Annotated in this window: 68 protein-coding genes (1 of these 68 only partly in view); 55 read left to right on the plus strand and 13 right to left on the minus strand. The window is 39.8% G+C overall.

Features of this window, described 5'->3' with window-relative positions:
- The 36 genes from FNH22_RS20515 to FNH22_RS20690 all read left to right on the plus strand — a co-directional run.
- On the plus strand, positions 1–1,957 hold the 3' portion of the coding sequence (locus FNH22_RS20515) for a two-component regulator propeller domain-containing protein (protein ID WP_143400311.1). 284 nt of this gene lie to the left of the window's left edge; only the last 1,957 of its 2,241 coding nucleotides appear in the window; its start codon lies off the left edge, out of view; its stop codon occupies positions 1,955–1,957.
- 64 nt (positions 1,958–2,021) lie between these two features.
- On the plus strand, positions 2,022–2,672 hold the full coding sequence (recO, locus tag FNH22_RS20520) for a DNA repair protein RecO (protein WP_143400312.1): 651 nt from the start codon (positions 2,022–2,024) through the stop codon (positions 2,670–2,672).
- 171 nt (positions 2,673–2,843) lie between these two features.
- Positions 2,844–3,476 (plus strand): 50S ribosomal protein L3, encoded by a 633-nt coding sequence (gene rplC, locus FNH22_RS20525; protein ID WP_143400313.1) that lies wholly within the window; start codon positions 2,844–2,846, stop codon positions 3,474–3,476.
- Complete coding sequence (gene rplD, locus FNH22_RS20530) at positions 3,476–4,108, plus strand: 50S ribosomal protein L4 (protein ID WP_143400314.1); 633 nt, start codon at positions 3,476–3,478, stop codon at positions 4,106–4,108. Before rplC ends, rplD begins: the two co-directional genes overlap by 1 nt.
- On the plus strand, positions 4,108–4,395 hold the full coding sequence (gene rplW / locus FNH22_RS20535; protein ID WP_143400315.1) for a 50S ribosomal protein L23: 288 nt from the start codon (positions 4,108–4,110) through the stop codon (positions 4,393–4,395). The genes rplD and rplW overlap by 1 nt, the downstream gene beginning before the upstream one ends.
- Positions 4,396–4,406: 11 nt before the next feature.
- A complete protein-coding gene (gene rplB, locus FNH22_RS20540) occupies positions 4,407–5,231 on the plus strand; it encodes a 50S ribosomal protein L2 (RefSeq protein WP_143400316.1) in 825 nt (274 codons plus the stop codon).
- A complete protein-coding gene (gene rpsS, locus FNH22_RS20545; RefSeq protein ID WP_143400317.1) occupies positions 5,231–5,509 on the plus strand; it encodes a 30S ribosomal protein S19 in 279 nt (92 codons plus the stop codon). Before rplB ends, rpsS begins: the two co-directional genes overlap by 1 nt.
- Before the next feature lie 2 nt (positions 5,510–5,511).
- Entirely contained in the window at positions 5,512–5,895 is a 384-nt protein-coding gene (rplV, locus tag FNH22_RS20550; RefSeq protein WP_143400318.1) for a 50S ribosomal protein L22, read from the plus strand.
- On the plus strand, positions 5,895–6,629 hold the full coding sequence (gene rpsC, locus FNH22_RS20555) for a 30S ribosomal protein S3 (protein WP_143400319.1): 735 nt from the start codon (positions 5,895–5,897) through the stop codon (positions 6,627–6,629). The genes rplV and rpsC overlap by 1 nt, the downstream gene beginning before the upstream one ends.
- Before the next feature lie 42 nt (positions 6,630–6,671).
- Positions 6,672–7,091 (plus strand): 50S ribosomal protein L16, encoded by a 420-nt coding sequence (gene rplP / locus FNH22_RS20560; RefSeq protein ID WP_143400320.1) that lies wholly within the window; start codon positions 6,672–6,674, stop codon positions 7,089–7,091.
- A 7-nt stretch (positions 7,092–7,098) separates the two neighbouring features.
- A complete protein-coding gene (gene rpmC, locus FNH22_RS20565) occupies positions 7,099–7,293 on the plus strand; it encodes a 50S ribosomal protein L29 (protein WP_143400321.1) in 195 nt (64 codons plus the stop codon).
- An 8-nt stretch (positions 7,294–7,301) separates the two neighbouring features.
- Complete coding sequence (gene rpsQ / locus FNH22_RS20570; RefSeq protein ID WP_143400322.1) at positions 7,302–7,559, plus strand: 30S ribosomal protein S17; 258 nt, start codon at positions 7,302–7,304, stop codon at positions 7,557–7,559.
- Between the two features lies 1 nt (position 7,560).
- The gene (gene rplN, locus FNH22_RS20575; RefSeq protein WP_143400323.1) at positions 7,561–7,929 is read left to right on the plus strand and encodes a 50S ribosomal protein L14; all 369 of its coding nucleotides are present in this window, start codon (positions 7,561–7,563) and stop codon (positions 7,927–7,929) included.
- Positions 7,930–7,932: 3 nt separating this feature from the next.
- Complete coding sequence (gene rplX, locus FNH22_RS20580) at positions 7,933–8,271, plus strand: 50S ribosomal protein L24 (protein WP_143400324.1); 339 nt, start codon at positions 7,933–7,935, stop codon at positions 8,269–8,271.
- Position 8,272: 1 nt separating this feature from the next.
- Positions 8,273–8,824, plus strand: a complete 552-nt coding sequence (gene rplE, locus FNH22_RS20585) for a 50S ribosomal protein L5 (protein WP_143400325.1) — start codon at positions 8,273–8,275, stop codon at positions 8,822–8,824.
- Positions 8,825–8,830: 6 nt separating this feature from the next.
- Complete coding sequence (gene rpsN / locus FNH22_RS20590; protein WP_143400326.1) at positions 8,831–9,100, plus strand: 30S ribosomal protein S14; 270 nt, start codon at positions 8,831–8,833, stop codon at positions 9,098–9,100.
- A gap of 94 nt (positions 9,101–9,194) precedes the next feature.
- Positions 9,195–9,593, plus strand: coding sequence for a 30S ribosomal protein S8 (gene rpsH / locus FNH22_RS20595; protein WP_143400327.1), 399 nt, complete (start codon positions 9,195–9,197; stop codon positions 9,591–9,593).
- A 12-nt stretch (positions 9,594–9,605) separates the two neighbouring features.
- Positions 9,606–10,163, plus strand: coding sequence for a 50S ribosomal protein L6 (gene rplF / locus FNH22_RS20600; RefSeq protein ID WP_143400328.1), 558 nt, complete (start codon positions 9,606–9,608; stop codon positions 10,161–10,163).
- Between the two features lie 7 nt (positions 10,164–10,170).
- A complete protein-coding gene (gene rplR, locus FNH22_RS20605; protein WP_143400329.1) occupies positions 10,171–10,518 on the plus strand; it encodes a 50S ribosomal protein L18 in 348 nt (115 codons plus the stop codon).
- A 7-nt stretch (positions 10,519–10,525) separates the two neighbouring features.
- A complete protein-coding gene (gene rpsE, locus FNH22_RS20610) occupies positions 10,526–11,044 on the plus strand; it encodes a 30S ribosomal protein S5 (protein WP_143400330.1) in 519 nt (172 codons plus the stop codon).
- A gap of 4 nt (positions 11,045–11,048) precedes the next feature.
- Entirely contained in the window at positions 11,049–11,228 is a 180-nt protein-coding gene (rpmD, locus tag FNH22_RS20615; protein ID WP_143400331.1) for a 50S ribosomal protein L30, read from the plus strand.
- 2 nt (positions 11,229–11,230) lie between these two features.
- Positions 11,231–11,677: a 50S ribosomal protein L15 gene (gene rplO, locus FNH22_RS20620; RefSeq protein WP_143400332.1), complete on the plus strand. Its 447-nt coding sequence runs from the start codon at positions 11,231–11,233 to the stop codon at positions 11,675–11,677.
- 2 nt (positions 11,678–11,679) lie between these two features.
- Positions 11,680–12,990, plus strand: a complete 1,311-nt coding sequence (gene secY, locus FNH22_RS20625) for a preprotein translocase subunit SecY (protein WP_143400333.1) — start codon at positions 11,680–11,682, stop codon at positions 12,988–12,990.
- 10 nt (positions 12,991–13,000) lie between these two features.
- On the plus strand, positions 13,001–13,774 hold the full coding sequence (map, locus tag FNH22_RS20630) for a type I methionyl aminopeptidase (RefSeq protein WP_143400334.1): 774 nt from the start codon (positions 13,001–13,003) through the stop codon (positions 13,772–13,774).
- A 1-nt stretch (position 13,775) separates the two neighbouring features.
- Complete coding sequence (gene infA / locus FNH22_RS20635) at positions 13,776–13,994, plus strand: translation initiation factor IF-1 (protein WP_143400335.1); 219 nt, start codon at positions 13,776–13,778, stop codon at positions 13,992–13,994.
- A gap of 5 nt (positions 13,995–13,999) precedes the next feature.
- Positions 14,000–14,116, plus strand: a complete 117-nt coding sequence (ykgO, locus tag FNH22_RS20640; RefSeq protein WP_002695078.1) for a type B 50S ribosomal protein L36 — start codon at positions 14,000–14,002, stop codon at positions 14,114–14,116.
- Positions 14,117–14,119: 3 nt separating this feature from the next.
- The gene (gene rpsM, locus FNH22_RS20645; RefSeq protein WP_143400336.1) at positions 14,120–14,497 is read left to right on the plus strand and encodes a 30S ribosomal protein S13; all 378 of its coding nucleotides are present in this window, start codon (positions 14,120–14,122) and stop codon (positions 14,495–14,497) included.
- A gap of 71 nt (positions 14,498–14,568) precedes the next feature.
- Positions 14,569–14,961: a 30S ribosomal protein S11 gene (rpsK, locus tag FNH22_RS20650; protein WP_143400337.1), complete on the plus strand. Its 393-nt coding sequence runs from the start codon at positions 14,569–14,571 to the stop codon at positions 14,959–14,961.
- Positions 14,962–14,981: 20 nt separating this feature from the next.
- A complete protein-coding gene (rpsD, locus tag FNH22_RS20655; RefSeq protein ID WP_143400338.1) occupies positions 14,982–15,587 on the plus strand; it encodes a 30S ribosomal protein S4 in 606 nt (201 codons plus the stop codon).
- 70 nt (positions 15,588–15,657) lie between these two features.
- The gene (locus FNH22_RS20660) at positions 15,658–16,647 is read left to right on the plus strand and encodes a DNA-directed RNA polymerase subunit alpha (protein WP_143400339.1); all 990 of its coding nucleotides are present in this window, start codon (positions 15,658–15,660) and stop codon (positions 16,645–16,647) included.
- A 5-nt stretch (positions 16,648–16,652) separates the two neighbouring features.
- Positions 16,653–17,324 (plus strand): 50S ribosomal protein L17, encoded by a 672-nt coding sequence (gene rplQ, locus FNH22_RS20665; protein WP_143400340.1) that lies wholly within the window; start codon positions 16,653–16,655, stop codon positions 17,322–17,324.
- 307 nt (positions 17,325–17,631) lie between these two features.
- Complete coding sequence (gene carA / locus FNH22_RS20670; protein WP_143400341.1) at positions 17,632–18,735, plus strand: glutamine-hydrolyzing carbamoyl-phosphate synthase small subunit; 1,104 nt, start codon at positions 17,632–17,634, stop codon at positions 18,733–18,735.
- A 9-nt stretch (positions 18,736–18,744) separates the two neighbouring features.
- A complete protein-coding gene (gene eno / locus FNH22_RS20675; RefSeq protein WP_143400342.1) occupies positions 18,745–20,019 on the plus strand; it encodes a phosphopyruvate hydratase in 1,275 nt (424 codons plus the stop codon).
- An 81-nt stretch (positions 20,020–20,100) separates the two neighbouring features.
- Positions 20,101–20,589: an MOSC domain-containing protein gene (locus FNH22_RS20680; protein ID WP_143400343.1), complete on the plus strand. Its 489-nt coding sequence runs from the start codon at positions 20,101–20,103 to the stop codon at positions 20,587–20,589.
- A 44-nt stretch (positions 20,590–20,633) separates the two neighbouring features.
- Positions 20,634–20,921: a septum formation initiator family protein gene (locus FNH22_RS20685; protein ID WP_143400344.1), complete on the plus strand. Its 288-nt coding sequence runs from the start codon at positions 20,634–20,636 to the stop codon at positions 20,919–20,921.
- Positions 20,918–21,466 (plus strand): hypothetical protein, encoded by a 549-nt coding sequence (locus tag FNH22_RS20690; RefSeq protein ID WP_143400345.1) that lies wholly within the window; start codon positions 20,918–20,920, stop codon positions 21,464–21,466. Before FNH22_RS20685 ends, FNH22_RS20690 begins: the two co-directional genes overlap by 4 nt.
- A gap of 13 nt (positions 21,467–21,479) precedes the next feature.
- Here the strand turns inward: FNH22_RS20690 and FNH22_RS32710 are convergent, their stop codons facing one another.
- From FNH22_RS32710 to FNH22_RS20700, 3 genes are all read right to left on the minus strand, one after another.
- Positions 21,480–21,608: a hypothetical protein gene (locus tag FNH22_RS32710; RefSeq protein WP_255518117.1), complete on the minus strand. Its 129-nt coding sequence runs from the start codon at positions 21,606–21,608 to the stop codon at positions 21,480–21,482.
- A 193-nt stretch (positions 21,609–21,801) separates the two neighbouring features.
- On the minus strand, positions 21,802–22,881 hold the full coding sequence (locus FNH22_RS20695; protein WP_143400346.1) for an Ldh family oxidoreductase: 1,080 nt from the start codon (positions 22,879–22,881) through the stop codon (positions 21,802–21,804).
- Positions 22,882–22,895: 14 nt separating this feature from the next.
- A complete protein-coding gene (locus FNH22_RS20700) occupies positions 22,896–23,834 on the minus strand; it encodes an exopolyphosphatase (protein WP_143400347.1) in 939 nt (312 codons plus the stop codon).
- A gap of 154 nt (positions 23,835–23,988) precedes the next feature.
- On the opposite strand from FNH22_RS20700, the gene FNH22_RS20705 reads away from it, so the two are divergent.
- The 6 genes from FNH22_RS20705 to FNH22_RS20730 all read left to right on the plus strand — a co-directional run bounded on the left by FNH22_RS20705 (position 23,989) and on the right by FNH22_RS20730 (position 30,792).
- Positions 23,989–25,575, plus strand: coding sequence for an acyl-CoA carboxylase subunit beta (locus FNH22_RS20705; protein WP_143400348.1), 1,587 nt, complete (start codon positions 23,989–23,991; stop codon positions 25,573–25,575).
- Positions 25,576–25,673: 98 nt separating this feature from the next.
- The gene (locus tag FNH22_RS20710; protein WP_143400349.1) at positions 25,674–26,744 is read left to right on the plus strand and encodes a M42 family metallopeptidase; all 1,071 of its coding nucleotides are present in this window, start codon (positions 25,674–25,676) and stop codon (positions 26,742–26,744) included.
- Positions 26,745–26,758: 14 nt separating this feature from the next.
- Complete coding sequence (locus tag FNH22_RS20715) at positions 26,759–27,355, plus strand: YfiR family protein (RefSeq protein ID WP_255518118.1); 597 nt, start codon at positions 26,759–26,761, stop codon at positions 27,353–27,355.
- A gap of 134 nt (positions 27,356–27,489) precedes the next feature.
- Positions 27,490–28,014 carry a YfiR family protein gene (locus FNH22_RS20720; protein WP_143400350.1) on the plus strand — a complete coding sequence of 175 codons (525 nt, stop codon included), beginning with the start codon at positions 27,490–27,492 and terminating at the stop codon, positions 28,012–28,014.
- A gap of 854 nt (positions 28,015–28,868) precedes the next feature.
- A complete protein-coding gene (locus tag FNH22_RS20725; protein WP_143400351.1) occupies positions 28,869–29,966 on the plus strand; it encodes a PAS domain-containing sensor histidine kinase in 1,098 nt (365 codons plus the stop codon).
- Between the two features lie 40 nt (positions 29,967–30,006).
- Complete coding sequence (locus tag FNH22_RS20730; protein ID WP_143400352.1) at positions 30,007–30,792, plus strand: ABC transporter substrate-binding protein; 786 nt, start codon at positions 30,007–30,009, stop codon at positions 30,790–30,792.
- Here the strand turns inward: FNH22_RS20730 and FNH22_RS20735 are convergent.
- On the minus strand, positions 30,781–32,010 hold the full coding sequence (locus FNH22_RS20735; RefSeq protein ID WP_143400353.1) for a 3-phosphoshikimate 1-carboxyvinyltransferase: 1,230 nt from the start codon (positions 32,008–32,010) through the stop codon (positions 30,781–30,783). The genes FNH22_RS20730 and FNH22_RS20735 overlap by 12 nt on opposite strands.
- 114 nt (positions 32,011–32,124) lie before the next feature.
- On the opposite strand from FNH22_RS20735, the gene FNH22_RS20740 reads away from it, so the two are divergent.
- The gene (locus FNH22_RS20740) at positions 32,125–32,310 is read left to right on the plus strand and encodes a hypothetical protein (protein ID WP_143400354.1); all 186 of its coding nucleotides are present in this window, start codon (positions 32,125–32,127) and stop codon (positions 32,308–32,310) included.
- On the opposite strand, the gene aroB is transcribed toward FNH22_RS20740, so the two are convergent.
- Genes aroB through pheA form a run of 3 tightly spaced genes read right to left on the minus strand, consistent with a single transcriptional unit; the run spans position 32,301 to position 35,501 of the window.
- On the minus strand, positions 32,301–33,347 hold the full coding sequence (gene aroB, locus FNH22_RS20745) for a 3-dehydroquinate synthase (protein WP_370513191.1): 1,047 nt from the start codon (positions 33,345–33,347) through the stop codon (positions 32,301–32,303). The two genes, FNH22_RS20740 and aroB, sit on opposite strands and share 10 nt — an antisense overlap.
- A gap of 10 nt (positions 33,348–33,357) precedes the next feature.
- Complete coding sequence (locus tag FNH22_RS20750; RefSeq protein WP_221420317.1) at positions 33,358–34,425, minus strand: bifunctional 3-deoxy-7-phosphoheptulonate synthase/chorismate mutase type II; 1,068 nt, start codon at positions 34,423–34,425, stop codon at positions 33,358–33,360.
- The gene (gene pheA / locus FNH22_RS20755; protein WP_143400356.1) at positions 34,425–35,501 is read right to left on the minus strand and encodes a chorismate mutase; all 1,077 of its coding nucleotides are present in this window, start codon (positions 35,499–35,501) and stop codon (positions 34,425–34,427) included. Before pheA ends, FNH22_RS20750 begins: the two co-directional genes overlap by 1 nt.
- Before the next feature lie 81 nt (positions 35,502–35,582).
- On the opposite strand from pheA, the gene FNH22_RS20760 reads away from it, so the two are divergent.
- Positions 35,583–36,764, plus strand: coding sequence for a proline dehydrogenase family protein (locus FNH22_RS20760; RefSeq protein WP_143400357.1), 1,182 nt, complete (start codon positions 35,583–35,585; stop codon positions 36,762–36,764).
- A gap of 102 nt (positions 36,765–36,866) precedes the next feature.
- On the plus strand, positions 36,867–38,597 hold the full coding sequence (lysS, locus tag FNH22_RS20765) for a lysine--tRNA ligase (protein ID WP_143400358.1): 1,731 nt from the start codon (positions 36,867–36,869) through the stop codon (positions 38,595–38,597).
- On the opposite strand, the gene FNH22_RS20770 is transcribed toward lysS, so the two are convergent.
- A complete protein-coding gene (locus FNH22_RS20770; RefSeq protein WP_185154330.1) occupies positions 38,594–41,341 on the minus strand; it encodes a putative LPS assembly protein LptD in 2,748 nt (915 codons plus the stop codon). The genes lysS and FNH22_RS20770 overlap by 4 nt on opposite strands.
- Positions 41,342–41,387: 46 nt before the next feature.
- On the opposite strand from FNH22_RS20770, the gene FNH22_RS20775 reads away from it, so the two are divergent.
- The 3 genes from FNH22_RS20775 to FNH22_RS20785 all read left to right on the plus strand — a co-directional run bounded on the left by FNH22_RS20775 (position 41,388) and on the right by FNH22_RS20785 (position 44,847).
- Complete coding sequence (locus FNH22_RS20775) at positions 41,388–42,182, plus strand: N-acetylmuramoyl-L-alanine amidase (RefSeq protein ID WP_255518119.1); 795 nt, start codon at positions 41,388–41,390, stop codon at positions 42,180–42,182.
- Between the two features lie 9 nt (positions 42,183–42,191).
- Positions 42,192–43,148, plus strand: coding sequence for an MlaD family protein (locus FNH22_RS20780; protein ID WP_143400361.1), 957 nt, complete (start codon positions 42,192–42,194; stop codon positions 43,146–43,148).
- A gap of 73 nt (positions 43,149–43,221) precedes the next feature.
- On the plus strand, positions 43,222–44,847 hold the full coding sequence (locus FNH22_RS20785) for an acyl-CoA carboxylase subunit beta (protein WP_143400362.1): 1,626 nt from the start codon (positions 43,222–43,224) through the stop codon (positions 44,845–44,847).
- Positions 44,848–44,930: 83 nt separating this feature from the next.
- Here the strand turns inward: FNH22_RS20785 and FNH22_RS20790 are convergent, their stop codons facing one another.
- Genes FNH22_RS20790 through FNH22_RS32095 form a run of 3 tightly spaced genes read right to left on the minus strand, consistent with a single transcriptional unit; the run spans position 44,931 to position 45,762 of the window.
- The gene (locus tag FNH22_RS20790; RefSeq protein WP_143400363.1) at positions 44,931–45,281 is read right to left on the minus strand and encodes an amidohydrolase family protein; all 351 of its coding nucleotides are present in this window, start codon (positions 45,279–45,281) and stop codon (positions 44,931–44,933) included.
- Positions 45,282–45,316: 35 nt separating this feature from the next.
- On the minus strand, positions 45,317–45,601 hold the full coding sequence (locus FNH22_RS20795; protein WP_143400364.1) for a hypothetical protein: 285 nt from the start codon (positions 45,599–45,601) through the stop codon (positions 45,317–45,319).
- The gene (locus tag FNH22_RS32095; RefSeq protein WP_185154328.1) at positions 45,598–45,762 is read right to left on the minus strand and encodes a hypothetical protein; all 165 of its coding nucleotides are present in this window, start codon (positions 45,760–45,762) and stop codon (positions 45,598–45,600) included. Before FNH22_RS32095 ends, FNH22_RS20795 begins: the two co-directional genes overlap by 4 nt.
- Positions 45,763–46,012: 250 nt before the next feature.
- On the opposite strand from FNH22_RS32095, the gene FNH22_RS20800 reads away from it, so the two are divergent.
- Positions 46,013–46,867 (plus strand): transglutaminase-like domain-containing protein, encoded by an 855-nt coding sequence (locus tag FNH22_RS20800; protein ID WP_143400365.1) that lies wholly within the window; start codon positions 46,013–46,015, stop codon positions 46,865–46,867.
- On the opposite strand, the gene FNH22_RS20805 is transcribed toward FNH22_RS20800, so the two are convergent.
- Both FNH22_RS20805 and FNH22_RS20810 read right to left on the minus strand, forming a co-directional pair.
- Positions 46,864–47,424, minus strand: coding sequence for a redoxin family protein (locus FNH22_RS20805; protein WP_255518120.1), 561 nt, complete (start codon positions 47,422–47,424; stop codon positions 46,864–46,866). The two genes, FNH22_RS20800 and FNH22_RS20805, sit on opposite strands and share 4 nt — an antisense overlap.
- 17 nt (positions 47,425–47,441) lie before the next feature.
- Entirely contained in the window at positions 47,442–48,080 is a 639-nt protein-coding gene (locus FNH22_RS20810; protein WP_143400366.1) for a 4'-phosphopantetheinyl transferase superfamily protein, read from the minus strand.
- A gap of 68 nt (positions 48,081–48,148) precedes the next feature.
- Between FNH22_RS20810 and FNH22_RS20815 the strand changes: the two genes are divergently transcribed.
- From FNH22_RS20815 to FNH22_RS20840, 6 genes are all read left to right on the plus strand, one after another.
- Positions 48,149–49,066 carry a WD40 repeat domain-containing protein gene (locus tag FNH22_RS20815; protein WP_143400367.1) on the plus strand — a complete coding sequence of 306 codons (918 nt, stop codon included), beginning with the start codon at positions 48,149–48,151 and terminating at the stop codon, positions 49,064–49,066.
- Between the two features lie 68 nt (positions 49,067–49,134).
- Positions 49,135–49,866: a DivIVA domain-containing protein gene (locus FNH22_RS20820; RefSeq protein WP_143400368.1), complete on the plus strand. Its 732-nt coding sequence runs from the start codon at positions 49,135–49,137 to the stop codon at positions 49,864–49,866.
- Positions 49,867–50,223: a dihydroneopterin aldolase gene (gene folB, locus FNH22_RS20825; protein ID WP_143400369.1), complete on the plus strand. Its 357-nt coding sequence runs from the start codon at positions 49,867–49,869 to the stop codon at positions 50,221–50,223.
- A 186-nt stretch (positions 50,224–50,409) separates the two neighbouring features.
- On the plus strand, positions 50,410–51,594 hold the full coding sequence (locus FNH22_RS20830) for a DUF6377 domain-containing protein (protein WP_143400370.1): 1,185 nt from the start codon (positions 50,410–50,412) through the stop codon (positions 51,592–51,594).
- Positions 51,591–52,031 carry a DUF6377 domain-containing protein gene (locus tag FNH22_RS20835; RefSeq protein ID WP_143400371.1) on the plus strand — a complete coding sequence of 147 codons (441 nt, stop codon included), beginning with the start codon at positions 51,591–51,593 and terminating at the stop codon, positions 52,029–52,031. The genes FNH22_RS20830 and FNH22_RS20835 overlap by 4 nt, the downstream gene beginning before the upstream one ends.
- Before the next feature lie 311 nt (positions 52,032–52,342).
- On the plus strand, positions 52,343–52,549 hold a 207-nt coding region (locus FNH22_RS20840; protein ID WP_221420318.1), incomplete at its 3' end, for a hypothetical protein.

Raw genomic sequence — 52,549 nt, forward strand, 5'->3', positions numbered from 1 at the left:
AAGTGGTAACCTGGATGTGATAACGGATACAGAAATTATTAACCTTGATTTGACCACAGACTCACAGGTCAATGGTTCCAAATCCGTTAACCAGATCTTTACATTTGGTAATTCAATTTTTTTGATCACAGATTTTGGTTTACTCAGGGTAAGCGCTGATGGGTTTGAAGTACGTGAGACCATACGGGAAATTGGATCCGGACGAGAAGCTGTAAAAGTATATCAGGGAGTGACATTGGGAGATTCATTGTTTCTGGCGACTGAGGATGGAGTATTAGCAACCAACATTACCAATAATGTCAACTTAGCAGATCCAAATGGTTGGAAACTTTTTGATAGTGAAGATGGACTACCCGGTATATCTTTTGAAGTCATTTTCAGATTAGATAATCAGGTGGTAGCAGGTGCATCCGGAAATGGTCTATATATCTACGGTGGTCAATGGACTAAAATCACTACATTGGAAAATGCAGTATTCAAAAAAGCCAGAACTTTATCCACCGGTGCTTTGATCATTGCGAATGAACAACTATTTGAACTTGACAACACTCTCCGGTTAACATCCCTCGCCAATGAGCTTGTTTCTAATCCTATGGATGCATTCAAAAAGAGTACCGGTGAATTGTTTGTGGGGGATCAATTAAATGGTTTGGTAACTGATTTTCAGGGTAGCTTCCAATCTCTTCGGCCTGCAGGGCCTTTTTCCAATGATGTATTTGAGCTGAACTATCAGAGCGGACAGCTATTTGCTGTTCCTGGTGGCTTCTCATCCGTTATCACCCCCTTAAGAAGAGACGGAGGATATAACCTTTTTAGCCAGGGTGATTGGGAAAGCAATACAAGTGGCAATCAGCTACCGGAATTTGATGACGTAACTGATGTAGTGGATCAACGTCGGCTGAACAGAATTGTTTTAGCCTCTGCCGGTTTTGGGCTAATGGTAATAAATGATGACGGCAATGTTCAAATAATCGATGAAAACACTGCTGGTAGCCCACTGATCAATACAAATACCTCAGGCAAGAACCTGATTGTTCCGGCAATATCCGGTGCACAAAATGGTTTATGGGTATTGAATTATGGAGCAAATACCCCATTACACTTTTGGCAGGATAATGACCAGTGGACTTCTTACACGCTTCCATCTCGTTTCTGTATTGATATGGTTGAAAGTGAAACTCAGCTTTGGATGATTGTTGATCCTAACAGAGGAGGGGGTATAATTGTATTAGATAAAAATTCCGGGGAGAGCAGAATATTGACTTCAACGGCAGGTGAGGGTAGCCTGGCTAGTAATACGGTAAATGCGCTTGCGGTAGATCGTCAAGGGTTCATTTGGATCGGGACTAATAGAGGGGTTTCTGTTGTTACCGATACCTTTTCAGCCATATCAGGACAGGTAGATGCCGTTGAACCTATCTTTGAAAACAGACCCTTACTCCGGGACGAAGAAATCACGGCCATAGCTGTTGACGGTGGAGATCGTAAGTGGATTGGCACTACAAGCGGTATTTGGCTTTTCGACCCACAGGCTGATAAGCAGCTGCTCAATTTTACAGAAGACAATAGTCCATTACTTTCCGATGAGATTCTTGACATAGCTATTGATCCTATTTCCGGCGAAGTGTTTTTAGCCACACCCTTAGGAATATTATCCTACCGTGAAGGCGCTACAAGAGGTGATAATACACACAGGAATGTAAAAGTATTTCCTAATCCGGTAACACAAGATTTTCAAGGTACGGTAGGTATTTCGGGTTTGGTCCGGGATGCACAGATCAGGATCACAGATGCCAGTGGTAAACTTATCTGGAAAACCAGGGCAGCAGGGGGAACTGCTACCTGGCAGGTACGGGATTATAATGGAAATAGAGCTGAAAGCGGCATTTATCTCATATTTAGTGCTGATGACAATGGAGAGGAAACCTATATTGGCAAGATAGCAGTAGTCAATTAATTTGTAGAAAAATGAGCCCTCTTAATTACATGTCGAAAGGAAGTATTAATTAAGGGATAGAAGAATGCTTCACAAAACCAGGGGAATCGTTTTTAAGTATTTCAAATATCGGGATACTTCTATCATAGCTAAGATATTAACAGAAAAACTGGGATTGCAGACCTATATTGTTAACGGTATTCGTAGCAAGAATGCAAGGGGTAAGATTGCACTTTTTCAGCCACTCAGCCTGTTAGATCTGATTGTCTACTATAAACCAAATGCAGAAATAAACCGGATATCAGAGGTAAAATCTGCTGAACTCTATCAAAATATGCCTTATAAAGTAATTAAATCTTCCATAGGTGTATTTCTTGCCGAGGTGCTTTATAAATCTGTGAAGGAAGAAGGTGAGATAACAGAAATGTTCCGATTTATATATGATTCAATGATCATTTTGGACCAACTGGAAACAGGTTTTGAAAACTTCCACCTTCAGTTCATGTTAAAATTTACCAAATACCTGGGGTTTGGTATTGATAGCGCTTTTATGCAGGAAGTTCCTCTATTGGAGTCTAATGTTCGCAAGCTCCTGTTTGCACGTTATGATGAGCACATCAATATCTCAAACGAGGATCGTCGAAGTCTTTTGAACCTCATCATAGGGTTTTACAAGACCCACATAGATTCATTTGGTGAACTAAAGTCTGTGAATGTACTTCAAGAAGTATTATGAACAAAAGCCTACAGTAATTTAGCCTGTTCCTGACTTTACATTAGAAGTGTGTTATCATCTTAAAATTTTAACACTACTATTTGCTTCCTCAACTATAGTTTCTATCTTTGCAGTCCTTTTGCGTAAAATCCGCAGAGGTCAAGGCATTCATTTGCTTTAATACATAACAAAATGTCTGGTATAATAGGAAGAAAAATCGGTATGACTAGTGTCTTTGGTGCCAATGGTAAGAACATACCATGCACGGTTGTAGAGGCTGGTCCTTGTGTTATCACACAAGTGAAGAACGAGGAAACGGACGGGTACACCGCCGTACAGTTAGGTTTTGGGGAACGAAAGTTGAAAAATACACCCAAAGCTTTGTTAGGACATTTCGAGAAAGCCAATACTACTCCTAAAAAGGAAGTGGCGGAGTTCAGAGATTTCCGAATTGAATTTGAAGGAGGAGTGCAGTTGGGACAAGAAATTAAGGTTGAAGATGTATTCCAGGAAGGTGATTTTGTTGATGCCATTGGCACTTCAAAAGGTAAGGGCTTTCAAGGGGTAGTCAAAAGGCATAATTTCGGTGGTGTTGGACAAAGAACTCACGGTCAGCACAACAGAGAGAGGGCGCCAGGTTCCATTGGAGGAGCTTCTTATCCTGCACGCGTTTTTAAAGGAATGCGAATGGCGGGTAGAACAGGTGGCAATCGCGTGAAAGTAATTAACCTTCAGGTTGTTAAAATTGTACCTGAGAAGAATCTGATTTTGATCAATGGTTCTATTCCCGGTGCTAATAATTCAACTGTAATTCTGGAGAAATAATGAACGTAGCAGTAGTAACATATAACGGGGAAGATACGGGAAGAAAAGTAACTCTTTCCAAAGATATCTTTGGCATCGAACCTAATGATCATGCTATATATCTGGATGTCAAGCAATACTTGGCCAATCAGAGGCAAGGCACGCACAAATCGAAAGAAAGAGCGGAAATAACAGGTTCTACCAAGAAGCTGAAAAGACAAAAAGGAACAGGTACAGCTCGTGCGGGTAGTATTAAGTCTCCATTGTTTAAAGGAGGAGGCCGGGTATTCGGTCCCAGACCAAGGGATTATTCCTTTAAGTTGAATAAAAAGTTGAAGCAACTGGCGAGAAAGTCGGCATTGGCATATAAAGCAAAAGATAAGTGTATCAATATAGTGGAGGACTTTTCTTTTGAAGCTCCTAAAACTAAGGAATACATCAAGATGCTTTCTTCGCTTTCTGTGAGTGATAAGAAGACGTTATTGGTGCTTTCGGAGTCCAATCAGAACGTGGTTTTGTCAGGTAGGAATATACAGAATTCAAAAGTGACTACCGCTGATAAGTTAAATACCTTTGACGTGTTAAATGCTGACAACCTTATACTAAGCGAGAGTTCTGTTGAGAAGATTGATAACTTATTAAAGAAAAAATAATGAGTGTTTTAGTAAAGCCGTTGGTTACTGAGAAAGTCTCTGCGCTTAATGAAAAAGGCAAATATGGTTTCGTAGTAAATCTCAAAGCCAATAAGGTGGAGATAAAGAAGGCCGTAGAGAAAATGTATGGGGTCACTGTGGAGGATGTCAACACAATGAATTATCTGGGCAAGAAAAAATCCAGGTATACCAAATCAAAGATCATTACAGGGAGATCGTCATCCTTCAAAAAAGCGATTGTAACAGTTGCTGAAGGAGACGTAATAGACTTCTACGGCGAAATTTAACTAACAAGAAGATGGCAATCAAAAAATTAAGACCGGTAACACCGGGACAGCGATATAGAACAGCGCCAGCTTTTACAGAGATCACCACGGCGACTCCTGAGAAATCTTTGCTTGTAACCAAGAAGAGAAGCGGCGGTAGGAATAATACAGGTAAAATGACCATGCGATATATGGGTGGTGGTCATAAGCAGAAGTCAAGGATCATAGATTTCAAACGTAATAAGTTTGATATTCCGGCGACTGTTAAATCTGTTGAATATGACCCTACAAGATCAGCGCGAGTGGCGTTATTATTTTATGCTGATGGTGCTAAGGCATATATTATAGCCCCTGAAGGTATAAAAGTAGGTCAAAAGGTGATTTCCGGTGAGAATGTAGCCCCTGAAGTAGGTAATACACTTCCGTTAAGTAAGATACCTTTGGGTACAATTATCCATAATCTCGAATTAAAACCGGGTAAAGGTGGTGCCATGGCTCGTAGCGCGGGTTCTTATGTACAACTCCTTGCTAGAGAAGGTAAATACGCTACCGTTAAATTACCATCAGGAGAGACTAGAAAAGTATTAGTAACTTGTTTGGCTACTATCGGCTCCGTGTCTAACTCTGATCACATGAATGTGAACTTGGGTAAAGCCGGTCGAAAACGATGGTTGGGTAGAAGGCCCAGAACAAGAGGTGTAGCCATGAACCCCGTTGATCATCCTATGGGTGGTGGAGAAGGTAAATCTTCCGGTGGCCATCCTAGATCCAGAAATGGTCTTTTAGCGAAAGGTAAAAAAACCAGGGCTCCTAAAAAGTATTCTAATAATCTAATCATCAGTAGAGGTAAAAAATAATGGCTAGATCGCTTAAAAAAGGACCTTACATAGATTTCAGACTCGTGAAAAAAGTCGACGTCATGAATGACGCCGGAAAGAAATCTGTCATCAAAACATGGTCAAGAAGATCAATGATATCTCCTGACTTTGTTGGACACACATTCGCTGTTCATAATGGTAATAAATTCATACCTGTTTATGTAACTGAAAACATGGTTGGACACAAACTGGGTGAGTTTGCTCCTACCAGAAATTTCAGGGGTCACGTAGGTAAGAAAGATAAAGGAAGAAGATAATTATGGAGGCTGTAGCTAAACTTAATAATGTGCCGACTTCACCACGTAAGATGCGTATGGTCGCAGATCTTATAAGGGGTGAGAAAGTCAACAAAGCGCTGAACATTCTGAAATTTGAGCCTAAGCAAGGAGCAGCTCGATTAGAGAAGTTGTTGATGTCAGCAATCTCTAACTGGCAGCAGAAAAACGAAGACGTCGATCTTGAAGACGCAGATCTTTTTATAAAAGAGATTAGGGTCGATAGTGGCAAAGTGCTTAAAAGATTACGACCCGCGCCACAGGGAAGAGCTCACAGGATCAGAAAGAGATCTAATCATGTTACCATGATTTTAGATAGCATGGCGCCGGTAGCTGTAGAAACTGAAGAAAATAAAGAAGACAAATAATGGGACAAAAAGTTAATCCTATTGCCTTTAGACTTGGAATCGTAAGAGGTTGGGATTCTGCCTGGTACGGAGGTAATACTTTCTCTGACAAGTTGGTAGAGGATCATAAAATAAGAAAATACGTTCAGGCAAGAATTCCTAAAGGTGGAATTTCTAAAGTAGTTATAGAGCGGACACTGAAAAGAATTACGCTTACGGTGCATACGGCTCGTCCCGGAGTTGTTATTGGTAAAGGTGGTGCAGAAGTTGATAAAATTAAGGAGGAGTTGAAAAAGCTGACGAGCAAAGATGTTCAGATCAATATTTATGAAATAAAACGGCCTGAATTGGATGCTAAGTTGGTAGGAGAGTCTGTTGCTCAGCAGCTTCAGGCAAGAATATCCTACAGGCGTGCTATGAAGCAGGCAATTGCTTCAGCAATGCGCGTAGGTGCTCAAGGTATAAAAATAAAGGTATCTGGACGTCTGGGAGGTGCAGAAATGGCACGTTCAGAGCAATATAAAGATGGAAGGATTCCGTTACATACCCTTCGTGCAGATATAGATTATGCTATAAGTGAAGCAAATACCGTATATGGAAAAATAGGTATCAAAGTGTGGATCTTCAAAGGAGAAGTTTATGGAAAAAGAGATTTATCTCCTAACATAGGCATTGGTAATAATGCTCCCGGAGGAGGCCCAAGAGGTGGAAGGAAAAGACCTGCTGAAGGTGCGAAAAGAAGAAGAGGTAATTAAAAGATTTTAGTGGCGTTCAACGCACGTTAAATAGACGACGAAATGTTACAGCCAAAGAGAGTAAAATTTAGAAAAAAGCAAAAAGGCAGAATTAAGGGTATAGCTCAAAGAGGACATTCCATTGCCTTTGGTGCTTTTGGTATCAAAGCTCTTGAGCCAGGGTGGATTACATCAAGGCAAATTGAAGCAGCCAGGATAGCCATGACCCGTGCTATGAAAAGGGAGGGACAAGTTTGGATAAGAATATTTCCGGATAAACCTGTGACTAAGAAACCCGCCGAGGTAAGGATGGGTAAAGGTAAGGGTGCTCCTGAATATTGGGTAGCTGTTGTAAAGCCCGGTACTATACTATTCGAAGCCGGTGGTGTAAACATAGAGCTGGCGAAGGAAGCCCTGAGATTGGCGCAGCAAAAGCTCCCTATCAAAACAAAGTTTGTAGTACGTAGAGATTACACGGAATAAAAGAAAGATGAAGAATTCAGAAATAAGAGCCCTTAGTCTTGAGGAGCTACAACAAAAACTTGTAGGCGAAAAGGAAGCTTACCAAAAGCTGACATTCGCTCATGCTATCTCTCCTGTAGAGAATCCTATGAAGATCAAAGAAACAAGGAAGTTGATCGCCAGACTGCAAACAGAAATAAAGGCTAAAGAACTCGCTAATTAAGTATCATAATGGAGGCCAGAAACGAAAGAAAAGAAAGAATAGGGCAGGTAGTTAGTAATAAGATGCAGAAGTCTATTACTGTATCCGTTCAAAGAAAAGAAAAACACCCTATCTACGGTAAATTTGTTAACAAAAGTACCAAATTCACGGCCCATGACGAGAAAAACGAGTGTGGTATAGGTGACACCGTCAAGATCATGGAAACCCGACCTTTAAGTAAGCAAAAAAGGTGGCGATTAGTTGAAATTATAGAAAAGGCTAAATAACATGGTACAGCAAGAATCAAGATTAAACGTAGCGGATAACAGTGGTGCAAAGGAAGTACTGTGTATTCGTGTTTTAGGAGGTACAGGAAAACGTTACGCGTCCGTGGGAGATAAGATCGTTGTATCAGTGAAATCAGCCATGTCATCGAGCAGCCTGAAAAAGGGCACTGTATCACGTGCAGTTGTGGTGAGAACCAAAAAAGAAGTGAGAAGAAAGGACGGTTCTTATATTCGTTTTGAGGACAATGCAGCAGTTCTACTTACAGCCAATGACGAGCCTAGAGGTACACGGATTTTTGGCCCTGTAGCCAGAGAGTTGCGTGAAAAGCAATTTATGAAAATCGTTTCTTTAGCGCCTGAAGTATTATAAACCATGGAAAGGAAAAAAAATATAAAGCCAAAGCTACACCTTAAAAAAGGTGATACAGTGAAAGTTATTTCTGGTAACAGCAAAGGCAAATCTGGTAAGGTTTTGGAAATCATTACCGCAAAAAGTAGAGCGATTGTTGAAGGTGTTAATATAGTAACAAAGCATATCAAGCCTTCTGCCAATCAGCCAGAGGGTGGCATAGAAAAGACAGAAGCTTCAGTTCATATCAGTAATCTGATGGTGGTTGATCCTTCGAATGGCGAAGCTACCCGAGTGGGTAGAAAAGCTAACAGCGAAGGTAAATTGCAAAGGTATTCCAAGAAAACAGGAGAATTCATTTAAGATGGCAGCACCTAGATTAAGAGAAAAATATACAAAGGAGGTAGTACCGGCGTTGAAAGATAAGTTTCAATATAGCTCGGTTATGCAAGTTCCGAAAATTGAAAAAATTTGTATCAACAAAGGAATCGGCGCCGCAGTAGCTGATAAAAAACTTGTTGATACAGGTATTGAAGAACTTACTTTGATCACCGGTCAGAAAGCAGTACCTACCTTATCAAAGAAATCTATTTCTAACTTTAAGTTAAGAGACGGAATGCCTATTGGAGCAAAAGTCACGCTCAGAGGGCAAAAAATGTACGAATTTATGGACAGGTTAATGTCTGTAGCTTTGCCGAGGGTACGCGATTTCAGAGGTATTAGTGATAAAGGGTTTGATGGAAGGGGTAACTATACACTTGGTGTAAAAGAGCAAATAATATTCCCGGAGATTAGCATTGACAAAGTCAATAAGATTAATGGAATGGATATAACCTTTGTTACTTCTGCAAATACTGATGAAGAAAGTTATGAATTGCTGAAGGCATTTGGAATGCCCTTTACCAGCAAAAATTAATATATTATGGCAAGAAAGTCCGTTATAGCAAGAGAAATCAAAAGAGAAAAACTTGTAGCTAAGTATGCTGCTAAAAGAAAGGCTCTCAAGGAGGCAGGGGATTATGATGCCCTTGATAAGCTTCCTCGGAATGCCTCTCCTGTTAGATTACACAACAGGTGTAAACTAACAGGTAGACCAAAGGGATACATGAGAAAATTCGGTATTTCAAGAGTAACATTTAGAGAGATGGCGTCTGCGGGGAAGATCCCAGGTGTCACTAAAGCAAGCTGGTAAAAGAAACTCTTTTCACTTTTGTTCATAAAGAATGTTTTGTATCTTTGCAGGCCCGTTTCATAGGGGTGCAATTTTGTTTTAGAATAATAAAAAGATGACAGATCCAATAGCTGATTATTTAACCCGCTTACGCAACGCCTTAAAGGCTGGTCATAGGGTTTTAGATATACCTGCTTCTAACATAAAGAAGGAGATCACGAAAGTGCTCCACGAGAAGGGTTATATCTTAAATTATAAATTTGAGGCAGAAAAAAATTATCAGGGTAATATCAAAATTGCTTTGAAATATAATCTGGAGACTAAAAAGCCGGCAATTTTCCATCTGGAGAGAGTCAGCAAGCCTGGTCTTAGGAAATACGTTAAAGCTGATACTATGCCACGTGTTTTGAATGGACTAGGTGTAGCGATCATATCAACGTCTAAAGGTGTTATTACTGATAAAGAAGCGCGTGATATGAATGTCGGTGGTGAGGTTTTGTGTTACGTATATTAATAAATTATAAGAATGTCAAGAATAGGGAAAAAACCAATCAGTTTGCCCGCAGGCGTTAGCTACAATTTCGATGAGAAATCTGGTGAAGTTGTGGTGAAAGGTTCTAAAGGTGAGCTAAAACAAAGAATTGACCCTTCCTTCAAATTGGTTGAAAATGAAGGAGTGCTGACTTTAGAAAGACCAACAGAACAGAAGAGACATAAGGCTTTACATGGCCTTTATCGATCATTGGTGAATAATATGGTAATTGGAGTAAGTGAGGGTTTTGCCAATCAATTGGAATTGGTAGGTGTGGGATATAAGGCTACTGCACAGAATAATGTTCTGGAACTTAGCCTGGGGTATTCTCATAATATCTGGATGGCGGTTCCCGGCGAACTTAAAGTTACGGCTATCACCGAAAAAGGAAAGAATCCGATCGTTACACTGGAAGGTTCTGATAAACAATTATTGGGTCAGGTAACCGCTAAGATACGATCATTAAGAAAAGTAGAGCCATACAAAGGAAAAGGTATTCGATTTGTAGGTGAAGATATAAGACGTAAAGCTGGTAAGCAGGCTGCTAAATAATTGATCTATGGCATTTAATAAATATAAAAGAAGGCTTAGAATAAAAAGAAGTGTTCGAAGCAAAGTGTCTGGTACAACTGAAAAGCCAAGATTGTCAGTTTTCAAGAGTAATAAAGCTATATATGCTCAAATAATCGACGATACAAATGGCCATACTATGACCTCGGTTTCCTCATCTGAGATGGGTAATCAAGGAATTAATATGGAAGTATCCAAGGGTGTCGGGAAAAAGTTGGCGGAGAAAGCTTTGGCAAGTGGTATAGAGCGAATAGTATTTGATAGAAACGGATATATCTATCATGGAAAAATAAAAGCATTGGCTGAAGGTGCTCGTGAAGGAGGTCTAAAATTTTAATATAGGTATGTCTCAGAGTAATATAAGATCAGTAAAGGCAAGCGAAATAGACCTCAAAGAGAAGGTAGTTGCCATCAAAAGAGTCGCTAAAGTAGTAAAAGGTGGACGTAGATTCAGCTTTTCTGCTATTGTAGTGGTGGGTGATGGAAATGGTGTAGTTGGATACGGTTTGGGTAAAGCCAATGAGGTGACAGATGCTATCACCAAAGGGATTGATGATGCAAAAAAGAACCTTGTTAAGGTGCCTATCATTAAAAGCACAGTGCCTCATCAGGCGATCGGTAAATTTGGCGGTGGTTTCGTTTTGTTGAAACCGGCTGCTCCCGGTACCGGTGTTATAGCGGGTGGTGCCATGCGGGCTGTTTTGGAAAGTGCTGGTGTGCATAATGTACTGGCCAAGTCTAAAGGGTCTTCAAACCCTCATAATGTGGTCAAAGCTACATTTGACGCACTGACCAATATGAGAGATGCTTATACAGTAGCTCAGAATAGAGGGATTTCATTAGCTAAAGTTTTTAATGGATAACGAAATGGCGAAAGTTAGAATTTCTCAAATCAGAAGTACAATCAAGCGCCCGGAAAATCAAAAGAGAACTATCAAGGCTCTTGGTTTGGGTAAGATCAATAGATCCGTGGAGGTGGAATTAACACCTCAGATAAACGGCATGATTAATAAGGTAAGCCATTTAGTATCTGTAACCGAATTATAATTATGAAGCTAAATACATTAAAGCCTGCTAAGGGTTCGGTGAAAAGTAGGAAGAGAGTTGGTCGTGGACAAGGTTCAGGAAGGGGAGGCACTTCTACAAGAGGACATAACGGGGCTAAATCAAGATCTGGTTATTCTCGAAAAGAGGGTTTCGAAGGCGGACAGATGCCATTGCAAAGGCGAGTGCCCAAATTTGGTTTTAGAAATCCAAATCGAATAGAATATAAAGCGATCAACCTGTCTACGTTAGAAGGGTTAATTGCTAAAACCAAAGCGACTGTTGTTGACATAGAGTTAATGGTGAGCAATGGTTTGGCTGCTAAAAAGGATTTAGTGAAAATTCTCGGTAATGGCGAGCTTAAGACTAAAGTTGATGTTACGGCTCACGCTTTTTCTGAGAGTGCGTCTAAGGCTATAGAGGCTTTAGGAGGGAAAGTGACCCAGTTATAATCATGAAAAAGTTTATATCTACCATAAAGAATATCTTTTCAATTGAGGACTTAAGGGTAAGGATTTTGAATACAGTCGGATTCCTTATCATTTTTAGACTTGGTTCTTTCATTGTAATACCTGGTATTAATCCGGAGAAATTGGTAGCAGCTGGGGGTATATTCGATTTCATTAATACCTTTTTAGGGGGGTCATTTAGTAGAGCTTCGATCTTCGCTTTGGGTATTATGCCCTATATATCTGCTTCTATTGTTATTCAACTATTGACCGTTGCTGTTCCTTACTTTCAGAAATTACAGAAGGAAGGCGAATCTGGAAGAAAGAGATTAACGCAGATAACACGTGTTTTAACAATTGCTATAACCGCAGCACAGGGAGGAAGTTATTTAGCAGCAACAGTGCCTGCTGATGCAATACTGTATCCAGGCATTTTCTTTAATGTCGGAGCTATTATTATACTCATCACAGGAACGATGTTCTGTATGTGGTTAGGTGAAAAGATAACAGATAAAGGTATTGGCAATGGAATATCAATGCTAATAATGATTGGTATAATCTCCAGATTCCCAGCGTCACTTTGGTACGAAATAGTCGAGGATAAAGCCCTCAATGGGGCTTTAATGTCTGTTTTGGAAATTGTGGCATTGTTTTTCGTAGTCATGGCAGTAGTTGCCTTAGTGCAGGCTACCAGACGCATACCTATTCAATATGCGAAACAAGTGGTAGGTAATAAGTTATATGGAGGTAAAAGAGATTACATTCCTTTAAAGGTGAATGCCTCCGGTGTGATGCCAATCATTTTTGCACAAGCACTTATGTTTATCCCATCAATGGTGGCGGGACTTTGGAGAGATAGCGAAATAGGTGCATATATCGGATCAACATTCAGTGACCCTTATTCATGGCAGTATAATCTTTTATTCGGACTGTTGATACTTATCTTCACATTCTTTTATACAGCTATTACGGTTAACCCAAATGACATAGCGGATAACCTTAAACGAAACGGAGGGTTTATACCTGGAATTAAACCGGGGAAACAAACTTCCGAATTTATCGATCAGATACTAACGAAGATAACACTACCAGGATCTATATTTTTGGCAATGATAGCGGTTATTCCTGCTTTTGCAGTACAGGCAGGTATCACTCCTAATTTTGCCCAGTTTTATGGAGGTACATCATTACTCATTATGGTGGGTGTGATATTAGATACTTTACAGCAGATAGAGAGCTATCTATTGATGAGGCACTATGAGGGGATGATGAAGTCGGGTAAGGTAAAGGGGCGTTCTCAAATTGCTGCTGCATAGATTGTCTTAAATGGTTAAATATAAAACCAGAGACGAGGTTGAAATAATAAAAGAAAGTGCGCTGATCCTGGGAAAAGCGCATGGCGAGGTTGCCAAAATTATTAAGCCGGGTGTTAAAACCATCGAGCTGGATAAGTTGGCGGAAGAATACATTAGGGATCATGGTGGATCACCATCATTTAAAAACTTTAATGGGTTCCCTTCGTCACTATGTATTTCATTGAATGAAAATGTAGTACATGGTTTTCCTGGAGAATACGAGCTGAAAGATGGAGACATAATTTCCGTAGACTGTGGAGTATTCTATAAAGGGTTTCATAGTGACTCAGCCTATACCTATCCGATAGGTAAGGTATCTTCGGAGGTTGATCAGCTACTTAAAGCGACGAAAGAGTCGCTTTATAAGGGAATTGAGAAAGCGATATACGGAAATCGTATAGGAGATATAGCTTTTGCAATCCAGAATCATGTTGAACAGTATGGTTATGGCATAGTACGTGAGCTTGTAGGGCATGGATTAGGAAAGGATTTACATGAGAGTCCGGAGGTTCCGAATTATGGTAAAAGAGGTAAGGGGCCTTTATTAAAAGAAGGGTTGGTTATTGCCATAGAGCCTATGATCAATTTGGGTACTAGAAGTGTGGTACAGGAAGCAGATGGCTGGACAATAAGAACAGCAGATCGAAGACCATCAGCTCACTTTGAACATACTGTTGCAATTTTTAAAGAAGGAACTGAGGTCTTGACGACCCATAAATATATAGAAGAGAACTTTATATCTTGAAATGGCGAAACAGAAGTCAATTGAACAGGATGGTACCATAATCGAAGCATTGTCAAATGCCATGTTTAGAGTAGAATTGGAAAACGGACATGAGGTTATTGCACATATTTCTGGTAAAATGAGAATGAACTATATCAAGATTTTACCGGGTGACAGGGTAAAGTTGGAAATGTCACCATATGATTTGACAAAAGGACGAATTGTTTACCGTTATAAATAAAAAACATGAAGGTTAAAGCGTCAGTAAAAAAACGTAGCGCTGATTGTAAGATTATCAGAAGGAAAGGGAAAGTCTACGTGATCAATAAAAAGAATCCTAGGTTTAAACAAAGACAAGGCTAGTTTATGGCACGTATAGCAGGAGTAGATATTCCAGATCATAAGAGGGGTGAAGTGGCCCTAACGTATATTTTTGGTATAGGAAGAAGTTCGGCACAAAACATTCTTACCAAGGCTGGAATAGACTTGAGTAAAAAGGTGAAAGACTGGACGGATGAAGAGTCTAATACCGTACGAAGTATTATAAGCGAAAGTTTCAAAGTAGAAGGTGTGCTCAAGTCGGAAGTTCAATTGAGTATTAAAAGACTTCTGGATATTGGATGCTATCGTGGACTCAGACACAGAAAGAGCCTTCCTGTAAGAGGTCAAAGAACCAAAAACAATTCCAGAACTAGGAAAGGGAAAAGAAAAACTGTGGCTAACAAAAAGAAAGCTACTAAATAATAGTAACGCGTCACTGAAGCTGATGATTTAGATATTATTACAGTATCAAGTGACACTACTGCTGAATAGAAATGGCACAAAAAAGAAAAGACAAGGCAAAAAAAAGAGTAGTAAATGTCGAGGCTATAGGTCAGGCACATATCAAAGCTTCTTTTAATAACATCATTATATCCATGACCAATACTACTGGTCAGGTGATATCATGGGCGTCTGCTGGTAAAATGGGATTTAAAGGGTCTAAGAAAAACACTCCTTATGCTGCTCAAATGGCGGCTCAGGATTGTGCTCAAAAGGCGTTTGATCTTGGTTTACGTAAGGTAGAGGTTTTTGTAAAAGGCCCGGGCGCAGGTCGTGAATCAGCAATCCGTACCATACAAAATACAGGTATCGAAGTAACTACAATTAAAGATGTTACTCCCTTACCACATAATGGTTGCCGACCGCCGAAAAGAAGAAGAGTATAACGTATTAGAATAATAGATTAATGGCAAGATACAGAGGTCCCAAAGCTAAAATTGCTCGGAAATTCAATGAACCGATTTTCGGACCGAGTAAGGCTTTACAGAAAAAGAGCTACCCTCCGGGGCAGCACGGTCGAAACAGACGAAGGAAGCAGTCTGAATATGCCGTGCAGCTGGGAGAGAAACAGAAGGCGAAATATACCTATGGAGTTCTTGAAAGACAATTTTCTAACTTGTTTGATAAGGCGTCAAGAAGATCAGGTGTTACCGGTGTAGTTCTGTTGCAATTACTTGAGGCGCGTTTAGATAACACGGTTTTTAGATTGGGCATAGCTCCTACAAGAAGAGGGGCGCGTCAACTTGTATTGCACAAGCATATCGTGGTCAATGGAACCATTGTTAATATTCCTTCATTCAGCTTAAAAACTGGTGATGTGATAGAGGTTCGAGAAAGGTCCAAGTCACTAGAAGTAGTGGTAGATAGCTTAGCTGCAAATGGCTCTAAAAGATTCCCATGGTTAGAATGGGATGGAAGTCAATTGCTGGGAAAGGTAGTTGGAGTGCCTCAAAGAGACGAAATACCAGAGAATATCAACGAGCAGTTGATCGTCGAACTCTACTCTAAGTAATCTCTACATTTAATAAAATCAAAAGGCCTGGTTCATTTGAACTGGGTATAACTTTAAAGCTGAAACAACTATGTCGATTTTAGCATTTCAAATGCCTGACAAGGTCGCGATGGAAAAAGCGGATGATTTTCGCGGCTTGTTTACTTTTAAACCGCTTGAAAAAGGATATGGGGTAACCATTGGTAATGCGCTTAGAAGAATATTGTTGTCTTCTTTGGAAGGATATTCTATCACTGGTATTAAAGTACCAGGGGTACTACATGAATTTTCTACCATCGAGGGAGTTGTTGAAGATGTATCTGAAATCATACTTAATCTGAAAATGGTTAGGTTCAAGAAAATCGGGGAGTCGTTTGATAATAAGATCACAGTATCAATTAAGAACCAAAAAGAGTTTAAAGCCGGAGATATATCTAAATATACCTCAGCGTTTGAAATTCTAAATCCTGAATTGGTAATCTGTAACCTTGACGATTCAGTAGAGACCGAGATAGAATTAAATATTGAGAAGGGTCGTGGTTATCTGCCTGCTGAGGAGAATAAACCAACGGAGCAGGTATTCGGATATATTCCTATTGATGCTATTTTTACACCTGTAAAGAACGTTAAGTACAGCGTAGAGAATACCAGGGTAGAACAAAAAACTGACTACGAACAACTTGTCTTAGATATAGAGACTGATGGGTCGATTCACCCTGAGAAGGCATTGGAAGGAGCTGCTCACATTTTGATTCAACACTTCATGTTATTCTCTGATAAATCTATTGAATTAGAGACTGACAAAGCAGGTGAAATTGAGCAGGTAGATGAAGAGATGCTTCACATGCGTAAGCTTTTGAAGACCTCATTGAATGATCTTGATCTTTCTGTAAGAGCGTATAACTGTTTGAAAGCTGCAGACGTAAAAACGTTAGGTGATTTGGTGAGGCTTGAGATTTCAGATATGATGAAATTTAGAAACTTCGGGAAGAAATCGTTGGCAGAATTAGAGCAACTTGTTCAAGACAAGAACCTTACTTTTGGTATGGATCTCTCGAAGTATAAACTTGATGAAGAATAATTGAGATGAGACACGGGAAGAAATTTAATCATTTGGGAAGGACTGCTCCTCATAGAAAAGCAATGCTTTCTAATATGGCAACGTCTCTTATTTTAAATAAGAGAATATCGACTACTTTGGCTAAAGCCAAGGCATTAAGAAAATTTGTGGAGCCCATTCTTACTAAGGCTAAAGATGATACGACTCATTCAAGAAGAGTGGCGTTCTCTTACCTGAATGATAAAGAATCTGTTAAAACACTTTTTGACGAGGTGGCTACAAAAATAGCTGATCGTCCGGGTGGATATACAAGGATCCTGAAAACAGGTAATCGACTTGGTGATAATGCCGATATGTGTATTATTGAACTTGTTGACTACAATGAGCTGCTTCTGGATGATGCTCCTAAAAAATCAAAAACACGAAGAAGTAGAAGAGGTAAGAAAAGCAGTACCCCTGCCCCTGCAGCCGAAGTTGAAGCAACTGAAGTGGTAGAGGTTAGTGAAGCGGAAGTAATAGAGGAAAATACTGCTGAGGCTGTGGTGGAAGAAGCTGAGACAGATACAGTAGAGGAGGTGGAAGTACAGGCAGAAGCAGTGGTGCAGGAAGAGAATGAGTCAGAAGCAGAAGCTAGTTCTGATACAGAAGATTCAAATGATGAAAAAGAGGATAAAGATGATTCTGAGAAGAAGAATTGATATTGCCTTACCATAAAAATCAAGGGATTGGATTTATATCTAATCCCTTTTTTTATTTTTGCACCTGCGTAATCAGGAAAGCGCACCAAATCACTACATTAAATTGCAAAACGTTAGAGCTTACCGAACCGTCTTTCTTCCAGGTCGATTAGTATGTCTCGATACATGTTGCAATAATTCCAATCTACAAATTCTGAACTTGAGTGCATAAGCTGAGTATAGAGATAGCGCTTATTGGATCACCCGAACAGAAAACGGGTGATGTTATCAGGACTTTTGTACAGCTCGTAAAAACCGATTCTTAGATATGAAATTAACCAAGAGAGAGACAGCATATTTACTTTTAGAAGATGGCTTGTTACTTGAAGGCACTGCAATTGGGAAAAAGGGTACCAAGGGCGGAGAAATATGCTTCAATACAGGGATGACAGGTTACCAGGAGATCTACACCGACCCATCGTATACTGGGCAAATTGTCGTTAATACCACACCACATATTGGCAATTATGGGGCAATTGATGAAGAACAAGAGTCTGATTCTACTAAAATAAGTGGTATTGTGGTGAATGATTATGCTGATCTGCATAGTCGTGCAACGGCGGATGAAAGCTTGCAGGAATACCTGGAAAAGAACAATGTCGTAGGCATTGCTGATGTGGATACGCGCATGTTGGTTCGGCATATTCGTAGCAAAGGTGCTATGAACGCGATTATCTCATCTGAGATGGATATCGAGCAATTAAAAAAAGAGCTAGGCCAGGTACCTTCTATGGAAGGCCTTGAGTTGTCTTCTTCAGTCTGTACTCAACAGCCGTATTTTAGCGGTGACGAAAATGCGGCCATCAAGGTGGCAGTCTTAGATCTTGGTATTAAGACCAGTATTTTGAAAAATCTGAATTCACGTGGCGTATATTGTAAAGTCTTTCCTTCCAAGACAAGTTATAGTGAAATGAAATCCTGGAATCCGGATGGTTATTTCATTTCCAACGGGCCGGGAGACCCAGCAGCAATGGACTATGCAGTCGATACGTTAAAACAGATCCTGGACGAAAATAAACCTCTCTTTGGGATCTGTCTTGGACATCAGATACTAGCTCGTGCCTGTGATATATCTACTTATAAAATGCACCACGGGCACAGAGGATTAAATCATCCTATCAAAAATCTTACTAATGGACAAAGTGAGATTACGTCCCAAAATCATGGCTTTGTGATATCGGAAAATGATGTAGAGAATTCAGACATGATCGAAGCCACACATTTACATCTTAATGATAATACGGTAGCAGGTATAAAAGTGAAAAATAAAAATGCTTTCGCGGTGCAGTATCACCCGGAATCTTCACCAGGCCCACACGACTCGCGCTACTTATTTGATCAGTTTATTCAACTTATCCACGACAATAAATAATATTAAAAAATGAGCTTAATTGAAAGTATTCATGCCCGTCAGATCCTTGATTCAAGAGGTAATCCCACAATAGAAGTGGATGTGATCACAGATAATGGAACAATGGGAAGAGCCGCAGTTCCGTCAGGTGCTTCTACCGGTAAACACGAGGCAGTAGAACTCAGAGATGGTGATAAAAGTCGCTACATGGGCAAAGGTGTTCTTCAGGCTGTAGAAAATGTCAATTCGATGTTAACCGAAGAGTTAATAGGATTTAGTGTTTTTGAGCAAAACCTTCTGGATAAAATAATGCTGGAAGCAGATGGTACCGAAAACAAAGCTAAATTAGGTGCTAATGCGATTTTAGGTACTTCTTTGGCCATAGCCAAAGCCGCAGCACAGGAAGCAGGACAATCACTGTTCCGTTATATCGGAGGTGTAAATGCTAACACGCTGCCGGTACCGATGATGAACATTCTGAATGGAGGGAGCCATGCTGATAACGCTATTGATTTTCAGGAATTTATGGTAATGCCAGTAAAGGCAGACACATTTTCAGAATCATTACGCATGGGTACGGAAGTGTTTCATAACCTCAAAAAGGTACTGAGTGATAAAGGCTTCTCAACCAACGTGGGAGATGAAGGAGGGTTTGCCCCCAACATTCAGTCGAACGAAGAAGCGATAGAGATTGTATTAAAGGCAATAGAAAAAGCAGGGTATAAACCGGGTGAAGATATTTTTATTGCCATGGACGCTGCTACATCAGAATTCTATGATAGTAAAGAAAAAGTTTATCACTTTGAATCAACCGGTAAAAAGCTATCTTCTGATGAAATGGTGAGTTACTGGGGCGAATGGGTAAATAAATATCCCATTATCTCAATTGAAGATGGTATGGAAGAAGATGATTGGGAAGGCTGGAAGAAATTGACGGAGAAAATAGGAACTAAGACCCAATTAGTAGGAGACGACCTTTTTGTAACGAATGTAAAACGTTTAGGAGATGGTATAGATCAGGGAGTGGCGAATTCTATTTTGATTAAGGTGAATCAGATTGGTTCGCTAACAGAAACCATTGATGCAGTTAACTTAGCTACAAAAAATTCTTATAAAAGTGTTATGTCGCATAGGTCTGGTGAGACGGAGGATAATACTATAGCTGATCTGGCTGTAGCATTAAATACCGGACAGATCAAGACAGGATCAGCCTCGCGGTCGGATAGAATGGCTAAATACAACCAGCTGATACGTATTGAAGAGGAACTTGGTGAAATGGCATATTTTCCAGGCGTTAATTTCTAAGTCCCTACTTAGCTTTATTTATAATTATTGAGTATGTTATGGCACTGTTTTATGCAGTGCCATACTCATTTCTGGCAACCAATGTTAATTAAAGAACTAACGTCGAACTATTATCAAACAGGTAAGGTTACATGGATTGGTATTCGTATGTTAAGAAAAGAGCCATTAATAGCTGTGGATCGGATTAGTATTAAAATGGGCATTGGATTGGAAGGGGATCACTATACTTCTGAAAATGGTAAAAGGCAGGTAACACTTATTCAAAAGGAGCATATTGATGCAGTTTGTTCCTTTTTGAATCGTAAGGAACTGCACCCATCCTTGTTGAGAAGAAATATTGTAGTATCCGGTGTTAACCTCTATGCATTGAAGGGGAAAAATTTTAAGATTGGTAATGCTACCTTGACATATACCGGGGAGTGTCATCCATGTTCGCGTATGGAGAAGGACCTGGGTCGTGGAGGGTATAATGCTTTGAGAGGCCATGGAGGTATTACAGCTTCAGTGCTTGAAGGGGGTGAAATCAAACTCGGGGATGCTGTGAAGGCCTTGTCTACCCATGAATATTGAGAAAAATTCGTACTTTTATTAAGATTTTTTCAACATCGAACAAGATGAAACTACTTAAATTCACCAAAAATTTTTATATCCTTTTCTCACTTTTTTTCGTGATATGGATGCTTTTTGTAGATACTAATGATGTTTTCACTCAGTTTCAATTGAATCAACAGCGTAAAAACCTTGAAGACGAAAAAGCGTATTATATTGAAAAGATCCAGGAAGTAAAAAGGGACAGAGAAGAGTTGTTAGGTAATGATAAGCTGTTGGAAAAGTTTGCTCGTGAGAAATACCTGATGAAAAAACCTTCTGAAGATCTATACATAGTAGTTGAAGAAGAATGAAAAAAATAGCATTAACTCTATTTGTCAGTATGATCTGCTTTTATGGCTGGTCTCAGAACGGAAATGAAATCAGTGAAAGGTCTTCTGTGAGAGACCGGCTGTTTTTTGGAGGTAATCTTGGAGCTGCATTTGGTGATGTCACTTTTGTGGAAGTGGCGCCGCTGGTGGGGTATCGCGTTACAGACAAACTATCCGCAGGGCTACAGGTGCAATACAGGTATAGAAAAGACAAACGAACTACTCCTGACCTGGAAGCATCAGATTACGGTTTTAATCTATTCACTCGTTATAATTTATTTGCTCCCTTTTTCTTACAGGCCGAGTATGAATATCTGAGTTTTGAATTTTTTGATGTTCGGGAGAGGGCATTTTCACGTGATGGTCTTTCTAGCGTACTGCTTGGTGGCGGTATAGCACAGCCATTAGGAAACAGAGGCTTTTTTGTACTTACAGCCCTTTATAATATCACGTATGATGATAACGACCTGACAAATCCATACGATAGCCCTTTAGTATTGAGAGCGGGTGTCAATTTAGGCTTTTAATGCAGTGTAGGCTTTAGCTTTTCAATTCCACTTTTAATTTCCTGCCGACCTCTTTCAGGTCTTTAACCACTTTTTCATTTAAAGGGATGCCTTCTTCCTGAGTTTGACACGTTTTTGAGATAATAGATTGATATTGAGTCATTTATAAAATGGCTTTCGATATACAAATTATCTTAAGTACTTGATTATCTGATTTTTAGGCAGAAGGTCTGGTAGGGGTTTCTCGGCTACTGCAGTGAGTAGTTTTTGNGATGATAACGACCTGACAAATCCATACGATAGCCCTTTAGTATTGAGAGCGGGTGTCAATTTAGGCTTTTAATGCAGTGTAGGCTTTAGCTTTTCAATTCCACTTTTAATTTCCTGCCGACCTCTTTCAGGTCTTTAACCACTTTTTCATTTAAAGGGATGCCTTCTTTTATTCTGATGGCCTCCATTTCCCGTTCGGGGTCACCTGGTATCAATACGCTTTTACCCTCAATGGCTGCAGTTTTTCTGAACCTTTCTATCCAGTTGTCCATATGCTGTTTGAGTTCGTCTGCCGGACGAAAAGCGTCAATACGCATAGCACCTAAAAAGTGGCCTAAACCTTCACCTACAGGATTTTCAGGAAGGGGTAAAAAGCTGACAAATGGCGGTGCCCAGGGGCCATAATTTGCACCTGAAAAAACTGCTGAGAAAATATCCACGACCGAACCAAGTGCATACCCCTTATGACTGCCGTGCTCCCGGTCGCCTCCTAATGGCAATAAGGCGCCGCCTTTTTTAAGTTCATGAGGGTTGGCTGATGAGTTGCCCCGGCTGTCCTGTATCCATCCATTTGGGGCTTCCTGATTTAGTCTTTGTAAAATTTCCAGTTTACCATTTGCAGCCGTAGTTGTTGCCATATCAGCTACAAAAGGTGGTTGTTTGTCTGCAGGTATGGCTACAGCTATCGGATTGGTTCCTAACATTCGCTCAGTTGCAAAAGTAGGGGCCACCAATGCACTGGCATTTGTCATTGCTATACCTATCATATCTTTTCCCACAGCCATTAAGGTATGATAACCTGCTATACCGAAATGATTCGAATTTTTCACACTTACCCACCCACTACCCACCTGGGTTGCCTTATTCATGGCTATTTCCATAGCTTTAGGAGCTACTACAAGCCCTAGGCCACTATCTCCATCTACTACAGCTGTGCTGGGTGTTTCATGTACCACTCTAATGTCAGGAGTGCTGTTGATCCTTCCTGCTTCCCAAAGCCTTACATACCCTACCAATCTGGCGACTCCGTGGGAATCTATTCCTCTAAGGTCTGCGCTAATTAACACATCTGTTGCCAAAGAAGCGTCAGCTCTGCTGCAACCGATGGCCAGGAATACCTCGTTGGTAAATTTCTTTAAAACCTTCTCACTAAAAACGTTTTCCATAAATCGGAGCGAATTTAACGAAGTAATTTGCCATCTACAATTTGTGCCAATACACCTTCTTTTAACGAATAGGTTGAAACACGGATGTGATTAAAGGCATGAGCATTAAGCAGGAAGTCAATAATACAGGAAGCCACCACAATCATGTCAACACGTATCTCGATCATTCCTGGAATATGCATTCGTTCATTTCGGTTCTTCCTTATCAGTTGCGCATGTATATTTTTATATGCCTTAATGGTCAGAGGAGTTTCTGTTTGCTCCGAACCTGGTGTTATACCTTTTTCCAGGCAGTAGACTTCACTTAATGTGTCAAAAGTGCCAGAAGAGCCTATTAGAACGTTTGGATTGTATTTTTTCGCTGCTTGCAGCAGAGTTTTAAGGAACTTCGATAAGTATTCATTCAGGGCATTTACTTCTTCTTCTAATATCGGGTCATGCCGTTGAAATAGGTCCAGCAGTCGTTGTGCTCCTATTTCGAAGCTTTGCTTCCACAATAAATCGTCTTTTTGGGCGATGACAAATTCTACACTACCACCACCTATATCCATGATGAGAGAATTTTTCTTTCCAATATCTAGTGCATCGTTCACGCCCCAAAAGATATGTTCTGCCTCATCTTGACCAGAAATGATATTGATGTCTATATCATATAATTGAAATATCTTTTTCTTTAAATCGGGACCATTTTTGGCATTACGAAAAGCGCTGGTGGCGAAAGCAAAAATAGCCGAGACTTTATAGTTGTCGATCAAAGACCGAAACGCTTTCATTGCATTCAGGGCTCTTTTCTGGGCCTCTTCATGAATGACCTGATCATTTATTCCTTCCCCTATTTTTACCAGTTGCTTATCCTGAAACAGGACGTATTTCTGTCCGGCGTTGTGCTGAGCGATAAGTAAGTGAAACGTATTAGTCCCACAGTCGATAATAGCCACTCTTTTCAATGACATTTTTTACTGCAATATAACCATACATTTTGAGCGGACAGTTCGGTTTTAGGGGTTAAATGAAAACCTGTTATGTTCGATGGTGTTTGCATGTTTACCCTGGCTTTAAATCATTACTTGTTATATTTGGCGGACATCCAAAAAACTGACTATATCTATGGCAAAACAACTTGATACACGCATTTATACCATGCCTACGAACAAAGAAAAGTTCGATTTACTGGCTAAAAAAAATGAAGAAACTTTAGTAGGTGGGGGGCAAAAGCGTATTGATGCCCAGCATAACAAAGGTAAGCTGACCGCAAGAGAACGAATACAACTGCTTCTGGATGAGGGTACTTTTGAAGAGATTGGAAAGTTTGTCATGCACCGATGTAACGACTTTGGGCTGGACAAAGAGTATTATTTAGGTGATGGGGTGGTGACAGGTTATGGAACTGTGAATGGCCGTCTGATTTATGTTTTTTCACAGGATTTCACTGTGTTTGGAGGCTCACTTTCTGAAACTCATGCAGAAAAGATTGTGAAAATCATGGACTTGGCTATGAAAAACGGAGCCCCGGTTATTGGGTTAAATGATTCAGGAGGTGCCAGGATACAAGAAGGGGTAGTTTCACTCGGAGGTTACGCTGACATATTTTATCGAAATACGATGGCGTCAGGTGTTGTACCTCAGATATCCGCTATAATGGGACCATGTGCGGGAGGAGCAGTTTATTCTCCGGCTATCACAGATTTTGTGCTGATGGTTGAAAATACCTCGTATATGTTTGTTACAGGACCCAATGTAGTCAAAACAGTTACACAAGAGGAAGTATCGGCTGAAGACCTTGGGGGCGCCAGCACCCATAGCACAAAAAGTGGAGTGACACATTTTGCATGCGCAAACGAGGTAGAATGCATCGATCATATTAAAAAGTTACTGGGCTATATGCCTCAGAATTGTGAAGAAAATGCACCAATACACCCGTACGAAGCTACAAAAGAAGAGGTAGTAGAAGCGCTAAATGACATAGTACCTGATAATCCGAACCAACCTTATGATATGAGGGATGTGGTGGATCTCATAGTAGATTCAGAAAGTTTTTTGGAGGTACATAAAAACTATGCAGAAAATATAGTGGTGGGTTTCGCAAGATTAGCGGGTAGAAGTATCGGTATTGTAGGTAATCAACCATCGGCATTGGCAGGTGTATTGGACATTGATTCCAGCAAAAAAGGTGCGCGTTTTGTCCGGTTTTGTGATTGTTTTAATGTTCCATTATTGGTATTGGAAGATGTTCCCGGATTTTTGCCTGGTACGGACCAGGAGTGGAATGGCATTATAGCCAATGGGGCTAAGTTACTTTATGCATTTAGTGAGGCTACTGTTCCAAGAGTCACGGTGATTACAAGAAAAGCTTATGGTGGTGCCTACGACGTAATGAATTCAAAGCATATAGGTGCTGACATGAACTTTGCCTGGCCCAATGCCGAAATAGCTGTGATGGGAGCTAAAGGGGCTTCTGAGATTATTTTTAAACGTGAAATTGCACAGTCAGAAGATCCTGAGGCAAAGCTCCAGGAAAAAATTGATGAATATACCAGTAAGTTTGCTAACCCATATAGAGCTGCGCATAGAGGGTATGTCGATGAGGTAATACTTCCTCAAGATACCAGGATCAAACTCATTAAGGCTTTTAAGATGCTTGAAAATAAGGTTGACACCCTGCCTAGAAAAAAGCATGGGAATATTCCACTTTAGGAAGAATGATCCTTAATAGATATAGTTTTAATCGTGACATCAAATTGGTCAGCCGATACTAAATATTATAATGGTTTGATCAGCTTAACTAAATATAAATGGATAAAAAGAGTGCTCATTTTCTTAAAAAGTATCTAAACAACGCATCACCAACGGGTTTTGAAAGATCAGGACAAGAGATATGGTTAGAATACCTTAAGCCATATGTTAATGAATATATGACGGATACCTATGGTACAGTGGTTGGTATTATCAACCCCAAAGCCGAGTATAAAGTAGTAATAGAGGCGCATGCCGATGAAATTTCCTGGTTTGTTAACTACATTACAGATGACGGATATATTTATGTTAGAAGAAATGGTGGTTCGGATCATCAGATAGCCCCTTCAAAGCGGGTAGATATCCACACTGCCAAAGGCATAAAAAAGGGAATTTTTGGATGGCCGGCTATTCACGTTCGAAATCACAATAGTGAAGAAAAACCTACGCTAAAAAATATTTTTGTAGATGTTGGCTGTACTTCCAGGGAAGAGGTGGAAGAGCTGGGAATACATGTAGGCTGTGTTATGACTTTTGATGATGAGCTTATCACCTTAAATGATCAATATCTTACCGGTCGTGCGCTGGACAACCGAATAGGGGGATATATGATAGCTGAGGTGGCGAGAAGAATAAGTGAAAATAAGGAGAAACTCCCATTTGGACTGTATGTGGTGAATGCGGTACAGGAAGAAGTAGGACTACGCGGAGCTCAGATGATTGCCGAGAGAATAAAGCCCGATGTTGCTATTGTGACAGATGTATGTCACGATACTACATCTCCAATGTACGATAAAAAGGAAAGCGGTTATCAAAAAGCTGGAGAAGGGCCGGTGTTGACGTATGGGCCGGCAGTTCACAACAATCTATTGAACATGCTTATAGAAGTAGCAGATAGCACCAAGGTGCCATTTCAAAGAGCGGCAGCGTCAAGAGCTACTGGTACAGATACCGATGCGTTTGCCTATTCTAACAGGGGGGTGGCTTCTGCCTTGATTTCTTTACCATTAAAATACATGCACACCACTGTAGAAACGGTGCATAAAAGTGATGTGGAGAACATCATAAAACTCATGCATGCATTTTTAATTCAATTGAAAAGCGGCTATGATTTTAGATATATAAAGTGAAGTTGTTTTTTTAAATGTTTAACAATCATTTGTTCGTTAAAGGAATCAAAATCAGTAATTTTGCAGGTGATCAGCAATTATTTTTTAAAATGAAATCTATCAAGTTCTATTTGGCAATCCTGATCTTAGTCTGTTCAGTGATTCAAACTTCCCGCGGGCAAGAAAGACCGCAACATGAGTTACATTCTATGATGATCTACAATTTCCTTAAGTACATTCAGTGGCCTGATGGAAAGAATAGTGGAGATTTTAGAATTGGTATAGTAGGTTCAGATGATGTATTTAATACGCTCAATACCTGGTACGGAAATAAAACAAGAGGTAATAAGAATTTCATTATTCAGAAAATGCGACCTGAAGATGATTTATCTCAATGTCAATTGATTTATGTTGGTAAAACGGCGAGTGCCATGTTTGATAAAGTGTTATCCAAAGTAGCAGATAAACCGGTATTAACTGTAACCAATAAAAATGGCTTAGGAGAAGCAGGAAGTTGCATAAACTTCAAAGTGGTTCAAAATCGATTAAAGTTTGAACTCAATCAGGAAGCTGTTAGTAAGACTAACTTAAAGACTTCTAGTCAATTAACTAATATGGCAATACTCATTTAGTCTATATTTAGGATATTTTGTCCCATTCTGGGATATTTTGATTTTATAAAAAGGCCTTTTCTGCACAGAATAGGCCTTTTTAGTTTGGTATGCCATTTGACTAAAGTTTTGAACACCATCTTAACTTAACAGCCATGAAAAAAATTACTTATTTCACATTAATTGTCTTACTGTCGTGCTTTTCGTTCATCGGAAAGGCCCAGGAGAGCAACGGCAGACCGATGTATGAGATACATTCTATGATGATGTACAATTTTACCAAGTACATACAATGGCCGAACAACGGTTCAGGAACTTTTACGATAGGTATTATAGGTGATGACGACGTCTTCAAAACTTTAAAATCCTGGTACACAGGAAAAACTGTTGGCGAAAGAAAACTAAACGTAGTTAAATATAATAGTGTATCTGAGATCAATTCTTGCGATATTCTATACGTATCTCGTAGTAATAGTAAAGACTTTGAGTCTATTCAGAGTAAATTAAGTAACGAGGCGACATTATTGATAACTGATAAACAGGGGCTTGGTAAAAAAGGCAGTGATATCAACTTCAAATTAGTAAATAACAGGTTGGCATTTGAGCTTAATATGGCATCAATCAACCAATCGAATCTAAAAGTTTCAAAGCAATTAATGAATATTGCTATACTTATTTAGACCTTTATGAGTGCTTTAATTCTTAAAGGGATTGCTTAAGCAGAGGCAGTCCCTTTTTGTTTTAATGTAGTTTTGTGGTATATATATTATACTTGGTATTGCTATGCTACCAGCACAGAGATTTTTTTAAGTGCAGATTTTTAGATTGATCGTCATTGTTATAAGGCATTTTTTCAACATTATCTTTGATTTTTTTATTGAAATGTGGAGTACGGGTTCTACGTACTTGTTTAATTACGTGTATCTGCTGAAATCGTCAAAGGATATCTTGTCCATATTTGTCCCTGTTAATAACAAGGGGAGATAGGATGGAGCACAAAACCAAAAATTTACATTGGCCTTACTCCTTAGTGTTCTTATGGCAAGCATAATTTTTCCTTGGGAAGTGAGGGGAGAATAAAGGGAATATGCTCTATCATGAAGCGTAAGTTTACTATATACATTCAAATGACCTAACGATTTTTTAGTGTTTATCATGGAAATGCGTCACCAGAGTGTTGAAAGCATTGGATATTTGGTATGGCGGATAGATTAAGAGTGCAACAAGTATATCATTCAACAGTGTATAATGATCAATAAGCTAACAAGGTACATAAGTTATTTCCTGACAATGTTCACAAAAGGTATTTCAATGTATTGAAAGCTAAACTAGTCAGTAGCTTGACACTGATAATTACCAATAAAACAGGACTCGGGCCACGAATTAGTTCTAATATTTACGAAGATGGACAATTGTTTGATACTTGAATGGAAACCACAGGCTGATGAAAGAGCCACACTAACCGTAAGTTATAAGCCCGTATTATCAGGAAAAATCATAAAGTAATACCACTTGAATTTAACACATTGAAGCTATGGAGGAGAATGATAAAGTAAGTGCATGCACCTTCAAGAAGCTAGTTGATAGATCTAACGATATAATTTTATTGACCAATGGAAAGTTTAGGGTTGAGTATGTGAATGATGCTGTATATACCGTATTAGGTTATCGTATAGAAGATGTGGTAGGTAAAAGTTTGTTTCAACTTCTCGGTCCGGCAAAGGCGTCGATATTGGAGAGTTTCATTGCAGAAGGTGATAAAAAAATTTCTGCGAATGGGCTAACAGAAGTAGCTATTCAATCTAAGGATGGTAAAAGTATACATTTTGACATTGATTTGATGGATATGCGTCTTGACCCCGAGGTTAAAGGGTGGGTGATTACGTTATATAACATTTCAAAAAGAAAGCGTATTGAAGAAAAACTTTTAAAAACAAATACTGAGCTAGACCATTTTGTATATCGCACATCACATGATTTGAGGGCACCTCTGCTTTCGGCATTAGGATTAATTGAGTTGGCAAAAAGAGATGATGAGTGGGACAAAGAGGGCTACTTAAAAATGATTGAGGCCAGCCTGAACAAGCTTGATGTTTTTATAGAAAGTATAAATAGGTTTTACTCTAATGAAAAATTGACTGTACGAAAGGAAGTGGTAGACTTTGATTTCATGCTGCAGAATGCCATTACTGGTATCAAAAACATGGATCCGACGGGTAATATTGACATTAAGTACACTCTTGGTAAAATATCGGATCTGTATTCAGACCCTAACCGACTCAAAATCATTATCGAAAATGTTCTCTCTAACTCAGTTAAATATAGCGATGATGAAAAAACAGCTTCCTATGTGAATATTGACATACAGATTACACCCGACAGGTGTAAACTAAGGTTTGATGATAATGGTATTGGCATTCGGAAAGAACGCCTCAATCGTATTTTTGACATATTTTATAGAGCGGACGAAGGTTCACAGGGTTCAGGTTTAGGGCTGTATGTCGTTAAGGATGCGATTGACAAATTAGGTGGACATATCGAGGTTCAATCCGAGTATGGTAATGGTTCATCTTTCATTATTACAATACCCAATTTCCTGGGTGCTGAAATTGCCGGTCTGAAATACGACTAATACCACTCTTTTTTGTTGCTACCTTTTAATTTTGTCAGTGATGATAAAATTAAAAACAGTGAAAGACCAGATAGGGAAGGAGTTACAAATACCTTATTTTCCTGCTAAAATCATTTCCCTTGTTCCTTCACAAACAGAATTACTTTTTTACCTTGGTATGGGTGCCAAGGTTGTGGGTGTTACAAAGTTTTGTGTCCACCCTTTACATGCCAGGTCTAAAACTATTATTGGCGGTACTAAGAAATTTAACTTCGATAAGATCTACAGGCTTTCACCGGATCTTATCTTAGGCAATAAAGAGGAAAATTACGCCCAGGGTATTTTTGAGCTTGGTAAGAATTACCCTGTTTGGGTAAGTGATATTTTTAATTTGCAAGATGCTACTGATATGATCATGCAAATAGGTCAACTGGTGAATAAGGCCGATAGGGCAAATCAGTTGGTAACAAAAATTGAAGATAGGTTTTCATCGCTTGAAGCAATGAAAACAAAAAAAGGCCGGGCACTCTATTTCATATGGAGAGAGCCATACATGGTAGCCGGTGGCAATACCTTCATTAATGCCATGCTGGAGTATGCTGGGTTTGAAAATGCAGCAGCACATCTGGACCGCTATCCTGAACTAAGTGAGGAAGATATTAAAAAACTCAACCCGGATTACCTTCTACTATCTTCTGAGCCCTTCCCCTTTACTACTAAATACATAAATGATTTTCAGCTTAAATTCAAAAGTAAAAACATCCATTTAGTGGATGGAGAGTACTTTTCATGGTACGGTGACCGCTTGTTAGGTGCGGCTGATTACTTCGAAAAGCTAAGTGTGTAAGATGTTGAAATCAGCCAGTTCAAGGTCTTTCCAATATCCTGGATAAGATTTGTTCACTACTGACGGGTCAAGGATGGATATAGGCATTTGTGTTGCCAATGGCCCAAACGCCATTGCCATCCGGTGATCTTCATAGGTCTCTATAGTTACTTCTTGTGCACCGGAAACTTCAGCAGCCGGGTTTAATACCCACTTTCCGTTCTCTTCAGTAAGAGAGCTTCCCAATTTTGACAGTTCCGTCTGTAATGCCGAGATACGGTCAGTTTCTTTGATCCGCAGGCTTTCCAGGCCTGTCATTTCACATATGATACCTTTAACAGCACATACAACGGCTACGGTCTGAGCCAGGTCCGGACAATCAGTAAAGTCTATCGATGTATTTTTAATATGGTCTTTCCGTCTCAAATAAGCCCCTTTTTCAGTAAAAGTAGTTTCTACACCCAATGGTGTCATGATATCAGCTATCACTCTGTCTCCTTGAATGGAATGGTCCTTAAGCCCTGTTAGCAAGACATTACCCTTCGTACTCAATGCTATGATACTATACCAATAACTGGCAGCCGACCAATCCGGTTCTATAGGGTAGCGGCAAGGTGTATATGCCTGATGTTCTACACGAATTTGAGCGCCGTGCCAGGCTGACTTCACCCCAAATGCTTCCATCACTTTCAAAGTCATGGAAATATAGGGCTTACTTCCTACTTCACCGATTAATGTTATATTCAGGCCTTCCGGCAGGCAAGGTGCAATCATCAACAATGCTGAAATGTATTGACTGCTCACATCCCCTCTGACTTCGAGGTTATTATTCTTCTGTTTTTGAAAAGGAGCAATTTCAATGGGAGGGAATCCATCATTATTTAAATAGGTGATGTCTGCACCTAATACCCTTAGAGCATCTACCAATACTTTTATGGGCCTTTGACACATTCGCGGTGTTCCGGTAAGTACTTTGTTTTTCTTTGATACAGCCAGGAAAGCCGTTAGAAAACGCATTGTAGTGCCTGCATCCAACACATCCAACTCTTTTTCATCAGAACCTAGTAGGCGCAGCATAGTTTGCGTATCCCTTGCTTCGGAAATATTTTTTAAATCTGAATCATTGCCATTGGCTAACGCGTTGATGATCAGCGCCCTGTTAGCAACGCTTTTTGAGGCAGGTAAAATGATCTCTACATCCTTGATCTCACTCTTTTTATTTATTCTAACCTTATCCATTTTTTATAAAAGATCTATTACTCTAAACTATTCTGCCCTTGAAAACGTAGTATAATACGAAACTAAGCATAATTGGTATGCTTTGTGTTGTGACAATCTAAAAAACTAAAGAACATGAATAAATCAGGAAAATGGACTTTAGCTTTGGGTTTGGCTGCGGGTGCTGTGTTGGCTTTTACGCTTACCACCCGTACGGGTAAAAAGGTTAGAAGTGAGACTTCAAAAAGAGTTTCAGCTACCAAGTCCGGAATTAGAACCAAAGCTCTTGCCAATGATGACTCTGAAATACATTACGTCTGAAGAGTATAGTATTGTAATGACTGTTGGATCTCGTCCTTAGAGATTTCAGTATCCCACTGAGCACTTCCGACCTCTTTTAAAAGTGCTGCCATAATTCTATTGCCCTTATTCTTTTTATCCTGAATAGCATAATTGCTGATTTCCAGAATGTCATTTTCATTGAGCTTAATCCTTTCAAAAATCAAGTCGATGTAATCAACGATTTCTTTAAGGGAATCATTGTCAATGAACTGTCGATTATAACTAATGTAAGCTTCTGTTATCATTCCTGCAGCTACCGCCTCACCATGCAGTACACTCCTGTCATGTCTTAATAGATAACTTTCCACGGCATGTCCTATGGTATGTCCAAAATTTAACGTTTTCCGTAGCCCTTTTTCTGTCGGATCTTTTAGTACCACATCAGCTTTCAGGGTCACCGAATGCCTAAGAGTATCCATCCAGTCAGTGGCTGGGAAACTATTCTTTTTGATCGTTTCCCAACCTTCAGCGTCGGCAATTAAGTTATGCTTTATTACTTCAGCATACCCTGAACGTAGTTGGCGTTCAGGCAGGGTCTTCAAAAATATGGGATCAATGATCACCTGGTCCGGTTCGCTAAACAAACCGATGTGGTTTTTGAAATGATCAAAGTCTATTCCCAGTTTTCCGCCTACACTTGCATCTACCTGCGCGAGTAACGTGGTAGGTATGTTGATGAATGCTATCCCCCTCTTATAGGTTCGGGCGCAAAAGCCACCCATGTCTCCGATTACACCCCCTCCCAGGTTGATCAATACTCCCTTTCGATCAAAGGACTGTTGGGTGAGTACATGCCAAATAGCCTTACAGGATTCCAGGTTTTTGTGGATTTCACCACTTTTGATCTGGATCAGCGTATGTTCCGGCAAGTGTGCTTTAATTACATTATAACAATGCTCATGTGTGTTCTCATCTACTAAAACGGCCACATTAGTATAAGCCTCAGAAATTATTTTTTGCTGTAAAACCAGTGGTACCTGGTTAGTGATGATAACGTTTTCAGTTATAGTGTCCAATGTTTTCCAGTTAGTTGTTAAAAATGTCCGTCTGCTTTCTAATGGACTCCGTATGAATTGTTTTATAAATATCTTCTATAAATTCGGAATTTAGATTTAGGGTTTTGCCCCATTGTTTACGAGAAGTAAGGATAGCTTTCCAGCGTTCAAGTTGTAATATGGTGACATCATTTTCCTTTTTATATTGCCCGATCTCTTCTATTAATGTCATTCGGGTTGCGAGGTGTTCTACCAGGTCATGGTCAATGCTGTCAATTTTATTTCTCAGTTCTTCTAACTTACTGGTGAATAAAGCGTCCTTGTTAGTATCACTTCTTATAGTCAGTTGTTTTAGCATTTCAGCCAATTGCATTGGAGCAACTTGCTGTTTCGGGTCGCTGAGTGCCTGGTCCGGGATAGGATGAACCTCTATCATTAGGCCGTCATAACTCATATCCAGGGCTTTCTGGGCTATTTCCGTAACCATCGAGCGGTCACCGGCAATATGGCTGGGGTCACAAATAAGCGGTAAATCAGGTAAATGCTGTTTTAATTCAATAGCTATTTGCCATAAAGGCTCATTTCTGAATGAAGATTTTTTAAAGGAGCTGAATCCTCTGTGGATAGCAGCGATCTTTTTAACACCGGCCCCAGCAATGCGCTCTATACAGCCTAACCATAATGCGAGGTCGGGATTAATAGGGTTTTTAATGAAAACGGGAATATCTACACCGGTTAGTGCATCAGCTATATCTTGTACAATGAAAGGGTTGACGGTCGTACGGGCACCTATCCAAATAATATCTACACCATATTTAAGGGCAAGTTCCAGGTGTTGCGGTGTAGCTACTTCTGTGGCGAATTGTACTGGAATTTCTTTTTTTATGGATGCCATCCATTTTAACCCTTCTTCCCCTACTCCTTCAAAATGATTAGGTCGGGTACGAGGTTTCCAGATCCCGGCCCTGATCACTTTTATGCCTAGCCGATAGATTTCTTTAGTGATTTCCCGGAGTTGCTCAGAAGACTCTGCACTGCAAGGACCTGCCATGATCCATGGCCTCCGGAGGTGCTGCCTCCATGTGCTATCTATTTCCATCAACACAATTTTGGATAACTTCCTAACCATTTGATCTGGTCAGGATTTTTTTTCATCACGCCTTGTATGGCGGGATCATCTATATGTCCATCAAACTCTATGAAAAACCAGTATTTAAACTTTTTACCATCTTTGGCAGGATAACTTTCAATTTTCGTAAAATTAACACCAGCTTCATGGAATTTCTTTAAAAAGAGTACAAGACTTCCGGGTTTATCCGAAATCTGGGCAAGGATGGTTGTTTTATCACTGCCGCTAATTGAATTCTTGTAAGAATTACTCAATATCAGGAAACGGGTGTAATTATCCGGACTATCCTGTATGTTGGCAAATAAGATAGGTAAGTTATACATCTTTGCTGCAATATGAGAGCATATCGCAGCGCTTTCATCATCCATGGAGGCGAGCAAGGCTGCCTTTGAAGTTGATTCGACAGGAATTTGATTTACATTGGACCCAAAATATTCCTTCAGGAACTTACTGCATTGCCGGAAAGCGATATCCTTTGAGTAAACTTTTTTTACGTTGTTAATATTATCGGTTTGTGTAGCAAAAGAGAAGTGAATGGGCATAGGTACCTCCGCTACAATATTGACATCACAAGAACTAAGGTGGTTCATTGTTTCACCCACTATACCTTGCTGATTGTTTTCAATCGGTACGAGTCCATACCGGACCCTTTCAGAAGTGACGGACTCGAATACGGACTGTATAGTGTTCAATGAAATGTACTCACTCATGGCCCCAAACCTGGCTTCTGCAGCTTGATGTGTAAAGCTTCCTTCCGGTCCCAGGTAAGCCACCTTTTCAGGCATTTCTATATTTCTGCTTACCGCGAATATTTCCAGGAAAATGGCTTCTATGGCCTGTTGATTAAGTTTGCCTGAGTTGATAGATGAAAGTCGCTGTATAATGGCTTTTTCCCGTTCCGGTCTGTAGATGGTGGCATTAGAAGTTTTTTTGATCTTACCCACTATCTCCACCAGTTCCATACGCTCATTCAACAGATCTAGCAATTGCTGGTCTATATCATCTATTTTTTCACGAATCTGTTCTATACTTGTCACATCTTTCATACCGATTTAAAGATATTTAAAATAAAACAAAAGCGTCCATTATGGGTTAATTTATATCTTTGAGGCCACTTATTCAGAAATATGCAGTTGAAGTCCAATGTGTCTTTTGATGACACCTCCGTTGCTTTTAAATACAAATCCAATCGAGCGCTGAAAAAAGCTAATCTTCTTTTTTCAGTAATCAATAATCCGGTTATAAGCTTTCTTGGGAGCAGTATGGTTAAAGTGGGTCTTAAATTACGACTACCCCTGGACTTTCTGATCAAATCTACAGTCTTTGAGCACTTTTGCGGAGGTGAGGCCATTGAAGAGTGTAAGAAAACCATCGAGGCCCTGGCCAAATACAACGTAGGTACGATTCTGGATTATTCGGTAGAAGGTGAGCATAATGAAGCTGATTTTGATCGTACTATGGAAGAGACCATACGTAATATAGATACAGCCAAAAGACACGATCATATACCGTTTTGTGTGTTCAAAATGACAGGTCTGGCGAGCAAGCCACTATTACAAAAGGTACAATCCGGGGAAGAACTCGACCCTATGGAGCAATCGGCTTTTGCCAAGGTAGAGAAAAGAGTGGAGATGATTTGTCAAAAGGCTTTTGATCATCAAGTGCCCATACTGATAGATGCTGAGGAAAGTTGGATCCAGGAACCTATTGATAAAATGGCTTACGCTATGATGATGAAGTATAATCAGGAGCAGCCTATTGTATATAATACGTATCAGATGTATAGAACGAATATGCTTACCAACCTCAGGGGAGCTTTTCATTATGCCGCCATGAATAATTATCATCTGGGTGCTAAACTGGTACGAGGAGCCTACATGGAAAAGGAGAGGGAACGAGCAGAAGAAATGAATTATCCAAGTCCTATCCAACCGAATAAAGCAGCTACTGATGATCAATACGACAAGGCTTTAGCTTTTTGTGTAGACAATAAACAGCGTATTTCAGTGATTAACGGCTCACATAATGAATACAGCAATTATTATTTGGCCCTGTTGATGGAAAAGCATGGTATGAAAAATAATGATAAGCGTGTGTGGTTTGCTCAACTTTATGGAATGAGTGAAAACATTTCTTTCAATCTGGCCAAAGCTGGTTATAATGTGGCTAAATATGTGCCATATGGTCCTGTAAAAGCGGTTATGCCTTATTTGTTCAGAAGAGCGGAAGAGAACACATCTGTGGCGGGGCAGAGTAGCAGGGAGTTATCTCTTATCCGTAAAGAGCTCAAAAGAAGAAAGCTGGCTTAACTTCTTTGAGTGCCATGGCCTTGTTATTTCGGTAGCAAAAACTGGTAACTTTCATTTATCTTTGCGGGTTTAAAATTCAAAGAGTAAAAATTCTAATCGGTAATGCAATTAAGCGAGCAGGAAATAGTAAGAAGACAAGCCAAAGAAGAATTGGAAAAACTGGGCATCAACCCATACCCTTCTGAACTTTTTAATGTCAATGTTTCGATCAAGGAAATCCTACAGAACTACGAGAAGCGAAAGATTGATTATAAAAGTGTTTCTCTTGCTGGCCGAATTATGAGTAGGAGGATCATGGGATCGGCTTCTTTTGCCGAGATCCAGGACACCTCGGGCCGAATGCAAATCTATTTGCGGCGAGATGACATTTGCCCCGAAGAAGATAAAACGCTTTATAACACAGTTTTTAAAAAATTATTGGATATAGGTGATATTATAGGTGTGGAGGGGTATGTTTTTACTACCCAAACCGGGGAAACATCTATTCATGTTACAAAGCTCAAAGTACTAAGTAAGTCGCTTAAACCCCTTCCCATAGTTAAGGAAACAACAGATGAAACGGGTAATGTCGTAAGGCATGATGCTTTCGAAGATCCTGAGATGCGCTACCGCCAAAGGTATGTGGACCTGGTCGTTAATCCCGACGTGAGGGACACCTTTATTAAACGTACTCAACTCGTGAATTCCATGCGGGGATATTTGAATGACAGGGGCTACCTGGAAGTAGAGACACCAATACTTCAGCCACTATATGGTGGGGCAGCTGCAAAACCGTTTAAAACCCATCACAATACGCTGGATATGACGTTGTACCTGCGTATAGCGAATGAGTTATACTTGAAAAGGCTTATCGTGGGCGGTTTTGATGGCGTATATGAGTTTTCAAAAGATTTTCGTAATGAGGGAATGTCGCGGTTTCACAACCCGGAATTTACCCAAGTAGAGCTTTATGTAGCCTACAAAGACTACCAATGGATGATGGACCTGGTAGAGGAGATGATTGAGAAAGTGGCCATGGACATTCATGGTACCACAGAATTACAGGTTGGAGAGAATGTGATAGATTTTAAGCGACCCTGGAAACGATTTACCATGTTTGAAGCCATAGAACATTATACAGGTATTGATATATTGGAAATGGACGAAGCCGAACTGAGAACTACGGCTAAAAAATTAGAAGTGCCGGTAGATGATACCATGGGCAAAGGGAAACTCATCGATGAGATTTTCGGTGAAAAGTGTGAAGGAAAATTAATACAGCCTACTTTCATAACGGACTACCCGGTAGAGATGTCACCTTTGGCCAAAAGACATAGAAACAAAGAGGGCTTGGTAGAGCGCTTTGAGGCAATAGCAAACGGTAAAGAAATTTGTAATGCTTTTTCTGAACTTAATGATCCGATTGATCAAAGACAACGTTTCCAGGATCAACTTGAGCTTGGTAAGCGAGGTGATGAAGAGGCGATGACACTCGATGAGGATTTTCTTCGGGCCCTGGAATATGGTATGCCGCCAACGGCCGGCCTGGGAATAGGTATTGACCGATTGTCAATGATCATGACTAATTCCAATTCTATCCAAGATGTACTTTTCTTCCCTCAAATGAGACCGGAAAAGAAGCCTGAAGTGGCTACTCCTGAGGATTATGAAGAAGTAGGCGTAAGGAATGACCTGATTCCCATTATCCAAAAACTAGGCTTCCATACCATAAAAGAATTGAAGCAGGCCAATGCAAATAAGCTGTTTAATGACGTGTGCGGGATGCGAAAAAAAATGAAGCTAAAAGAAGTCAAAAACCCTGATTTGGAAGAGGTAAAATCATGGCTTGATTAAAACTGGTCAAAGAAACTTCGGTTTCGATCTATTTTAAGATCTTGTAGCAAGGAAGATTTTACGCGAATAGTGAATGTATAGCTGGTAAACCTGCCAAAGGGTGTCCAGTTGAAGTCCATTACCCAGCAATGTAAATCACGGTTGATACCTAATGTAGTTGTGGTGAATTCTTTGTTTTCAAAGTCATAGCCAGAGTTAAAATTTAACTTCCATTTTTCTGAAAGAGATAAGTCACCGGAAAAACGTAGTGTTTGAGTAATTTCTGAGGTGGACAACCCTTGTTTTGTATAATTCAGATTATAATTAATTCGTAAACTCCACGGGATCTCAAAATCAACATAGGCATCTGGATTGTTGAACAAGAATTCCTTTTCTTCAGGACTAAGTTCCGATTCGTTTATCTTGTCATTTTGTTTCGCGTCCTTGTCCCGGGCTTTGGGGTTTAAATTTGTACTTAATGCGACGGTGGCCCGACTTAATTGTCCAATACCCTTGCCGTTATTCCAACTGAACTGATCAATACGTCTGCCACTTTCAGTACCATCTTCGCGATAAATATAAGGATCTAATGTACCCGTGAAATTGACATTCAGCTTTCTTTCAAAGAGCGCTGTATTGGCCCTGACACTTATATTGGCCAGTTTAAAGGAATCAGCGACTATGTTATAACTTGTGCTAAAACCGAAGTTGTTTAAGATAGGAACCTTCCTGGCCTGATCGGTAGTGTCCTTTTTTGTTTTGACCTTCATCTCAAGGGTATTGGTCAATGAAAGCCCAATGGAGCCACTTTCCCCACTTGAAGCGCTACCAAACGCAAAGCCCCGATAGCGGTCAGCCAATATTTCTTCTCCCTCTTCGTTAGTTAACCTTTGGTAATATCCGAAGCGTTCAGCGCTAAAATCGGGAGAGTAAGAAAATGAAAGACTTGGGTTGATCACATGCCGTATTGCCTGGACACTTCCTTTTTTGAAAAAATAGGTGCCGTATAACCGTGTATTTACCCCCAAACTTGTGCTGTATGTTGAGATTCTGTTAAAGCCATTCAACGTATCAATGACTATGGCATTAGAAGAGTTTTCAGGATCAATTCCATATTCTAACTGCTCAAAATACCACCGTTCATCATAGTTAAAAGAAGGGCTGGCAGTAAAATGTTTCAGCAATTTAAATGAGGTGGCTAAAGGGATGCTGTGTCTGAAACCACGTCTTGCTGTTTCGAGAAAAGTCCCTAAGTTGTCAAAGTCAAAAGGTGCAATACTATCAGTAGCAGCATCTGATCCTATACGCCCCAGGTTATTCGTGATGTCATTGGTTCCGGTCAGGGTATACCTGAGGCTTAGCTTACTCAATACCCCGGCATTAGACCCTGTTTTGCTCCTGAAAGGGTAAATATTTGACATGTTGAAGGTTAGGGAAGGTAGTAATAGGTTTACTTCCCTGGTACTTATATCCTGATTATGTCGTGCACTTAGGCCAAGTGAGAATAATGATCCAAAAGTAGTAGAATAAGTGACGGTTGAATTCAGTTTCCGGGTGAATGCGTCCAGCCTGGGATTGTTTGGGTCATTATTAATGCCTAAGAAATTATTTGAATTAAACGTTGAAGTAGCTGCGTTGACAGAAGCCGAAAACCTGCTTCTTCCCTTGCTTTCAGGGGTATGGGTCCAGGTAAGCCTGAAATCATTCTGACTATCCTCTACCTCTATGTTATCACTGGTTCGTAGATTAGTGTAATTGAAATTGACACTACCGTTGTTTTTGTACCTGGTTTTGTAAACGGTACTTACATTCAAACCATGGCCTCCTTTACTATAAATATCACCTCGAACAGCGGTCTTAACATAGTCGCTTATATCAAAGAAATATCCGCCTCCTCTCAAGAAAAACCCACGTCTTTGCTCTTCTCCATAAGAAGGTACAATAATTCCTGAGCTAGCTTCATTTTTGGCCGGGAACATACCAAAAAAGAAGCCTAACGGAGTAGGCACATCATTAATTTCCAGGTTGAATGGCCCGGCAATGATTTTATCATCGGGTATGGCTTTTGTACGTTTAGCCCTTATCCTGAAATGAGGGTTTCTAAGATTACATGTTGTATACGTATTATCAATACTGAAGAGCTCATTTTTTTCATTTTTAAAGACTGTTTCCCCATGGAGATAGCCTTCACCTTGTTGTGTTACCACTTCTGTAATTCGGGCTCTCCCTGTTTTGAAATTATAGGTAATGTCCCTTGTCTCATACACTTCCGAGCCATTTTTGAATATAGGGTAGCCGACCCGGGTACCGGTGCTGTCCAATTGTCCATTGGCAGAAAGTGTATTGTTGGTGTAGTCGATAACAATATGGTCCGCTTCCAGTTCGATGCTTCCATACGTGATCTTTGCATCTCCATAAAGTTTTACAATCCGGGTATCTACGGAGAAGTTAATGGAATCTCTGGCAGAGTAATTGATTGTGGTCTCTATATCACCGGAAGGCTCGGGGGCTACATCGGCAGAGTCAAGTGCACTGGTAGCCAATGAATCAGCCTCTAGCAGGGTGCTGTCACCATTTATGGTAGTATCAGCAGGTACAGGTTGAGTGCCCAGGAGCTCTTCGGAGACAGTAACTTTTTTTTCAGGAGTCTGACCAAGAGCCGAAGAGATGAAAAATACTAAAAACACACTTACGAAACCAACTTTGTTCAAAGCCCGGAAATTCAATTTATCTGGCGTATTTTTAGGGTTTAGCGAAAATTTCACAACTTTGTCCAAAGTTATTGGAATAACTAATATTAAGCGAAGATACGTGAAGAATATTACCATTGTATTCGTCCTCATAGCAATAACCTTGCTAACTTCTTCATCCACCCAGACCAAAAATGATTTTAAAGTAAAAACTTTGATTATCGATGCGGGTCATGGGGGTAAAGATCCGGGAACGAGTGGCGCATATACCAAGGAAAAAGATGTAGTACTGAGAGTTGCTTTGAAGCTTGGGAACTATGTAAAGGAATACCTTCCTGATGTAAAAGTAATTTACACCCGATCAAAAGATAATTCTGTCACACTCAAGGGGCGACAGAAAATAGCTAATGAAAATGAAGGGGACGTTTTTATTTCTATTCATGCTAATGCCTTACCAAAGGATGTAAGTGCAAAAAGAAAAAATGCCATTTATGGTACTGAAACATATGTTATGGGTGCTCAAAATACGGGTAGAAACTTGGAGGTAGCAAAAAGAGAAAACTCTGTAATTTTACTTGAGGAGGACTATCAAAAAGAATACGACTTTGATCCTACCTCATCAGAATCCTCTATCCTATTCTCATTAACTCAATCTGCCTTTCAGGATAAAAGCATCTTGTTAGCCACTAATATTCAAGACCAATTCGAAAAACGCGCAGGCCGTCGTAGTTTAGGAGTGAAGCAATCCAGCTTATATGTGCTTTGGAGTACTGCTATGCCTAGTGTATTAGTAGAAATTGGTTATCTTACCAATCCAAAAGAAGAAAAAGAACTTAATGACACTTCCATCCAAAGTAACATTGCATCAGGAATATTCAGGGCTTTTAGGGATTACAAAAACGAAGTTGAATACTAAATTAGCGAAGTGAGTTTATCAAAAGAATTCAAAGTCGGGACGTTCATGGTATTTGCTATAGCCGTTCTCTACATGGGCTTTAATTATTTAAAAGGGGTAGACTTTTTTTCTACCAGTACAAAATATTATGCCGTATATAGTAATGTAAACGGCCTAACCCCCTCCAACCCCGTATTGATTAACGGATTCTCAGTAGGTCGCGTAAGTCAGATTAGGTTACTTCAAACCGGAACAAATAAGATATTGGTTGAGTTGGATATCTCGGGTGATATTGTGTTGGGTGATTCTGCTACGGCCAAGCTGAGTGGCGATTTCTTAGGAAATAAATCGATCCTATTGAGTACAGGTGATATCACCAAACCTATAGAGCCTAAGGATACGATCATAGCAATTGTAGATAGGGGCATTACCGATATTCTTGCTGAAAGTGCTCAGCCAGTGGCTAATAACCTGGAATCCACTATCAAAAAAATCAATATTGTACTGGATCAATTTGCAAGTGAAAAAGGTAAGATCGACAGTATACTCAATAACATTAGACTCGCTACTCACAATATCAATTACACGATACGGGCAACAAGGTATAGGATAGATACGGTTGCAGGAACATATAACCAGTTAGGATTACAACTAATGGCCAGGATGAATGACTTAAAACCAATGCTGGGTAATATGACCCAGTTTTCAGACTCACTTAAGTCATTGGAATTGAATAAAACACTTGCACAGGCCAATCATACGCTGGAACAGTTGGATCTTGTATTAAACAATTTTGCAAGAACAGATGGAACACTGGGTAAACTTATGACAGAAGATTCTCTTTACGTAAACCTTAATAACGTGGTTATGAGTCTGGATAAACTACTTATCCATATGGACACTCAACCCAAGCATTTCTTTGCTCCACTAGGGAAAAGCAGAAAAAAAATTGAGCGTGACCGGCGTAAAACTGAAAAAGGAAAATAAACTATTCTGGTATCACTTCGCTTATTATAGAGGTTGTTTAATTTCCTATGTAACAAATCAATGACAATCCCTAATGGATATTGAATTTAATAAGAACGAAGATCATAATAAACAATTGGTTTTCAAGCTCAAGTCTCGTCTTGAAAAAGTGTATTTAGGGGGAGGTGAAAAGAAGATAGCTTCCCATCACAAGAAAGGAAAGCTAACAGCTCGTGAACGGATTGAGTATTTAACGGATGATGGAAGCACATTTCTTGAAGTAGGTGCATTGGCAGGGGAAGGAATGTATGAAGAGGTAGGTGGCTGTCCTTCTGGTGGAGTAGTGGTAGGGATAGGTTACGTCAGTGGCCGGCAGTGTGTCATTGTTGCCAATGATGCCACCGTAAAAGCAGGGGCCTGGTTTCCCATTACGGCCAAAAAAAATCTTCGGGCTCAGGAAGTGGCAATGGAAAATCGGCTGCCTATTATCTATCTGGTAGATAGCGCAGGTGTTTTTCTACCCATGCAGAATGAGATTTTTCCGGATAAAGAACATTTTGGTCGGCAATTCAGAAACAATGCCAAGATGTCCTCCATGGGTATTGTACAGATAGCTGCCATCATGGGGAGTTGTGTAGCCGGCGGCGCATATTTGCCGATCATGTCTGATGAAGCCATGATTGTTGATAAAACGGGGTCTATTTTCCTGGCCGGATCCTATTTAGTCAAGGCAGCCATAGGGGAAGACATAGACAATGAAACATTAGGTGGAGCCACTACACATTGTGAAATATCCGGTGTCACGGATAATAAGTTTGACAATGATGAAGCTTGCCTTGATTATATCCGTTCGATTTTCAATAAAATAGGTAAGGGTGACAGCGCCGGTTTCGATCGGGTGACAGCGGCTTTACCTAAAGAGAATCCGGAAGATATTTATGGGATATTGCCGCATGATCGCGTCAAACCTTATGATACCCTTCACCTTTTAAAGTATATTTTGGATGATTCAAAATTCGATGAATATAAATCCCAATATGGTCAAACCATTGTATGTGGTTATGGTAGAATTGATGGCTGGGCTGTGGGAATAGTGGCCAACCAGCGCAAAGTAGTGAAAACCAAAAAAGGAGAAATGCAGATGGGGGGAGTTATTTATTCTGACTCTGCAGACAAGGCGGCCCGATTTATTATGAACAGTAACCAACGTAAGATACCCTTGGTCTTCTTCCAGGATGTAAGCGGTTTTATGGTTGGCAGTAAGTCTGAGCATGGTGGTATTATCAAAGATGGGGCTAAAATGGTGAATGCAATGGCTAATAGTACTGTTCCGAAATTCACAATAGTAGTTGGTAACTCTTATGGGGCAGGTAATTATGCCATGTGTGGCAAAGCGTATGATCCACGTTTAATTTATGCCTGGCCTTCTGCGCAAATAGCCGTAATGAGTGGTGCTTCAGCAGCCAAAACACTCTTACAAATAAAAGTAGCGACTTTAAAGGCACAAGGGAAAGAGATAAGCGAAGCAGAAGAGGAGAGCCTACTCAAAGAGATAAAAGATAAATATAATGAGGAACTAAGTCCTTATTACGCAGCATCACGGCTTTGGGTAGATGGTATCATTGACCCTATAGAAACACGAAATGTGATATCTACGGGTATTGAGGCGGCTGATAAAGCACCCATAGAGAAATTTAATGTAGGGGTTATACAAACATAAGTGAATAAGCTTGGGAGAAAAAAAAGTATAGGTGCTTTTGATTGCAGAGAAGCAGACACCGGAGGGCAATATATCTATACCTGTTAAATATTTCCTAATTCTTTCCGTAAAACAACCCCCGATCTTACATCTTTATATATCCCGTTATCCACAGCTAGTTGTCCATTAATAATAACATAATCTATACCTTCGGGATACTGATGTGGTGCTTCAAATGTAGCTTTATCAATCACTTGATCCGGATTAAAAATCACAACATTAGCCACCATCCCTTCTTCTAGCGAGCCCCTGTCGGCCAGAACCAGTGTAGTTGCAGGCAGTTGTGTCATTTTGTAGATAGCTTCTGAAAGTGTAAGTATGATTTTTCTCTGATGTAATGACCTAAAACCCTTGGAAAAGTGCCATACCATCTCGGATGCGGATGTCCGATACATGGTGCTACCAACCGACCGTCAGAGGCTATCATGGTTTATGGGTGAGTCATTATCCGTTCTACATCCTTTTCATCCATTGAATGAAAAACACAGGATGCACCACCGTTGATCTGTGCTTCTATCACCAGGTCCGCACCATTGTACATAGTAGGCTCGATCCCTTTCATTTCACACCAACATTTAAGCGTCTTAACTTCCAGTTCTCTCAGCCATTTTACTTTGGCAAATTGTACACGGGACAAGTCACTTCCTCCCCGGTCATACAGCAGGTTGAAAATAATACCTTTTTTGATGCTATCTCGAAGGACACTATTGGTCAAGCGATTCTTGAAAGCATCATTTCCCCCGGCCCGTGTGCACTGGGTATTAATATGGAAATACTGGTGTAGCTTACATTAAAAGGATATTGATCCAATTTTATATCCAGACCGGTAGAACGTGCCGAATCGACCATAGCCAGTGCTTCAATGCTTTTCCCCACATAGGTTTATTATCATGTAGCGCAAAATTTTCCGGAACATTTTTAGCTCCGGGAATAAGGCATCATCGGATAACAGAATTACATTTGCCTGGACATTATTATAGGTGTTTCACATAAATCAATAGCTTTATACCAACAAGTAAGTCCTCGTATAGGACTTGATTTTGGAGTTGAACGATAGTGATCCAGGAATATCAAAATTAAATATTACTGTATCACTAATGCTTAATTACCCGTTTGAATAACCAATATGAAAGAAAGTGAATTGAAAGCTTTAATCTCTCTTTTGGATGATGAAGACAGAGAGATCATAACACATGTAGAGCAAAAGCTCGCTTCTCTGGGTGAGAATGTGATCCCATTTTTAGAGCAGGAATGGGAGAGCAACCTTAATCCGCTGGTACAAAGTCGCATAGAAGACTTGATCCATGTGTTACAATTTGAGCTGTTAAAGGAAAGGCTGCTCAATTGGTATGAGCATGGATCTGACGACTTGCTGAAAGGAATGTGGCTTATAGCGAGTTACCAATATCCAGACCTGGAGTATGTAAAGCTTAAGCAAGATCTGGAACAGATTTACTACGATGCTTGGTTAGAATTTAAGCAAGATGCACATCCTCATGATCAGGTTAAAATACTCAACAGCGTATTATTCGGTAAGCTGAAATTCATGGCGAATACCAAGAATTTTCATTCTCCCAGTAACTCTATGATCAATTGTGTGCTAGAGTCTAAAAAAGGCAATCCTATCACATTGTGTGTCGTCTATATGCTGGTAGCACAAAAATTGAAACTACCGGTTTACGGAGTGAATTTACCCAACCTGTTCATCCTTACATTCAAAGAACCCACGTATAAGCAGTTCTATATTAACGCTTTTAATAAAGGGCTTATATTTTCAAGAGATGATATCGAAAATTATATTGCTGAGTTAAGAATAACTCCTCAGAATGTCTTTTTCGATCCTTGTGATCATAGACAGATCATTAAGCGATGTTTACGTAACCTGGTACAGTCCTTTGGAAAAATAGGAGAGCATGCCAAGGTAGAGGAAGTAAAAACACTGCTTTATCACATTTCAGGAGAGAATTTTTCAGACCTTTAGCCTTTGATAATACATCCTACAGGTCTTCCTCCTGGCACAGGAGATTGCCCCGATAATAATGCATTAATGTTTTCTTTAATGTATTGCTCCTTTACATCGCTTGCCACCTGAGGATTGTTGTCAATAGCACCTTTATAAAAGACGGAGAAACCGCTGTTATTTGACTTGAGTAAAAATACTTCAGGACTCTTTCTTGCACCAAACCGTTTCATGACCTGTTGATCTTTATCTGCCAGATAAGGCACATTAATTCCCCAGGTAGAAACTTTATTGGCCATTTCATCGCTTGATTCCTTAGGCTCTTTATGACTATTGATCAAAATGAACTGAATTCCTTTAGTAGTGTAGTCTGCTGCCAGCTGTGTAATTCTACCTTCATAATATACAGAATATGGACATACATTACTGGTAAACAAGATAACCACCCCTTTCTTTGAATTGAAATCAGACAAGTTTACTACCTCACCGTTACGAACATCGGTAAGTGAAAAATCTTTCATCTGAGCAAATCCATTAAGCGCCACAAGACATAATAAAAGTATAAGAATATTTTTCATAATCTGTTCATTATAAACTAGAGGCTGTAAGTAAGGATAAAGTCTGAATTTACCTCATACTGTAATTTATAGCTTTTTTTACTACCATTTACAATTATACTGCCAGAGATAACCCCTTCTTGATTTAGTTCAAAAGGAGGGACGTGTAAATGTTTCGAAAAGCTGATTCCCCTTTTGCTGTAAATTTTGTAAAGTGATTCTTTAACGCACCAGCAAATACATAATTTGTTGAGATTATTATTGACAAATTTTTTTTCCGGTTCATTCAAGAATTTATGTGCGATCCTGCGAAGGGTGTCTTTAGGCTGTTCAAGGTCTATGCCTACTTCATTTTGTGCAGTATCCAGGATGGCAGCTACATAAGGATAAGAATGTGTCAATGATATTTCCGCAGATGCTTCACTTAACAATGGTTTGCCATCATAATTTTTAGAGATGCCGTGATAGGACAAACCAGCGTTTTCCATTAGTCTTTTGACCGTTAACCTGCCGGCTAACCATTCCATCTTTTTATGCTCACTTCGGTAACTGCCGATCAACTCAAGGTTTTCTACAGGCGGCTGAAGCTCCTTCACGAACCACTCATAGCTTTCAGTTATTTTCCAAAGGGCAACAAGACGGTTCTCAGTCACCCGCTCGATTCTTATTAGCGGCATTTGATTGGTGATGTGAAACTTTGCTTCTTTGCAGCTAATTTATAAATAACGTTGGTTAAATACCTATCATGGGCACGGTAAACATATCAAAACTACATCATTTAACAGGTCATAACGATTGTGTCTATACGCTGGAACAATCTCAATATCCCCATATCTTCTTTTCAGGTGCTGGTGATGGTATGGTAGTTTCATGGGACTTAAATGATCCCGAGAATGGTGTCCTTATTGCCAAATTACCGAATTCGATCTATGGTTTACATTATGCACATCAGCAAGAGCTACTACTGGTAGGTCATAACTATGATGGTATACACTTCATTGACTGGCAGAGTAAAAAAGAGGTAGGGTCACTGAATATGACCAAGTCGGCTATATTTGATATAAAGACGGCGAATGGGTTAGCATATATTGGTGACGCATCCGGGGTAATTACCGTCGTGGATATCATGAGCCTTACTATTGTAAACAAGGTCGAGGCGTCTTCTGAGAGTGTGAGAACATTAGCCATTAATGTCCCGGGGGATGAGATAGCCGCAGGCTACAGTGATAATAAAATAAGGGTGTTCAATAGATCAGATCTGACGCTAAAATACACGCTTACTTCTCATGAGAACTCTGTATTTACCTTAAGGTATTCACCTGACTACCAGCTTTTACTTTCGGCCGGTAGAGACGCTCATTTAAAAATATGGGACGTAAAAGCAGACTATCTTTTGCTACAGGATATCGTGGCCCATATGTTTGCCATTAATAATATTGATTATAGCCCGGAAGGCAAACATTTCGTAACTTGTAGCATGGATAAATCAATAAAAGTGTGGGATGCTACAACATTTAAATTGTTGAAAGTCATAGATAAAGCCAGGCATGCCGGCCATGGTACTTCTGTGAACAAACTATTGTGGTCTTCACATGATGCACTATTGATAAGCGCTAGTGATGACCGGACAATTTCTGTATGGGATGTTGAGGTGGGACAATGAATGAGCCTTTTGTATCCATTTATCAGGAATATTAAGTTACTATATTAGTTGGTTAGTTTTTTTAGCTTATGAAAATTACTCCATTAGAGATACGTCAGAAAACCTTTGAAAAGGTGTTTCGCGGATTGGATAAGGAAGAAGTCAATGCGTTTTTGATATCCCTTTCTCAGGAATGGGAAAAGCTTGTTGATGAGAATAAAGAATTGAGAATAAAACTTGAAAGCTCTGAAAAAGAAGTGGGGAAGCTACGCGAGGTAGAGAACTCACTTTTCAAGACCTTAAAAACAGCTGAAGACACCGGGGCCAATATGATTGACCAGGCCACACGTACCGCTGAGCTGCACATGCGTGAAACTCAGATGAAATCTGAGGCCATGATCAATGATGCTAAATCTAAGGCCAGAGATATGATCGAAGAAGCTGAACTGCGCTCCAAACATGCTATTGATGATATGGAAGACAGGATCCGGTCACTGGCATTGTTACACCGCAACCTGGAGAATATTCGTGATGACCTTGTTTCAGACATCAAAAGTTTTGCATCGGATGCTTTGGACAAAGTGGACCGGGTGAAGTCTCAAATCAAAAAGGTAGATGTAGAAGATGAATTGATAAAGATCAAGCGTGATAACATGGACAGGTCTAAGCCGCAGGTACTGGATTTGGAAATGGAACCATCGACGGAAATGCAGGAAAATAGTGATACAGAGCAAAAGAAATCATCAAACAAAGTATCCAAACAAGAGCAGGTGGATACGAAATCTGATGAATCACGTTCCTTCTTTGACGAAATAGAGTAAATGGGAAAGATTTGTCTGAAAGGCCTTAAATTCAAGGCTTATCATGGCTACTACGACGAAGAAAGGCAGCTTGGAAACACCTTTGAAGTGAAACTGACCGTTATAACAGACTTTTATAAAGCCGCTGTTAACGATGATCTGAACGAAACAGTAGACTATGAAAAACTTTATGCCATTGTACAAGAAGAAATGGCCATTCCAGCCAAACTTCTTGAACATGTGGTTCAAAAAATAGCGGATAGGGTAATTAATGAGTGTAAGGCTGTGACAAAGGTGAAAGTAAAACTATCCAAGTTTAACCCACCTATAGGGGGTGAATGCCATAGCTCAGTAGTGAGCCTTACACAACACAGATGAAACCAAATACACCTGGCTTTTTCTGAAAAGGATGGACCATAATTTTGAAAAAATCAGAACCCAATCAACCGTTTTGTATGTATAGTTTGGGTTTAATCTATATCTTCATGAGGCTAATGATTTTCCATTTTGGTTAGTTCCAAATACGTATTATTTGTTTTAGTATTCATTATGCTTATGCATGTGATGCCACCAGCTTTTGCTGATAATGTATCGGACTCCATTTTCGATCAATTGGAAAAAATTATGTCGAATCGGCATATCTATAATCAAGAAAAAGAAAGCAAACTCTTGGGCCTCAAGGCTTTGTTGACTTATGATAGCAAGCAGTTACCTCTGGAAGAACAGTATCAAATCCATAATAAGCTTATAGAAGAATATTGGCCCTATTCATTTGATTCTACATTGAGCTATATCAACAGAAACGCCGCCATTGCGTTAGAGCTGAACAATCTAAAGTGGATAAACAAGTGCAATTTAAATCTGGCACTTCTTCTGGCATCATCAGGAAGATATAAAGAGGCCCAGGATATACTCAAGACGATAGATAAGGTATATCTCGACACTAAGTTGACCATAGACTACTTTAACTGCTATAGAAAAATCTATTCTGACCTGGACTATTTCGCGCTACAATTGGAATCTAGAAAAGAGTACGGCTACTTATATGAAGTTTATACTGATTCGATCGCTCCTCTCATCAAAGAGGATGAAGATGACTATTTATATGCTCAGGAATGGCAGCTACTAGACGAGGGAAGGTTCGACGAATGTTTGATGATCAACTCTTTAAGGCTTTCCAAAGCCGAGATGGCCTCCGAAAAGTATTCGTATATCACCTTTCAGAGGTCAATGATCTATGAGCAAATGGGTGATATACCTATGGAGGAAAAGTATTTAGCACTGTCCGCTATTTCTGATATAAAAGCTTCACGTAAGGACAATGCATCGCTTGCCAAGTTGGCATTACGCACCTACGAAAGAGAGGACATCAATCGGGCATATGAATATATCAAATACTCGTTTGAAGATGCGGTTTTCTATAATTCAAAACTGAGATTCGTTGAGATAGCTAATTCTTTTTCTCTTATTATGGAATCTCATGAAATTCAATCAGAAAGGCAAAAAAAAGCCTTGATAGTGTTCACAATCATAATAAGTATCCTTTCGCTAGTATTATTTGCACTCTTGTATTTTGTCTACCGGCAAAACAAGACTTTGCAAAAAGCTAAAGATGAGCTTCATGATGTCAACGAACAATATAAAGCAGTCAACCGGTCCTTAGAGGACACCATGACCGAGCTCAGGCTATCTTTCACAATCTTGCCGAAGCTAATCATATCAAAGAATTATACATTGGCAACTTCATGAATATATGTTCAAACTTCATCAACAAGCTGGACAAATACAGACTCACTGTCAATAAGATGCTAAGGGCTAAAAAATATCAACAGCTCTTTGATATGACCCGAACTATGGAAGCCATCGAGCAAGAGATCGATACTTTTTATGCAACTTTTGATAAAGCCTTTTTAGAACTCTATCCTTCTTTTGTAGATGACCTAAACGACCTCCTACATGTAGAAGAACAAATCGAACTGAAAAATCATGAAACACTCAACCCGGAACTTAGAATATTTGCGGTTATCAGGTTGGGCATCAAGGATAGTGCTCGTATAGCCGAACCCCTGCGCTACTCCGTCAACACCATTTATAACTATAGAGTTAAGATCAAGAATAAGGCTAAGAACCGAGAGGAATTCGAAAACCATGTCTTACGAATAGGTGCGTTTAAGGATATCAACTAGTTGTGAATCAAGGGATAGGCGTACTAATCAAATTCATTAAGGAAGAGGTCAACAACTTGCCTTCAATTTTTTACTTATTTCTTTAGTTCGTAGGGTTTAACCGTCTGGATGGCCCTCTTGTGATTTTATATGTGGTAGTAACCGGATTAGTAAGTAACTATGAGCCTGGGAATCATGGTTCCTTTCTGCCCACCTGAGTTATACAAATGACAGATCATGTATTTATATCAGTGTAATTAAGTTTCTACTGGATTCAGGAGCTTCGGGAATTCTGGCCATATTAAACCCAAATTACGCAATAGGATTTTCTAATGCGTAGCAATAGAGTATCTTTTGGTATGAATTGGGAGATACGCTTTAGTAGACAGCAAGTTACGGCATGGTCAGGTTTGGTATTTTTAAGGAGAATGATGGATAAGATGGGGTTCAGCGAGCATCTTTTAAGCGGAGATATGTTGCCCGAACCAAAATCAAACAGAGGATATAGCCCATTGACCATCATAGAGGCTTTTATGGTC

Source organism: Fulvivirga sp. M361, assembly GCF_007097395.1.
Taxonomy (GTDB): Bacteria; Bacteroidota; Bacteroidia; order Cytophagales; family Cyclobacteriaceae; genus Fulvivirga.

Coding starts and splice junctions, on each gene's coding strand:
- rpsD (WP_143400338.1), top strand. CDS start 14,982: ATGGCAAGATACAGAGGTCCCAAAGCTAAAATTGCTCGGAAATTCAAT.
- rpsQ (WP_143400322.1), top strand. CDS start 7,302: ATGGAGGCCAGAAACGAAAGAAAAGAAAGAATAGGGCAGGTAGTTAGT.
- infA (WP_143400335.1), top strand. CDS start 13,776: ATGGCGAAACAGAAGTCAATTGAACAGGATGGTACCATAATCGAAGCA.
- rpsN (WP_143400326.1), top strand. CDS start 8,831: ATGGCAAGAAAGTCCGTTATAGCAAGAGAAATCAAAAGAGAAAAACTT.
- FNH22_RS20700 (WP_143400347.1), bottom strand. CDS start 23,834: ATGTCATTGAAAAGAGTGGCTATTATCGACTGTGGGACTAATACGTTT.
- rpsS (WP_143400317.1), top strand. CDS start 5,231: ATGGCTAGATCGCTTAAAAAAGGACCTTACATAGATTTCAGACTCGTG.
- FNH22_RS20685 (WP_143400344.1), top strand. CDS start 20,634: ATGAAACTACTTAAATTCACCAAAAATTTTTATATCCTTTTCTCACTT.
- rplW (WP_143400315.1), top strand. CDS start 4,108: ATGAGTGTTTTAGTAAAGCCGTTGGTTACTGAGAAAGTCTCTGCGCTT.
- FNH22_RS20800 (WP_143400365.1), top strand. CDS start 46,013: ATGAAAGAAAGTGAATTGAAAGCTTTAATCTCTCTTTTGGATGATGAA.
- rplV (WP_143400318.1), top strand. CDS start 5,512: ATGGAGGCTGTAGCTAAACTTAATAATGTGCCGACTTCACCACGTAAG.
- FNH22_RS20785 (WP_143400362.1), top strand. CDS start 43,222: ATGGATATTGAATTTAATAAGAACGAAGATCATAATAAACAATTGGTT.
- rplQ (WP_143400340.1), top strand. CDS start 16,653: ATGAGACACGGGAAGAAATTTAATCATTTGGGAAGGACTGCTCCTCAT.
- rplB (WP_143400316.1), top strand. CDS start 4,407: ATGGCAATCAAAAAATTAAGACCGGTAACACCGGGACAGCGATATAGA.
- rpsM (WP_143400336.1), top strand. CDS start 14,120: ATGGCACGTATAGCAGGAGTAGATATTCCAGATCATAAGAGGGGTGAA.
- rpsK (WP_143400337.1), top strand. CDS start 14,569: ATGGCACAAAAAAGAAAAGACAAGGCAAAAAAAAGAGTAGTAAATGTC.
- folB (WP_143400369.1), top strand. CDS start 49,867: ATGGGAAAGATTTGTCTGAAAGGCCTTAAATTCAAGGCTTATCATGGC.
- lysS (WP_143400358.1), top strand. CDS start 36,867: ATGCAATTAAGCGAGCAGGAAATAGTAAGAAGACAAGCCAAAGAAGAA.
- carA (WP_143400341.1), top strand. CDS start 17,632: ATGAAATTAACCAAGAGAGAGACAGCATATTTACTTTTAGAAGATGGC.
- FNH22_RS20730 (WP_143400352.1), top strand. CDS start 30,007: ATGATAAAATTAAAAACAGTGAAAGACCAGATAGGGAAGGAGTTACAA.
- pheA (WP_143400356.1), bottom strand. CDS start 35,501: ATGAAAGATGTGACAAGTATAGAACAGATTCGTGAAAAAATAGATGAT.
- FNH22_RS20720 (WP_143400350.1), top strand. CDS start 27,490: ATGAAAAAAATTACTTATTTCACATTAATTGTCTTACTGTCGTGCTTT.
- FNH22_RS20715 (WP_255518118.1), top strand. CDS start 26,759: ATGTTTAACAATCATTTGTTCGTTAAAGGAATCAAAATCAGTAATTTT.
- recO (WP_143400312.1), top strand. CDS start 2,022: ATGCTTCACAAAACCAGGGGAATCGTTTTTAAGTATTTCAAATATCGG.
- rpsH (WP_143400327.1), top strand. CDS start 9,195: ATGACAGATCCAATAGCTGATTATTTAACCCGCTTACGCAACGCCTTA.
- rplE (WP_143400325.1), top strand. CDS start 8,273: ATGGCAGCACCTAGATTAAGAGAAAAATATACAAAGGAGGTAGTACCG.
- eno (WP_143400342.1), top strand. CDS start 18,745: ATGAGCTTAATTGAAAGTATTCATGCCCGTCAGATCCTTGATTCAAGA.
- rplN (WP_143400323.1), top strand. CDS start 7,561: ATGGTACAGCAAGAATCAAGATTAAACGTAGCGGATAACAGTGGTGCA.
- map (WP_143400334.1), top strand. CDS start 13,001: ATGGTTAAATATAAAACCAGAGACGAGGTTGAAATAATAAAAGAAAGT.
- FNH22_RS20735 (WP_143400353.1), bottom strand. CDS start 32,010: ATGGATAAGGTTAGAATAAATAAAAAGAGTGAGATCAAGGATGTAGAG.
- rpsC (WP_143400319.1), top strand. CDS start 5,895: ATGGGACAAAAAGTTAATCCTATTGCCTTTAGACTTGGAATCGTAAGA.
- rplR (WP_143400329.1), top strand. CDS start 10,171: ATGGCATTTAATAAATATAAAAGAAGGCTTAGAATAAAAAGAAGTGTT.
- FNH22_RS20660 (WP_143400339.1), top strand. CDS start 15,658: ATGTCGATTTTAGCATTTCAAATGCCTGACAAGGTCGCGATGGAAAAA.
- FNH22_RS20790 (WP_143400363.1), bottom strand. CDS start 45,281: ATGTATCGGACATCCGCATCCGAGATGGTATGGCACTTTTCCAAGGGT.
- FNH22_RS20705 (WP_143400348.1), top strand. CDS start 23,989: ATGGCAAAACAACTTGATACACGCATTTATACCATGCCTACGAACAAA.
- FNH22_RS20680 (WP_143400343.1), top strand. CDS start 20,101: ATGTTAATTAAAGAACTAACGTCGAACTATTATCAAACAGGTAAGGTT.
- rplX (WP_143400324.1), top strand. CDS start 7,933: ATGGAAAGGAAAAAAAATATAAAGCCAAAGCTACACCTTAAAAAAGGT.
- FNH22_RS20835 (WP_143400371.1), top strand. CDS start 51,591: ATGAATATATGTTCAAACTTCATCAACAAGCTGGACAAATACAGACTC.
- rpmC (WP_143400321.1), top strand. CDS start 7,099: ATGAAGAATTCAGAAATAAGAGCCCTTAGTCTTGAGGAGCTACAACAA.
- FNH22_RS20810 (WP_143400366.1), bottom strand. CDS start 48,080: ATGCCGCTAATAAGAATCGAGCGGGTGACTGAGAACCGTCTTGTTGCC.
- FNH22_RS20690 (WP_143400345.1), top strand. CDS start 20,918: ATGAAAAAAATAGCATTAACTCTATTTGTCAGTATGATCTGCTTTTAT.
- FNH22_RS20725 (WP_143400351.1), top strand. CDS start 28,869: ATGGAGGAGAATGATAAAGTAAGTGCATGCACCTTCAAGAAGCTAGTT.
- FNH22_RS20695 (WP_143400346.1), bottom strand. CDS start 22,881: ATGGAAAACGTTTTTAGTGAGAAGGTTTTAAAGAAATTTACCAACGAG.
- ykgO (WP_002695078.1), top strand. CDS start 14,000: ATGAAGGTTAAAGCGTCAGTAAAAAAACGTAGCGCTGATTGTAAGATT.
- FNH22_RS20805 (WP_255518120.1), bottom strand. CDS start 47,424: ATGAAAAATATTCTTATACTTTTATTATGTCTTGTGGCGCTTAATGGA.
- rpsE (WP_143400330.1), top strand. CDS start 10,526: ATGTCTCAGAGTAATATAAGATCAGTAAAGGCAAGCGAAATAGACCTC.
- FNH22_RS20830 (WP_143400370.1), top strand. CDS start 50,410: ATGCCACCAGCTTTTGCTGATAATGTATCGGACTCCATTTTCGATCAA.
- FNH22_RS20710 (WP_143400349.1), top strand. CDS start 25,674: ATGGATAAAAAGAGTGCTCATTTTCTTAAAAAGTATCTAAACAACGCA.
- FNH22_RS20740 (WP_143400354.1), top strand. CDS start 32,125: ATGAATAAATCAGGAAAATGGACTTTAGCTTTGGGTTTGGCTGCGGGT.
- FNH22_RS20760 (WP_143400357.1), top strand. CDS start 35,583: ATGCAGTTGAAGTCCAATGTGTCTTTTGATGACACCTCCGTTGCTTTT.
- FNH22_RS20750 (WP_221420317.1), bottom strand. CDS start 34,425: ATGGAAATAGATAGCACATGGAGGCAGCACCTCCGGAGGCCATGGATC.
- rplD (WP_143400314.1), top strand. CDS start 3,476: ATGAACGTAGCAGTAGTAACATATAACGGGGAAGATACGGGAAGAAAA.
- rplO (WP_143400332.1), top strand. CDS start 11,231: ATGAAGCTAAATACATTAAAGCCTGCTAAGGGTTCGGTGAAAAGTAGG.
- rplC (WP_143400313.1), top strand. CDS start 2,844: ATGTCTGGTATAATAGGAAGAAAAATCGGTATGACTAGTGTCTTTGGT.
- rplF (WP_143400328.1), top strand. CDS start 9,606: ATGTCAAGAATAGGGAAAAAACCAATCAGTTTGCCCGCAGGCGTTAGC.
- rpmD (WP_143400331.1), top strand. CDS start 11,049: ATGGCGAAAGTTAGAATTTCTCAAATCAGAAGTACAATCAAGCGCCCG.
- FNH22_RS32710 (WP_255518117.1), bottom strand. CDS start 21,608: ATGACTCAATATCAATCTATTATCTCAAAAACGTGTCAAACTCAGGAA.
- FNH22_RS20820 (WP_143400368.1), top strand. CDS start 49,135: ATGAAAATTACTCCATTAGAGATACGTCAGAAAACCTTTGAAAAGGTG.
- rplP (WP_143400320.1), top strand. CDS start 6,672: ATGTTACAGCCAAAGAGAGTAAAATTTAGAAAAAAGCAAAAAGGCAGA.
- secY (WP_143400333.1), top strand. CDS start 11,680: ATGAAAAAGTTTATATCTACCATAAAGAATATCTTTTCAATTGAGGAC.
- FNH22_RS20815 (WP_143400367.1), top strand. CDS start 48,149: ATGGGCACGGTAAACATATCAAAACTACATCATTTAACAGGTCATAAC.